Below are 57,066 nucleotides of genomic sequence, written 5' to 3' on the forward strand. Positions count from 1 at the left end.
CCGACAATTTAAATTTCATGTAGGAGAGGCGGAAGCCGGTCGTTGCGACTGGTTTCCGCCTCTCCTCTTTCGCATGCCCGGACCCATGCGGGCCGGCTGCCGTCGGGGTATTTTCACGGGGAACACCACCGCCGCCGCCTCCGGAGGACGCCGATGACCGTTGGGCTGGTCTTCTTCCTGTTCACCGTGTGCTGCGCGATCGGATGCATCGTCGCTGCCGTCTGGAATGTCGTCGAGTAGCGGTGGGTCCGTCGCAACAGGGTCGCCACCTGCGCGATCGCCGTGCGGGTGAGGTCGTAACGCGATTCCGACGGTGACCTTATCTACGAGAGGATGCACACCTACCTGGACATGCACGGCAACCCGCACGAAGACTGGGGCGAACGGGCGCCATACGAGATCGAGCCGGGGAGCCGGCCGACGTCGTCTACTACGACCGCGAATACCCGCACGGGCCCCTCCCGACGAGCCCCCGCGCGCACATCCTCCATTCGTTCCTCTGCGTTGTCTTCGCCCTCTTCTTTCTGGCCCTCGGCGCGTACATGCTCTGCACCACCTGAGTGCACGGGAACCGCCGGAAAGCATCCTTTCGGATGATTCGTGGATTCCGCCCCGGCACTACCCTTGGGGGCATGCGCAAGATCTTCATCGCCGCCGCCGTCTACCTGGGCCTCGGCCTCTTCGCCGGGGTCTTCTACCGCGAGTTCACCCGCGCCGCCGACGCACTCGGGTCCACGACCCAGCTGAACACCCTGCACACCCACCTGCTCGTGCTCGGCGTGTTCTTCTTCCTGATCGTCCTGTGCCTCGAGCGCCTGTTCCAGCTGACCGCCCACACGTGGTTCAACGGCTGGTTCATCTTCCACAACGTGGCGCTCGCCTGGACCATCGGCATGATGGCCGCCAACGGCATCGTCCATGTCACCGGCAACGCCGACTCGTGGACGGCGATGTGGTCCGGCATCGCGGGCATCGGCCACATCCTGCTCACCGTGTCGTTCATCATGTTCTTCGTCATGCTGGGCAAACGCCTGAAGGTCGCCGAGCGCGGCGACCGCCGCGCCGCCGCGGCCGCGGCCGGCGCCTGACGCCGCGGCCCGACCCGGCGACAATACCGGCCGTCACCCCGGCCCCATGACCACGGCCCCCGGTCACGCGTCACTGCGCGACACCGGGGGTCGTCCGACGTCCGCGGGCCTCCTCCCGCGGGCGTCCCCTACTCCTCGGCCACCGCGGCCAGCGGAGGCGTCTTCGCCGCGCGATGCCCCGGCCACACGGCCGCCAGGACTCCGACCAGCGCGGACGCGACCAGCATTACGGCGATCTGGCCCCACGGCACGACGATGCGGTCGATGCCTTCGCCGGCCAGCGTCGTCAGGAACGCCCACCCGAACGCCATGCCCAGGAGCGTGCCCGTCACCGCGCCGTAGAGCGCGATCTGCACCGCCTCCAGGCGGATCATGCGGCGGACCTGGCGGCGCGTCATGCCGACGGCGCGGAGCATGCCGATCTCCTGGCGGCGTTCCACGATGGACAGCGCCAGAGTGTTGACGATGCCGAGCACGGCGATGACGACCGCGAGCGCCAGCAGGCCGTAGAGGATGTTGAGCAGCATGTCGAACGCGCCGGCCATGGCGTTGGCGTACTCCTCCCGGTCCTGGACCTGGACGATGAGGTACGGCGCGACCGCGTCCTCCACGCCCGCCCGCACCTCGTCCGCGTCGGCGGCGGGGTCGAGGGCGAGGTAGGCGGCGGTCGTCGGCAGCGGGTTCATGTCCACCTGCGCGGCCTCCAGCGCGTTCGCCGACACCCGCGCGGCGAACTGCGGGTCCTCCGCGATGACGCCGGTGACCGTCACCGGGACGACCCCGGCCTGCGTCGCGACGAGCACCGGGTCGCCCGCGTGCGCGCCGAGCTCCGCCGCCCGGGCGGCCGTGAGGACCACCCCGGCCGCCGGGTCCGCGAGGTTCGCGGAGCCCTCCAGCACGTCGACCGCCTGCCACCGCGCCAGGTCGCCGTCGAAGACGCCGAGCAGCAGCGACGGATCGTGGCCGCCCCGGGTCGGGGGAGGCGGGGGCGCGTCCTGCGTGCCCAGCGCGCCGAACAGCAGCTTCTCCTCGGCGTAGTCCGCTACGCCGGGCACCGCGCGCACGTCGTCGCGCGCGCCCGGCGGGATGTCCTGGCCGGGGCCGCCGAGGCCCGCGGGCGACAGCACGAGGTCGGCGCGGAGGTCGGTCTCGACCCAGTCCGACACGGCCGACTTCATCGACGCGCCGAACATGCCCAGGGTGCTCACCAGCATGAGCCCCAGCGTCAGGGCGAAGGCCGTCGCGGCCGTGCGGCGCGGGGTGCGGCGGGCGTTCGTCGCGGCGATGCGCCCCGTCGCCCGGAACGGCGCGCCCAGCACCGCGCCGGCGGTGCCGACGACCGGGATGGACAGCGCGGGGGACAGCAGCCAGAACCCGGCGACGACGAGGGCCGCCCCGGTGCCGGCGAGCGACGCCCGCGGCCCGGTGTCCGCGTCCTCCATGAGGATTCCGGCCGCGGTGAGCGCCACGCCGAGCGCCGCCAGCACGACGCCGGCGATGGTGCGGACGAGCAGCCCGGCGGCGCCCGTCGCGTCGCCGCCGCGCATCGCCGCCACCGGCGGGGTGGAGCCCGCGCGACGGGCCGGCGCCCACGCCGCCAGGACGGTGATGACCGTGCCCGCGACGACCGGCACCGCCACCGCCCCGGGCGTCACGGCGATGCCGGAGTCGGGCAGGCCGAGGTCGGCGGCCTCCATGCCCAGGAACAGCAGCTTCACCAGGCCGAAGCCCGCGGCGACGCCGAGCGCCGAGCCGATGAGCCCGACGATGGCGGCCTCCGCGGCGACGGACGCGGTGAGCTGGCCCCGGGAGGCGCCGAGGGCGCGCAGCAGGGCGAATTCGCGCATGCGGCGGGCGACGATCATGGAGAAGGTGTTGGAGATGATGAACGCCCCGACGCCGAGGCCGATGAGGCCGAAGGCGGCGAGGAAGTAGTTGAGGAAGGACAGGCCCTCCGACACCGACTCCGTCAGCTGCGCCGCCCGATCGGCGCCGAGGGAGACGTCCAGCCCGGGCTGCGCCGCCCGGATCGCGTCGGCCACCGCCGCGGGGTCGGCGCCGTCGGCGACGTCGACGTGGGCGGCGGTGACGTGCTCGCCGTCGGTGTACCAGGCCAGCCAGTCGGCGCGGTCCAGGTAGACGCCGACCGCGGAGGCGGAGTCGACGTCCGCGGCGTAGAGCCCGTCGACGACGACGTCGGCCCGCGACGCCGGCGTCACCACCGTCACGCGGTCGCCCGGCGAGATGCCGGCGTGCTCGGCGGCGGCGCGGTTGACGGCGACGTGGCCCGGGCCGGAGGGCGCGGAGCCGGCGACGATCTCCGGGGCGCCGCCGACGGCCGTGTCGCCGTACCAGGGCATCGCCTGCGCCGGCGGGCCCGGCGTCTGCACCGGGGCGCCGGAGGGGTCGGTGATGACGATGCCGGACGGCACGGCCGACAGGTTCACCGACGCCACGCCGTCGACGCCGCCGAGCGATTCGGCGGCGGCGATGGTCAGCGGCGCGGACGCGTCGGCGGGGGCCTCCACCACGACGTCGACGCCGTCGTAGGCGGTCGACAGCACCCCCTGGAACGCGCGGTCCAGCGTGGCGGTGAACAGCAGCGATCCGGCGATGAACGCCGTGCCCAGCACGACGGAGACGATGGTGAGGACCAGGCGGCCGACGTGGGCGCGGACGCTGCGGACACCGACGCGGGCCAGGGCGCCGCCGCGCATCACGGCCTCCCCATGGCCGTCATCCGGCCGAGGATCGCGTCGACGTCCGGGTCGCGGAGCTCGCCGTGGACGCGGCCGTCGGCGAGGAAGACGACGCGGTCGGCGCGGGCGGCGGCGACGGGGTCGTGGGTGACGACGACGACGGTCTGGCCCAGCTCGTCGACCGAGGTGCGGAGGATGTCCAGCACCTCGGCGGAGGAGTTGGAGTCGAGGTTGCCGGTCGGCTCGTCGCCGAAGACGACGGCGGGCCGGCCGACGAGGGCGCGGGCGCAGGCGACGCGCTGCTGCTGGCCGCCGGAGAGCTCCGCGGGGCGGTGCCGCAGCCGCCCGCCCAGGCCGAGCCGGCGGACGACCTCGTCGAACCACGCCCGGTCGACCCTCCGCCCGGCGATGTCGAGCGGCAGGGTGATGTTCTCCTTCGCCGTCAGCGTCGGCACGAGGTTGAAGGACTGGAAGACGAAGCCGAGGCGGTCGCGGCGCAGGGCGGTGAGCCCGGCGTCGCCGAGGCCCGTGATCTCCTCGCCGGCGATCCAGGCGCGGCCGGAGGTGGGGGCGTCGAGGCCGGCCATGCAGTGCAGCAGCGTCGACTTGCCGGAGCCGGACGGGCCCATGATGGCGGTGAACTCGCCGGCGGCGAAGGCGACGTCGACGCCGTCGAGCGCGGTGACGGCGGCGTCGCCGCGCCCGTAGCGCTTGGTCAGCGCCTCGGCGCGGGCGGCGGGGGGCTGGAGTCGGCCGGGGCTGCGGGCGGGGCTGGCGGTCATGCGCCCTATGGTCCACCGGCCGCGGCGGCGGGTGCAAGTCCGCGCGGGTCCCGTCGTCACGCTCCCGCGGGTGCGGAGGGTGCGCCGGCCTCGGGGCGTGCGCTGCGGAACACGCGGCGGCGCCCGTCGACGGGGTCGTCGAGGGCGAGCTCGCGGCACAGCAGGCGCAGCGGCCGCGTCGGGTCCTCCGCGTCCTCCGGCAGGACGTCGGGGTAGAGCGGGTCGCCGACGATGGGGCAGCCGAGGTCGTGGAGGTGCAGCCGCAGCTGGTGCGTCCGCCCGGTCAGGGGCCGCAGCCGCCACAGCGCGAGCCCGCCGCCGCGCGGCTCGACGCCCTCGACGACGGTGCGGGCGTTCGGCTCGCCGGGCACGGTGCGGGCCTGCAGCACCCCGCGCGTCTTCTCCTGGCGGGTCGCCAGCTCGCGCGGGGGCGCGGTCGCGGGGGCCGGCGCCAGCGCCTCGTAGCGCTTGACGACGTCCCCCGCCGCGGCGAACAGCCCCTGGTAGGCGCCGCGGCACGCCGCGTCCCGGGTGAACAGCAGCACCCCGGCGGTCAGGCGGTCGAGGCGGTGGGCGGGCACGAGGTCCGGTTCGCCGAGCTCGCGGCGCAGGCGGACGACGGCGGATTCGACGATGTGCACCCCGCGCGGGGTGGTGGTGAGGAAGGCGGGCTTGTCGACGACGACGATGCGCTCGTCGGCGTGGAGTATCGGCATCGGCCCGGCGATGCGGGGCTCCGGGGCGGGGATGCGGTGGAACCACACGTCCGCGCCGGGCCGCAGCACGTCGCCGGGGGCGAGGGCGTGGCCGCGGGCGTCGACGACCTCCCCGGCGGCGAAGCGGGCGGCGACGGCGTCCGGGCCGTCGTCCGGGTGGCGGTGGCGCTGGCCGGCGACGGCGGCGGCGACGAGGTCGAAGGCGGTGACGGGATGGCCGGCTGCGGCGGAGGCGTCGGTGCCGGCATCCGCGGGGACGCGGACGCGGGAGGGGTTGAGGCCGTCGCGGACGGGCAGGGGCGCGCCGCGGCGCCGGCGGGCGCGGCGGGCTGCGCCGGCGGGGCGGGCCGTGTCGCCGGGCGCGGCCCCGGGGGCGCCGGCGGTGCGGGCCGCTTCCTGCGGCGTCGGCTCCGCGGCCTCCGCCGCATCCGGTGCGGCCGGGGCGGTTCCGTCGATGTCGGGCATGGCGGGGAAGTCTAGCCGTTGATAGACAGGGGGCATGTCAACGAAGCGCGTGCCCCTGAACGTCCTCGACCTCGTGCCGGTGTCGGAGGGGATGACACCGGGCGAGGCCATCGCCGCGTCGGCGGAGACGGCCCAGGCGGCGGAGGCCGCCGGCTACTCGCGCTACTGGATCGCGGAGCACCACAACACCGCCTCCGTCGCGTCGTCGGCGACGACGCTGCTCATGGGCCGCATCCTGCAGGAGACGTCGGACATCCGCGTCGGCTCCGGCGGCATCATGCTGCCGAACCACGCGCCGCTGAAGGTGGCGGAGGAGATCGGCACCCTGGAGGCCATGTATCCCGGCCGCGTCGACCTGGGGCTGGGGCGCGCGCCGGGCACGGACCCGATGACGGCGCGGGAGCTGCGCCGCGGCGCCTCCGACGTGGCGGACTTCGCCGCCGACATCCGTGACCTCCAGCGCTACCTCGGCCCCGTGCGGCCGGAGGCCCGCATCATCGCCCACCCGGGGCAGGGGTCGAACACGCCGATGTACGTCCTCGGCTCGTCGACGGGCGGGGCGACGGTGGCCGCGGCGATGGGCCTGCCGTTCGTCATGGCCACCCACTTCGCGCCGTTCCAGCTGGAGGAGGCGCTGGAGGTCTACCGCGGCGGGTTCGACGCCGACGCGCCGACGGCGCAGATCGACCGGCCGTGGGTGATGGTCGCCGCCAACGCGATGGTGCGGGACACGGAGGAGGACGCCCGGTTCCAGTTCTCCGTCTCCCAGCGGATGTTCCTGGAGCTCGGCCGCCGCGGCGGGCGCGGCCCGCTCAAGCCGCCGACGGAGACCCCGCAGGCCGGGGCGTCGCAGATGGAGTGGATGCGCGTCGAGGCGACGCTGCGGCACGCGTACCACGGCACCGCGGAGCAGGTGGTCGACGAGCTCGCGGGCTTCGCGGAGGCGACCGGCGCCGACGAGGTCATCACCGTCACCTACGCCTTCGACCCGGAGGTGCGGCGCGAGTCCATCGCGGCCCTCGGCGAGGCGTGGAACGCGTAGCGCCGCCGGGAGGCGAGGCGTGGAACGCGTTGCGCGGCAGGGAGGCGAGGCCCGTACGCGCGTGGGCCCGCCGGGGCATGCGGCCCGATGTGATCGCCGGCCCCGGATGACGGAAAACATGAGCAAATGCTCATGTGCGGGGGTATTCCATTACAACCTCCATTTGGGGTAGTGACGTCGATTTTGCATGGAGGATGCCCGCCTATCGGGGGTACCCTGGGGGCGAACACCGAATGAACGGGCGCCCCCGCCGGGGGCGCAACAGAGGAGGGACGCTCAGATGCCGAAGCAGAACATCATCGTCTGCGCCGTCGACGGCTCCGACGCCGCGAAGGTCGCCGTCCGCTGGGCCGCGAACACCGCGGTGAAGCGCGGCGTGCCGCTGCGCCTGGTCAGCAGCTACTCGATGCCGCAGTTCCTGTACGCGGAGGGCATGGTCCCCCCGCAGGAGCTGTACGACGATCTCGAGGCCGAGACGATGGAGAAGATCGAGGAGGCCAAGAAGGTCGCCGTCGACTTCATGCCGGACGTCGAGGTCAGCCACCAGATCGAGGAGGGCAGCCCGATCGACATGCTGCTCGATCTCTCCGAGCAGTGCGACATGATCGTCATGGGCTCCCGCGGCCTCGGCGGCCTGTCCGGCATGGTGATGGGCTCGGTCTCCGCGGCCGTCGTCAGCCACGCCAAGTGCCCGGTCGTGGTGGTCCGCGAGGACAACAACGTCACGGAGGAGACGAAGTACGGTCCGGTCGTCGTCGGCGTCGACGGCTCCGGCGTCTCCCAGAAGGCCATCGAGCTGGCGTTCAAGGAGGCCGACGCCCGCGGCGCGGAGCTCATCGCCGTCCACACCTGGATGGACATGCAGGTCCAGGCGTCCCTCGCCGGCCTGTCCGCCGCGCAGCAGCAGTGGCAGGTCGTCGAGGACGAGCAGCGCGCGCTGCTCGGCCGCCGCCTCGCCGGCTGGTCGGAGAAGTACCCGGACGTGCAGGTGACCAAGGTCGTCACCCGCGACCGCCCGGTCCGCGCCCTGTCGGACGCCTCGGAGGGCGCCCAGCTGCTCGTCGTCGGCTCGCACGGCCGCGGCGGCTTCAAGGGCATGCTCCTCGGCTCCACGTCGCGCGCCCTGCTGCAGGCCGCGCCGTGCCCGATGATGGTCGTCCGCCCGGACACCCTGCCGAACTAGGCCCGTCCCGCACGCGCCCCCGCCGCCGGTCCGCCGGCGCGGGGGCGCCGCGCGTTCCGCGGGACCTGCGAGGGGGCGCCGCGCGTTTCGTGCCGCGCGCGCCGGGGCGGCGGACGTCGTCACGCGACTGCGCACGCGACCCCACGTGTTCGCGTGCGTTTCCGCGCCGCGCGATATGCGCGGCGACGGGGATTCCGGGATATTTTCACGGAAAAACGGCTATGCGGACGGTCCGAACATTTGGCCGATTCGTTAGGTCGCCGTAACCTACTTGAACGTCGGTTACCCTATAATGGTGTCCGACGGCCCCGGCGCGGCCCGCCCGGGGCGACGGTAAACGCAGGTCGACGGCGGCATTCCCGCCCGGCCGTGAACGAAAGGTCCCAACCATCATGTGGGCAATCATCATGTGGATCATCGTCGGCGGCCTCGCCGGCTGGATCGCCTCGAAGATCATGGGCACCGACGCCCAGATGGGCCTGGCCCTCAACGTCATCGTCGGCGTCATCGGCGCCTTCGTCGGCGGCTGGCTGCTCGGCTTCCTCATGGACATCAACCTGGGCTCCGGCAACTGGTGGGTGACGTTCTTCACCGCCATCGTCGGCGCCTGCATCCTGCTGTGGATCGTCGGCCTCATCACGAAGAAGCGCTAGACCGCCCCGTCGGATGAGCGGCGGCGCGGCCGCCGAACCAGCGGAGCCCCGCACCCGGACACCGGGTGCGGGGCTCCGCCGCGTCCGGGCCCGCAGGTCCCGCCGGAGCACGGGACGGTACGGGACGGCGCCGGGACCGCGGATCCGCGGCGCATCGGGGGACGGCGCGCGGCGGCGAACCGGGCCCGCCGCGGCCGGGGATGGACGTACAGGTCGGTATCTAAGCTGTATCCTGTTGGGGTACCTGCGAGGCGACGGAAATGGAGAGCACGTGGCAGAGGCGACCAAGTCGGCGAAGAGCGGCCGCCCGACGTCGCGACGCCGCAACCGCCCCAGCCCGCGCGAGCGGCTGCTCGACGGCGCCACGCGCCTGTTCACCACCGAGGGCATCCGCGTCATCGGCATCGACCGCATCCTGCGCGAGGCCGACGTCGCGAAGGCCAGCCTGTACTCCCTGTTCGGGTCGAAGGACAAGCTGGTCATCGCCTACCTGGAGCAGCTCGACCAGCAGTGGCGCGAGGCGTGGGAGAAGCGCGCCGGAGGCGTCGACACGGCCGAGGAGAAGATCCTGGCGTTCTTCGACGTCTGCATCGCCGAGCAGCCCGCCATGGGCTTCCGCGGCTCCCACTTCCAGAACGCCGCCTCCGAGTACCCCAAGCCGGAGACGGAGACCGAGGAGGAGATCCGCGCCACCGTCGCCCGCCACCGCGAGTGGGTCTGGGAGACCCTGCGCACCCTCCTGGCGGACCGCCAGTGTTCGCAGCCGTCGTTGCACGCCAATCAGCTGATGGTGTTCCTCGACGGCGGACTGGCCGGCTCCAAGATGGCCGGCGACCTCACCGCGCTGCAGACCGCGCGCGACCTGGCCCGCGACCTGGTGTACTCCGACCACTAGGCCGCGTTTTTCGCGTCCGGGGCCGTCCCAATCCGGGGCGGCCCCTTTCGCGTGCGCTACCGCCAGCCCTTCGCCGGCGTGTTCATGCGCACGCGCAGTGACGGGCGCGGGCGCCCCGACAGGTGCAGCTGCGCCAGGACCTCCGGCGGCACGTGCTGGCCGGGCATGACGTACTTCGTCGGCGGGCGGGGGCGGCGGCCCGCCTCGGACGGCGGCGGCACCGCGGGCGGCTCGATCCACGTGGCGCCGCCGGTGACGGGCACGGCGCCGGCGGCGGGCAGCTCCAGCCCCGACTGGCCGGAGGGCCGCATGAGGCGGACGATGGCGCGCTTGCGGGCGGCCTCCGCCATGAGGCGCTGCTTCTCCGACGGCGGGCGCGGCCGCAGCTTCTTGCCCTGGCGGGCGGCCTCCTTCTCCGCGGCGCGGTGGCGCCTCTTCGCCTGCCGGTGCCGCCGGCGCTTCGCGGCGGACGGGCCGTAGCGGCCGTGGAGCTCGTCGTTGAGCTCGAGGAACTCCTCCGTCAGCGGCCAGCGGCGGTTGATGACGGCCATCATGATGACCGACTGCGCCACCGTCCACAGGTTGTTGAACACCCAGTAGATGGCCAGCGCCAGCGGCGCCGGGCCGAAGAAGCCCATGAGCAGCGGGAACGCGCCGCCGATCATCGCCAGGATGATGGTCAGGCGCGCGATGCACAGCGACATCGCCGACGACCAGTCCAGGGTCCGCCGCATGCGCAGCAGGGAGTAGGCGAGGTTCGACGTCGTCAGGATCGTCGCGGCGAGGATGAGCGGCACGAGCACCGCCGCCGCCTCGCCGAACGTCGTGCCGTAGCGCTCCAGGTCGAATTCCGGCATGGAGTAGTACACCGGCAGCGGAACGTCGAGGAACCGCGACCCGAGGAAATCCTCCACGTGCGCGTTGTCGAGGAATCCGACGGTGACGCCGGAATGATCCTTCGCCCGCGACATGCGCGCGATCATCTGGTACAGGCCGAGGATCACGGGAATCTGCACCAGCGGCGCGATGCAGCCGGCGCGCAGGGACACGTCGTTGTCCTGGCGGACCTTCTGCTGCGCCCATTTCAGGTAATTGCCGGCGTCGGGGTCGGGGCTGAGGCTCCACTTCTCCTTCAGCCGGTGCAGCTCCGGGCGCAGGTTCGCCATCGCGCGGCCGTTGCGCAGCTGGATCCACGTCAGCGGCGCGACGGCGGAGCGCACCGTCACCACCAGCAGGAACACCGACGCGACCCACGCGATGTCGCGCGGCACGCCGAAGGCGCCGGCGAGCAGCCAGTGCCAGAACAGCATGATCGCCGAGACGGCGTAGACGAGGACGGTCAGCACGGGTCCTCAGCCTAGCCTGCCCCCGGACGCGGCGCGGGGTCGCCCGGGGAGGTGCCGCGGCAGGTGGTGCGGGGTGCGGGGAATGCGCGTGACGACGTCCCCCGCGTGCGGCGACGGCCCCCGCCGGGCGGCGGGGCCGTCGAGGGGGACGGGCGGGCGCGGGGCGGCCCGCCGGGTGAGGGGCTAGTGCGCCGCCTCGTACTTCGCGATGATGTCCTTCGACAGCGCGCCGCGGTCGGCGACGTCGAGGCCCTGGTCCTTCGCCCACTGGCGGATGATGCGGTTGCGGTTGCGGGTCGCCTCGTCGGCGCCGCGCGACTTGCGCTGCGGGGCCTTCGCCGGGGCCTGCGCGTCGACGCGGGCGGCGTCGATGAACGGCTTCAGCGCCTCGTCGAACTTCTCCGCATTGCCCTTCGAGAGATCGATGACGTAATTGCGGCCGCGGTAGGAGAAGCGGATGGTCTCCACCGCATCGTCGGCCAGCGATTCGCCGGTCATGTCGTCGAAATACTGGATGATTTCCTTGCGCCCCATCTTCGGCTCCTCGGACTCCAATCGGATGTTCGCCTTCGTTTTCCGCCATTTTAAATCCGGGAAATGAATTTCGCACATCACGATTTGACGGACCGTGGAAAAAATCCCCGGAAATCGATTCGGGGTCGATTTCCGGGGATTGTCCGCGGCGTCTCGCGGCGTCTCGCGGCGGCCGCTGGGAGCGGCCGCTGGGCGCGGCCGCCGCTAGGCGCGGCGGATGCCCTCGCCGCGGCGGGCGACGAACGTCGCGGCCGTGTGCAGCGGCTGGTCCGGGACGGCCTTGTCCTCGACCAGGCGGTACTCCGCGCGGATGTCGTCCGGGTGGAAGTGGACGGCGACGTAGCCGTGGCGGTCGAATTCGATCCACTGGACGTGGCGGTTCGCGGCGGCCAGCGCGGTCTCCGCCGCGTGGCTGATGGGGTTGTCCTGCGGCAGCTTCACGATGTCGTCGATGTTCGGCGCCGACACGGAGGTGCAGACGATCTCGACGGCGGCGACGCCGTCGGCCGGGTAGCGGCCCGGGGCGTTCGGCACGTCGCACGCCCAGGAGGAGTGGATGTCGCCGGTGAGGAACACGACGTTGTCCAGGCCCTCGTCGCCCATCATCTGGATGACGCGGCGGCGCTCCGCGGCGTAGCCGTCCCACTGGTCGAGGTTGTACGGCATGCCCTCCTCCGGCATGCCCAGCAGCTGGGTGACCGCGCGGGTGGCCTCCGGGTCCATCGGCGGGATGAGCACCGGGGTGAACATGACGGAGTTGCCGACGATGTTCCACTTCGCGTCGGAGGTGCGCCAGCGGCCGGCGAGGTAGTTGAACTGATCCGAGCCGAGGATCGACCGGGACGGGTCGTCCGTCTGCCGCATGTCGGTGAACGACAGCTCCTCGTTGCGGTAGGAGCGCAGATCCAGCATGACGATCTCGGCGAGGTCGCCGAAGCCGAAGTGGCGGTACAGGTGGCCGCCGTCGGCGATGGTGGCCGCGCGGACCGGCAGCCACTCCAGGTACGCCTTCATCGCGGCGTCGCGGCGGGCGTCGAACGGGCCCTCCTCGCCCTCGGTGTGGTTCTCCGCGCCGTGGGCCCAGTTGTTGTTGGCGACCTCGTGGTCGTCCCACGTCACCATCCACGGCTTCATCGCGTGGGCCGCCTGCAGGTCCTTGTCCGTGCGGTACGTGCCGTAGCGCAGGCGGTAGTCGGCGAGGGTGATGATCTCGTGGGCCGGCTGGTGCTCGCGGATGGGGCCGAGCTTCCCGGCGTACTCGTCGACGCCGTACTCGTAGATGTAGTCGCCGACGCACATGACGACGTCGATGTCCGGGTTGTCCGCCATGTCGCGGTAGGCGGAGAAGTAGCCGGACTCCCAGTTCGCACAGGAGGTCAGGGCGATGCCGAGGTGGCCGGGGCTGGCCGACGGGTCCGGGGTGGTGCGGGTGCGGCCCGTGGTGGAGGCCTGGCCGGCGAACGGGCCGTCGGCGACGATGAAGCGGTAGTAGTACCAGGTGTCCGGGGCCAGGCCGTCGGCGTCGACCTTCACCGTGTTGTCGGCCGCCGGGTCGGAGGTGACGGTGGCGCCGGCGACGACATTGGCGAAGCCCTCGTCCGTCGCGACCTGCCAGGCCAGGTTCACCGGGGCGCCGGCCTCCGCGCCGGGCGCGTCCTCCGGGGAGGAGGTGACGCGCGTCCACAGCAGGACCGCGTTCGGCAGCGGGTCGCCGGAGGCGACGCCGTGCTGGAAGACCTGGTGGCCGCCGGCCTCGCCCGGGGCGGCGGGCTGCGGGGCGCCGGGGGCCGGGGCGTTCTCGGCTCCGGCGACGCCGGCGAAGACGGCCCCGGCCGCGCCGGCGGCGCCGAGGGCGCCGCCCGCGCGCAGGACCGTGCGGCGGGAGGGGGCATGGGTGGGGCGCTGGGTGTTCACGAGGCGACATTTTCCCTGGCCAGGTACGGGAAAGACAAACCGGGGGACCGCGAAAACCCCGCAATCCCGGGCCGTTTCCCGAATGTTCATCTGCGCGCAAGGAAAAGTTCCCGGATGCGACGAGGGGCGGCCACCGGATCCCGTGGGGAATCCGGCGGCCGCCCCTCGTGGCGGTCGGTCGCGGGCCGCGGCGGTGTACGTCGTCACGCGCATCCGCGGGCGACCGCGGCGGGCGAACCCGCGCGCGGACGCGGTCGCGGTCCTAGGCGCGGACGCCGAGGTGGCCCATGATCTCCGAGTCCAGGCCGTCGAGCTCCGCGGAGATGGTGCGGTGCGCGCGGCGGCGCTGGTCGGGGGACATGTGCTCCGCGTTGCGGACGGCGGAGACCAGCGTGTCCAGGCGATCGTCGGCGTCGGCGACGAAGCCGGACGGGATGGTGCGGCCGGACTTCTTCAGGTCGGCGAGCGACTCGCGGATCGCCTCGATGCGGGCGCGCAGCGGGGCGCCGTGGCCGGCGAAGCGGGCGGCCTGGGAGCCGGTGACGCCGAACGTGCGGGCCTGGGAGTCCTGGTCGCGGTTCTGCAGCCAGGTGATTCCGCGGTAGAGGAGCGGCAGGGCGACCGGCACCATGACGCGGCCGGAGCCGATCCAGCCGTTGACCTTGTCCTTGGTCAGGCCGGACTGGCGCTGCTGCTCCAGCAGGTTGGCGGCCAGCTTCTCGTGGTGGCGGCGCTTGGCCTTGAGGTCCTTGCGCTCCTGCTTCGCGCCGTTCTTCCGGATCTTCTCGGCGCGCTTCATGGCCTTCGCGTCGAGCTTCGCGCGCTTGCGGTCGCTCTTCACGGTGGCGCGGAGCTCCTGGCGGTGCTCCTTCGCGCGATCCTTCTGGCCCTGCTTGTAGGCCTTCTCCTCGAGCTTCTGCGCGGCCTTCGCCTTCGCCTTGTTCAGCTTCGCCTCCAGCTTGGCCTCGGCCTTGGCCTTGGCCTTGGCGGCCTTGACCTTGGTGCTGGTCTCGCGGCGGCGGTTGAGGATGTCGCCCAGAAAGCTCATGGAAGTCCCGTCCGTTTCGGTTTTTCGGCTGCGTACGTCGCCCACCAGCGTAACCCGCGGAGGTCCCTGCCGTTAGGCTGAGGGCACAGTGAATCCCGAGGATACCCGGCCCCAGCCCGCCGCGCCCTCCCCGGACGGCCGTGTCGCGGCCGACGCGGGGCGGTGCGCGACGCCGTCGTCCGCCGCCGGGTCCGCGGTGGCCGACGCCCCGCGTGACGACGCGACCCTCCCCGCCGCGCCCGTCCTCCGCGGCGCGGAGCTGACCGGCTGCCGCCACCGCCTGGGCCGCCGGCTGCGCGGCGACGCCCCGGACCCCAGGTTCGACCCCGGCCCGTGGGAGGCCGCCGCCCGCCGCCACCGCGCGACGGTGCTGGGGGAGCTGGCGCAGCTGCCCGGCACGGTGACGGTCGCCGACGGCCCGGACGCCGACCTGGACACGCTGGAGGCGCTGGCCGGCGGCGCGGAGCTGGTCGTCGGCGCCGTCCTGCGGGCCGAGGGGCGTGGCGACGTGCCGGCGGAGGAGGCCCGCCCCGACCTGCTGGTGCGCCTCGACGGCGGGGCCGCGCCCACGTACCTGCCGGTCATCGTCGCCGCCCACAAGCTGCTGCGCCGCCGCGGCCCCCGCGACCGCACCCCGGCGGCGACGGTGCTGCCCGTCGCGCGGCTGGGCCGGCCCGGCGTGCTGGGCCGCGGCCTGCGGTCGGCGATGGCCGTCGACGCGGGGCGGACGCTGCGCCACCACGTCTCCGACGCCGTGCGCGCCGGGCAGTCCGCCGCGCTGCTGCACGCCCTCGGGCTGGGCAGCGGCCTGGTCGGCGGCATCGGCGCCGACGCGTCCCGGATGATCGTGCTGGAGGACGGGCCCCGGATCGCCGCCTACCGCCGCGCCCTGCGGGCGGGCCGCGACGTCGCGGACGCCGTCGCCGGGCGGCCGTCGCCCCTGACCCCGGGCGTCCACCCGCTCGCCCCGCGCCGCGTCCGCGAATGCCGCACCTGCGAATACGCCGCGGCGTGCGACGACGACCTCCGCGCCGCCGACGACATCTCGCTGGTCCTGCCCGGCGACCGGGCCGACCGGCTGCGCGACGCCGGCATCGGCACCGTCGCCGCGCTCGCCGGCGCCGACCCGTCCGGCCCCGGCGGCGACGCCGTGCACCTCGCCCGCTTGCTGGTCGCCGGGCTGCCCGCCGCCGTGCGCGACGGCGCCCCCGTGCCCCGCGCCGACGTGGAGATCGACGTCGACGTCGAGGCCTACCCCGGCCACGGCGCCTACCTGTGGGGCGCGTGGGACGGGGAGTCCTATCGGGCGTTCACGGCGTGGACGGCCCCCGGCGCCCCCGGCGCCGACGACGCGCTGTCCCGCGCCTTCGCCCGCTTCTGGGGCTGGCTGACCGCCCGCCGCACCGCCGCCCGCGACGCCGGGCTCACCGTCCGCGTGCACTGCTGGGGCGCCGAATCCGAGAACCACTGGATGCGCGACGCCGCCCGCCGGTTCGGCCGCGACCGGCACCTCGACGAGGACGGCTCGCCCGTCGTCGCCCCCGCGCCCGCCGAGGTCGACGCGTTCCTCCGCTCCGCCGAATGGGCCGACGGGCAACGCGACGCCCGCCGCCTCCTGCTGTCCGCCGAGGGGCTCGGCCTGAAGACCGTCGCCCCGCTCGCCGGCTTCGCGTGGCGCGACCCCGAGGCCGGCGGCGCCGGCAGCCTGCCCATCTTCCGGGTCGCCGCCGGCGCGGACGGCACCCGGGCCGGGGACGCCGCGGCCGCCCGCGAGCTCCTCCTCCGCTACAACGCCGACGACTGCCGCGCCACCGCCGTCGTCCGCGCCTGGCTCGCCGCCGGGCCCGACCTCCCGCACGTCGCCGACCTGCCCGTCCCCCGCTAGCCGCGCCCCCGGAACGCCCCGGCGCCGCCGCGCGCCGCGCCCGGCCGCCCGCCCCGCGCGGCAGGCGGGACGGGGGCGGGGAGGTGACCGTCGTCACGCATCCGTAACACGCGGCTAGCACCCGCGAAATCCGCGGACGGTTATGTGGGCAGCAGGACCCGGGCGGTGGCCTGCGCTGAGCACCGCACGCGACCCCCACCGCCGGACGGGGGCTTCGACGACCAGGTATGCCCGGGAACCGCGCGACCCCCGCGCAGAAGCCCCCCGACGGCGTTGACAGGAGACGACGCCCCATGACCGCCCCCGCCACGACCGACCACGCCCGCCCCCGGCCGGAGCCCCGCCCCGACCACGACGAGGCGCTGGAGGCCCAGGCCCGCCGCGTCCACGAGGACCTCGCCGCCACCGACCCCCGCACCGACTGGTCCGACCCCGACGACGCCGACGTCGCCGTCGCCATCATCGGCGGCGGCCAGGCCAGCCTCTCCCCCGCCTTCGCGCTGCGCCGCGCCGGCGTCGGCTCCGTCGTCGTCCTCGACGACCAGCCCGCCCACCGCGTCGGCTGCTGGGACGACTACGCCCGCATGCACACCCTCCGCAGCCCCAAGCACATGCGCGGCATCGAGCTCGACTGCCCCTCCCTCCACGTCCAACGCTGGTTCGAGGCCCGCTACGGCGCCGAGGCCTGGGACTCCATCGACCTCGTCCCCCGCCTCGACTGGCACGACTACCTGCTCTGGTACCGCGAGGTCCTCGACCTCCCCGTCCGCCACGAGACCCGCGTCGAGGCCGTCTCCGCCCCGCGGCCGAGGGCGGCGCCTTCACCCTGACCCTCGCCGGCGGGGAGACGCTCACCGCCCGCCCGGAGCTGGAGGAGTTCGTCGGGGACATCGCGCTGTGGTCCGACGTCCACGACTGGGCGGAGGGCCCGATGGCCGCGTACCCGTACCTCGGCGACGGTTTCCAGTTCACGCCGAAGGCCGGCGGCCCGGAGCACATCGGGCGCCTGTTCCACCTGTCGACGGGCGCGCGTGCGTCGATGGGCGTCGCCGGCAACCAGCTGTCCGGCATCTACGCCGGCGTCCGCCGCGTGGCGCGCCGCATCGCGACGGACATCACGCGCGAGAAGTGGGCCGGCCTGTACGAGGGCTTCCAGGACTTCCACCACGTGGAGATCACGTCGGTCGCGCCGCACCGCGAGGGCGACGCCCCGTACCCGTCGGGCCCGCGGTACTGACGGGCGCGGGACGGCGGGCCGGCGCGCCCTGTCGCCTGGCCGCCCCGGCCTCTGCCCGCCGTCCCGGCTGACCGCCGGCCTGCCCGTCCGCGCGCGTCCGGCCGCCGACGTGCCCGATCGGCGACTCGGAGCCCGCGCGCCCGGCCGGCCCACCTCCTGACATGGCGCCCCGCAGCATGCCTGCGGGGCGCCGTCGTCATGTCCGGGGCACTCGTGCGTTGTGTGCCATCCTGCCGCCGCGTCGAGGAGCGCGACCTGGGCTTTTGACCACCCGCGCGGCGGATTTCTGGCACGTTCTGCACGAGTGCCCGGCTTCGAGTGCCGCCGGGCCGTTGCCTGACTGCGGCCCGGCCACCGCCCGGCCACCGCCCGGCCGCCGCCTGGTCGCCGCCGGACCCGCCGGACATGCGACGGCGCCCGCATCGCTCGGATGCGGGCGCCGATTTCTGCGGACGGGAGGGCACGGCGGCCGTGACCTGGCGTTACGTGCCGCCGGGCGCCGTCAAGCCCCGGCCGGGCCGGATGGCCGCGGCCCGGCGCTACGCCCGGTCGGCGCCGTCGGCGACGGGCTCCGGGGACTCGCCGGCGCCCGCGCCGCCGGAGCGGGAGGCGTCGTCACGCGACACGGGGCGGGCGTGACCGCGGGCCGCACCATCGGCACCCTCCCGCAGCGACGGGCAGGCGGCCTCGACCTGGTGGCGGGCGTCCTCGGCCATCTCCTCGTCGGTCTCCTCGCGCGGCACGCCGAGCAGCACCACGTTGAGGATGATGGCGGCGAGCGCGCCGGCGGTGATGCCGTCGGGGGCGCGCCAGCGGCCGTCGTCGTCGGTGACGCCGGAGGCGACGAGCTCGCCGGAGGCGTCGGTGAGCTCGAGGGCGACGCCGGCGGCGGTGGCGTCGGCGTTGGCGGCGTTGGCCTCGGCGGGGTCGGCGCCGACGTACTTCGCCAGGCGCAGGCGGTTGATGCGGCGCAGGTGCTCGACGGTCTCGTCCCAGGCGGCGTCGGCGTCGAGGTCGATGCGGTCGCGGATGGCGGCGAGGACCTCGTCGGCGGTGCGGCCCTCGGCGCACAGGAGGAAGACGTGGCCGTGGCGGTCGACGTAGCGCTCGTTGAGGCGGGCGAGTTCGTCGGCGTCGCCGGCGAGGCTGCCGGCGAGGGTGGACTGCTCGCCTTCGGAGCGGGAACCGGCGCGGGTGCGGCCGCCGAGCGGCGGGTGGGCGGCGACGGCTTCGGCGATCTGGACGCGGTCCTGGCCGGCGACTGCGGCGTCGGCGGCCGCGAGCAGCGCGTCGACGGTGGCGTAGGGGCGGCCGGCGAGCATGACGTCGGCCCAGGGGCGGGAGCCGGAGATCTCGGTGAGGTCCTCGGCGAGCGGGCCCGGATCGGCGTCGTTGAGGCGCGCGAGGCCCGGGGGCGCCGCGGCGACCCCGCGCACGGCGACGGCCCCGCCACCGCGGGGAAGCGCGGTGGCGGGGCCGTGGAGACGGGGAGCGCGTCGGCGCCCGCCCGGAGCCGTCCTACTTGGAGGCGGCGGCGTAGCGCTCGGCGACGTCCGCCCAGTTGAAGACGTTCCAGACGGCCTCGACGTAGTCCGCCTTGACGTTCTTGTACTGCAGGTAGAAGGCGTGCTCCCACATGTCCAGCATCAGCAGCGGGGTCAGGTTCGCGGAGATGTTGCCCTGCTGATCCGTCAGCTGCTCGATGACCAGGCGCTCGCCGATGTGGTCGTAGCCCAGGACCGCCCAGCCGGAGCCGTGCAGCGCCAGCGCGGCGTTGGAGAAGTGATCCTTGAACTTCTCGAAGGAGCCGAAGTCGCGGTCGATGGCCTCCGCCAGCTCACCCTCCGGCTTGCCGCCGCCGTTCGGGGACAGGTTCTTCCAGAAGATGGAGTGGTTGGTGTGGCCGCCCAGGTTGAACGCCAGGTTCTTGGACAGGGCGCGGGCCTGATCCTGGGTGATGCCCTCCTCGCGGGCCTTCTCCAGCGCCTCGAGCGCGGCGTTCGCGCCGGCGACGTAGTTGGCGTGGTGCTTGGAGTGGTGCAGCTCCATGATCTCGGCGGCGATGTGCGGCTCGAGGGCGTCGTACTCGTAGTCCAGCTTGGGAAGCTCGTACACGGCCATTGTGGGTGACCTCCTATTGATTGATTCGTCCTTGTGCAGCCCAACTGTACGCAGCCCTGCGATTTATGCAACGTCGTTTGGGCGTAAATGCGGGGTCGTCCGGGCGGTCGCCGGCGGGGTTTTGGCGCGTCGGGGCTGGTCGGGGGCCCGGGGAGGTTTGGCCTATACATGCGCGGAAAATAGTAGATGCGTCCACTTGGTGGGCGGGCGCGGCGGGCGCGCGGGGCGCGCGGCATGAGGTCGCGGCCCATGTCGCGGCGGGATGCGCCGGAGCGTGACGACGGTAGCCTGGCGCCATGAACGACCGCGACGCAGCACACGGCACCGACGACGCCACGCAGGGGGCCGGCACCGGCCCCGCCGCCGTCCCGCTCCGCGACATCGTCGCCGCGCCCGTCCCGGCGTGGCGGCACCGCGTCCTCGGCACCGACCTCGCCGACCTCGCCGCCCGCCAGGACTCCGGAGACCCGGACGCGGCCCGGCTCGAGGCGATGATCGTCGGCGCCGGGTGCTTCTGGGGCGTCGAAAAGCTCCTGTGGAACGTCCCCGGCGTCGTCCACACCGCGCCCGGCTACGCGGGCGGGACGATGGAGGACCCCGACTACTACACGGTGTGCTCCGGGCGCACCGGACATGCGGAGGTCGTCCTCGCCGTCTTCGACCCCGCGCGCGTCACCTACCGCGATCTGCTGCGGCTGGTGCTGGAGAACCACGACCCGACCCAGGGGAACCGGCAGGGCAACGACATCGGCGCGCAGTACCGGTCGGCCATCTACCCCGTCGACGACGCGCAGGCCGCCGTCGCGCGCGAGCTGCTCGACGCGTACGCGCCGCGGCTGGCCGACGCCGGCTACGGGCGCGTGACGACGGAGCTCGCCCCGCTCGCCGGCCTCCCCACCGCGCGGTTCCACGTCGCCGAGGAGCCGCACCGCCAGTACCTCGACGCGAACCCGTTCGGGTACTGCCCGGTCCACGCGACCGGCGTCGCCTGCGGATAGGGGGCGCCGTAGTCGCCGCCGTCCCCGGGCGCGTGGGCGCCGTCGTCTGCGGGTAGGCGGGGCGGCGTCGCCGGGGTGTCGACGGCGCGGCGTCGTTGCCGGGTACGTAGGCGTCGTCGGCCACACCGACCCGGCGGCCAGGGGCGATAGGGCACCCGTGCAAAAGTGGCCAGATTTTCGCCGCGCGGGCCGGTAAAAACCCAGGTCGGTTTTCGTGCCGCGGCGGCTGGATGGCACCTAACGCACGAGTGCCCCTGCTTGGCGGGCGGCCGGCCCGCCCCGTCGTCACGCGAAAGCGCGCCCGCCCCGCCGGCACGCGAAAAAGGCGCGGCCCGCGGACGTCATCGTCCGCGGGCCGCGCCCCCATCCACGGTCGCTCCGCCCGGAGGCGGGGACCGGTCATCCGGAAGGCCGGGGCCTTACTGCTGCGGGGCCTCGCCCTCGCCGCCCAGGCGCTGCTTGGCGGCGTCCTGGACCTTGTCGACCTTGTCGGCGTGCTTGTCGCCGGTGCGCTTGTCGAACTCGTCGCCGGCGCGCTCGATGCCCTGCTCGACCTTGTCCGGGTTGTCGGAGACGAACTGCTTGGCCTTGTCCATGATGCCCATGGTGAATCACGGTCCTTTCGCGTATTCGTTAGTTCCCGGCTCCCGCCGGTGCGTTACGCGGTTCACCATAACGACGGCCCCGCCGCAATGCAGCCCGCGGACCGTGCATGACCGCGAATTAAACGGAATCGTTATGCGCTAATTCCCGGTGACCTGCGATCGCCCGCTGCGCGGAAACCCCGGGAACCCGCCGCGCCCCGTCACTTCGGGACGGTGTTGCGCCGGATCCACTTCTCGATGCGCTCGAAGCGCACGCCGCCGGCGCCGCCCCGGTCGTCGTCGAACGGCAGGCCCAGCACGGCGGCCCAGGCGTGCAGTGCCTCCGCCTCGTAGCGGTGGCCGTGCCCGTCGGCGACGTCGACGCTGACCAGCCCGTCGACGAGCACCTGCCAGAACGTCACCAGCGGCCACCAGCGCATCGACGGGATGACGTCGCGGCCGACGCGCTCGCGCAGCCACGCGGGCCGGCGCCACGCGAGCGGCCAGTCCCACCACACGATGGGGTCGGAGGCGTGCTGCATGTAGACGACGCGCGGGTGGCGCCATTCGCCGAGGTCGCGGCCGTGGAAGTCCTCCCACAGCTCGGCGGGGCGGGTGGCGAAGCGGATGTGGCGGCCGCCGTCGACGACCGGGGCGATGGCGGGGGAGCCGGCGTCGCGGCGCGTCGTCAGCTCCTTCCAGATGGGCGTGAACGCCGGGGTGCCGGACCAGACGGCGCCGTCGACGAGCGCGAGCATCTCGTCGGCGTCCTCGAACGCCCCGTTGCCGCCGTAGCCGCCGAGGGACTCGCCGGCGACGATGAGCATCGGCCGGTCCGCGGCGGGCAGGCGGGCCCATTCGGCGCGGACGCGCTCGAAGAGGACGCGGCCGGCGCGGACGGGGTTGTCGCGGGCGGTGATCCAGGCGATGGGGCTGGGCAGGTCGGAGTACTGCATGGACACCTGGGCGCAGTCGCCGCCGAGGAGGAACTCCACGCCCGACAGCGCCCATTCGGGCACCCAGCCGGTGCCGGTGGACGTGTAGACGACCAGGTGGTCGCGCCGGAACGCGCCGGTGCGGTGGAGCTCGCGGACGATGAGCTCCGCCTGCGCGTGGACGGTGCGGCCGCGGACGCGCCCGGCGTAGAGGCGGATGGGCTCCAGGCAGTCGCGCTCGTCGGCGTCGGTGACGGCGGCGATGTCGCGGCGGCGCGGCCCGTCGGAGACGAAGCTGCGGCCCTGGGCGCCGAGGGCGTGCCACGGCTCCATCGACCAGGGGCTGCCGGAGCGCTCCGGCTCCCACGGCTGGTAGCGGCCGGGCATGACCAGGGAGTTGAGGCGCGCGGCGTTGCGGGAGACGCGCTCCGCGATGCGCCTGACGACGAGCCGGTCCGCGGTCGTCGCGATCGTCGCGCCGACTATGGCGCCCGCCAGGGCGGGGGCGGCGTAGCGCGGCAGCCGCGGGGCGAACAGCCTGTTCAGACCGTCGTAGGCCAGTTCGGCGAGGGCGGTGAAGCCGCGGGTGGCCAGGTAGGCGCCGGTGGCGATGGCGGTGCCGCGCAGCTGGCCGCGCCGGCCGGCGAGGGCGTCGTAGCCGACGAGCTCCGCGATCGTCGCCTGGTGCACCACGGACCGGGCCCAGATGACGGCGGTGACGCCGGTGAGCGCCGCCTGCCCCGCGACGGTCAGCAGGTCGGTGGTGCGCTCCGACGGGATGAGGGCGCGCACGGCGGGGGTGCGCCGCAGCCGCGCCGTCGCCGCCGACAGTCCGAGGCCCGCGGACAGGCCGATGACGTGGCCGGACAGCTGGGCCATGAACGTCGTCAAGGCGTTCGAGGCGGTGGGGCGGGGCATCAGCGACGGGGTGAACGCCGCCCACGACGCGACCTGCGCGCCGACGAGGCCGGGTGCCAGCAGCGGGACGTGCCGCGACGCCCGGCGCAGCTGGCGCAGGCGGCGGCGCAGCGGCCGGGGCGTGATCGCCTCCGGGGCCTCACGGCGCGCGGCCGCCGCGGCCCACCGCCTCATCGTGCCCCGGACGCTCATGGCGCCATGATTGCAGACGGGGCGGCATCCCGCGGGCCGACGAGGGGGACCGCCCGCGCGGCACCCGCGCCGGGCCCGCGCCGCCGCGCGGGTCCCGTCGTCAAGCATCGTGCGCCGCACCGCATGACCGGCCGTCCGTGTCCGCGCCCCGCGCGATCCCGCGCCATCGCGCGTAGAACTGGACGTGCGGGCCCGCGGCCGCACCGGCCGCCGGGCAAAAACGACGCGACGAGCCCCCAGGAGGCAGCGAATGAAGGTTTCCGCCGGCAACAAGGTCGTGCTGATCGGCGCGGGCGACGTGGGCGTCGCCTACGCCTACGCGATGGTCAACCAGGGCATCGCGGATCACCTGGCCATCATCGACATCGACGAGCGCAAGACCGAGGGCAACGTCATGGACCTCAACCACGGCGTCGTGTGGGCGCCGTCGCGGACGAAGGTCACGCGCGGCACGTACGCGGACTGCGAGGATGCGGCGCTGGTGGTCATCTGCGCGGGCGCGGCGCAGAAGCCGGGGGAGACGCGGCTGCAGCTGGTCGACAAGAACATGCGCATCTTCAAGTCCATCGTCGGGGAGGTGATGGCCAGCGGGTTCGACGGCATCTTCCTGGTGGCGACGAACCCGGTGGACGTCCTCACCTACGCGACGTGGAGGTTCTCGGGGCTGCCGGCGCACCGCGTCATCGGCTCGGGCACCATCCTGGATTCGGCGCGGTTCCGCTACATGCTGGGCGAGTACTTCGAGGTGTCCCCGATGAGCGTGCACGCGTACATCGTCGGCGAGCACGGCGATTCGGAGCTGCCGGTGCTGTCGTCGGCGACGATCGCGGGCGTCGGCCTGTCGCGCCGGATGCGGGAGGAGCCGGAGCTGCACGACGAGCTGGAGTCGATTTTCACGCGGACGCGCGATGCGGCGTACGAGATCATCGACAAGAAGGGCTCGACGTCGTACGGCATCGGCATGGGCCTGGCGCGCATCACCCGCGCGATCATCCAGAACCAGGAGGTGGCGGTGCCGGTGTCGGCGCTGCTGCGGGGGGAGTACGGGCACGAGGACATCTACATCGGCACCCCGGCGATCGTGAACCGGCACGGCATCCGCCGGGTGGTGGAGCTGGAGCTCGACGACTACGAGAAGGGCCGGTTCGACGAGTCCGTCGCGACGCTGCGCGAGGTGCAGGACCCGTTCTTCGGCGAGGGCGGCGAGTACGCGTAGCCCGCGCCACCTGCGGTGATGCGTGACGACGCCCCGCGCGTGCGGTGGTCGCCGCCGCGCGCCGGGCGCGGCGTCCGCGGGTCTCGTGCTTTGCGACGGCACCCGCCGCGGCTCAGCCGCCGAAGGGCAGCTCCGCGATGACGCGGTGGACGGCGCGGCCGCCGGGGCCGGCGCCGAGCTCGGAGGCGACGAGCAGCAGCGGGCCCGCGGTCCAGGACGGGCCGGAGTAGCGGGCCAGCGCCGCCGCGGCCTCCGCCATGGGCCCGCCGGCGTCGCGGCCGGCGGGGCGGGCGACGTCGCGGCCGCGGGCCGGGGTGCGCGCGAGCGTGACGTGGGGGCGGGGCTCGGGTTCGGAGGCGCCGGCGTCGCCCGGGGCGTCGTCACGCGGGGCGGCGTCCCGGCACGCGCGCATCAGCGACGGCAGATCCCGGGCCCCCGGACCCGCGACGCCGGCCCACAGCACCCGGCCGCCGAACGTGCCGGAGCCCGCCAGGCGCAGCTCCGGGGCGGGGCGCGCGGCGGCGACGGCGGCGAGCCGTCCGGCCAGCGCGTCCGCGGCGTCGTCGGGGACCTCGCCGTGGAAGGCCGTCGTCAGGTGCCACTGCGCCGGATCCGACCAGCGCAGGCGCGCGGCGCGGGCGTCGCGGCCGCGGGCCGGGGCGGCGTCGGACGCGTCGAGGCGCGCGCGGGCGGCGGCGACGGCGGCGGCCAGGTGATCGCGGGCGTCGTCGGGGATGCCGAGTGCGGCGAAGAGCCTCATGCCGCCGAGGCTAGTGGCGCCGCCCACCGGCAGATGAACTTCCGGTGAACGTTGGTGCGCGGGGCGGATCCGGCGTCGTCTTTCCGCCTCCGGCGGGCCATGATTGGCGGGACCGCCGGAAACCGCCGGCGACGGACGAGGAAGGGGAGACGGTGACGACGCGGGACGACATCCGGCATCTGATGGGGGAGCTCGAGGACCTGCTCGGGCAGCTCGACCGGGTGAGCGCCGACGCGGCGGAGGATCTGGAGCGGATCCACCCGGAGCACCGCTCGTCCGCCGAGAACCTGCTGCACTACGCGCACCTGCGCACCCTCGACATCCGCGCGCTGCAGAACGGGCTGCACGATCTGGGAGTCACCAGCCTCACCACCGTCGAGTCCTTCACCCGCGGCCGCCTGCGCCTGGCGCGCCGGGTCCTCGCCTCGCTGCTGGGCGAGGGCGGCGCGGACCTGGAGGCGGTGTCCTCCATCATCGAGGCCGACGACGACGCCGACCGGGCGCTGGAGGCCAACGCCGAGGCGCTGTTCGGGCGGGAGCGTGACGACGTGCCCGCGCGCATCATGGTCACCCTCCCGTCGGAGGCCGCCGACGACCCGGACCTGGTGCTCGGCTTCGCGGAGGCGGGCATGGACCTCGCCCGCATCAACTGCGCCCACGACGGGCCGGAGGCGTGGCTGCGGATGATCCGCCACGTCCGCGCCGCCGGCGACGCCGTCGGCCGGGAGATCCTGGTCAACATGGACCTGGCCGGGCCGAAGATCCGCACCGGCGACATCGTCCGCGGCCCCCGCGTCGGCCGCGCCCGCACCACCCGCGACGACGCGGGCACGGTGCTCACCCCGTCGAAGCTGTGGCTCACCGCCCGCCGCGTCGACCTCGGCGGCCCCGACCGCCCGGAGCCCGCCCCCGCCCCGCCGAAGGACCTGCCCGGCCGGCCGGCGCTGGAGCTCGCCGTTGACGCCTCCTGGCTCGCGAACCTCCAGGTGGGGTCCGTCATCTCCATGCACGACAACCGGGACTCCAAGCGCGAGTTCACCGTCGCCCGCGTGGAGGACGGCGGCGTGCTGGCGGAGGGCATCCAGAACGCCTACGTCGCCGAGGGCACGCTGCTGAAGCACGACTACGAGAAGACGCGGGCCACCGGCGTCGAGCGCGTCGAGCGCAAGCTCCGCTTCGAGACGGGCGACGAGCTCATCCTCACCGACGAGCCGGTCGCCGCCGACGTGCCGACCGCGCCGGGCGAGGTCGCCCGCGTCGCCTGCAGCCTGCCGGAGGCCGTGCGCGCGCTCGCCCCGGGCGACCCGGTGCTGTTCGACGACGGCGCCATCGCCGCCGAGGTCGTCGCGGCGGACGACGTCGACGGGGGCTTCCGCGACGTGCGCCTGCGCGTGACGCGCGCGAAGCCGGGCGGCCAGAACCTCGCCGCCCACAAGGGCGTCAACCTGCCGGAGACGGAGCTGCCGCTGCCGTCGCTGACCGACGAGGACGTGGAGCACCTCCGCTTCGTCGTCGAGCACGCCGACGTCGCCGCCGTCAGCTTCATCCGCACCACCGCCGACGTCGACCGCGTCCTGGAGACGCTGGAGGACATCGCCGCCGGGCACGAGCGCCGCGGCCGCGACGACCTGGCGGAGCGGGCCCGCACCCTCGGCGTCGTCCTGAAGATCGAGACCATCCCCGCGTTCGAGAACCTGCCCGGCATCCTCGTCTCCGCCATGCGGCACGAGAACCTGGGCGTCATGATCGCCCGCGGCGACCTGGCCGTGGAGCTGGGCTTCGGCCGCATGGGCGAGGTCCCCGGCCAGATCCTGGCGCTGGCGCAGGCCGCCCGCCTGCCCGTCGTCCTGGGCACCCAGGTGCTGGAGTCGATGGCGAAGTCCGGCCTGCCGTCGCGCGCGGAGATCACCGACGCCTCCTACGCCCTGCGCGCCGAGTGCGTGATGCTCAACAAGGGCCCGCACATCACCGACGCCATCCGGGCGCTCAACGACCTGGCGGGCAAGATGGGCCGCTCCCAGCGCAAGTCCCGCATCATGCTGCGCCGCATCCGATCCTGGGGCGGCCCGCGATGACCGGCCCGGCGCCGCTGCCGCCGCAGCCGGGCGCGCCGGCCGGCCACGACGCCGTCGTCCGGCAGAGGTCCGGCCACGTCCGCGTCTCCGCCGCGATCGCCGCCGGCCTGCACCTGGCCGCCGCGCTGCTGACCTGGCTGTCCTTCCGCCCCGTCGCCGGCGACCCGACCAGCGTGCTGCTGGCCCGCCCCCTGGCGGAGCTGACGGGGCTGCTGGCGGACGCGGCGGCCGTCGTCACGCTCCTGCTCGTCTGCGGCGTGCTCGCCGCGCTGGAGCGGCGGGCGCTGGCGCACGAGCCGCCGCCGGCGCGCGGCGCGGCGGCCGTGCGGCGCATGCACCGCGTGCCGGTGCTGAACATCCCCGGGCCGGTGACGGCGCTGGCGGAGACCGGCGTCCGCGGCCCCGGCCGCTGGGCGTGGTTCGCCGCGTGCGCGGCCGTCGCCGTCGCCGCCGTGCTGCGGTTCACCGGGCCGGACTCGGCGGCCGCGGACCTGCGCGCCCACGTCGCCGCCGCCGGCGCGGCGCTGCTGCTCGCCGCCGCCGCGGTCGCCCTGCGCGCCGGGCTGGCGCCGGGTGCGGGCCGCCGCATCGCCGTCCCCGGCGGGCCGGGCGCACGCCGCGACGGGGACGGGGAGCCCGCAGAGCGCCCGTTCTGGTCCCGCGGCCTCGTCGACCCCGCGCCCGCCCGGCCCCGCCCGGGCGTCGTGGAGCCGCCGCTGGAGGACTTCGTCGACGACCTCATCATCCGCTCGGACACGGCCGGCGGCGCGGGCACGCCCGCCCGCCCCGCCGACGCCCCCGCGCACGCCGCCGCACGCGGCACCGCCCCCGCCACCGCCGACCAGGAGACCCGCTGATGGAGATCATCGCCCACCGCGGCGCCTCGGGCGACCACCCCGAGCAGACCCTCGCCGCCTACGAGGAGGCCGTCGCCCAGGGCGCCGACGGCGTCGAGTGCGACATCCGCCTCACCGCCGACGGCCACCTCGTGTGCGTCCACGACTCCACGTTGGACCGCACCACCGACGGCTCCGGCCGGGTGTCCATGCACACCATCGAGCAGCTGCGCCGCCTCAACGCCGGCACCCCGGACGACCCGCAGCCGGTGCTGGAGTTCGACGACCTCCTCGGCTTCGTGAAGGACCACAAGGACCTGGGCTTCTTCATCGAGACCAAGCACCCCGTCCCCCGGGGGCTGGCGACGGAGCGGAAGCTCGCCGAGAGCCTCGCCCGCCACGGCATGGACGCCGACGAGCGGGTGCGCATCATCAGCTTCTCCGCCCGCTCCATCTCCGACTGCCGCCGCCGCTTCCCCCGCCTGGACGCCATCCAGCTGGTGGAGCGCCCCGGCGCCACGACGTTCGCCCGCCGCATGGCGGCCCGCCCGAAGGTCATGGGCGTCTCCCTCAACGGCGACCGCGGCGACAGCCGGGGCGTCGACAGCTGGCGCCGCCCCCTCTACGCGTGGACGGCGCAGCGCGACGTCGACGTCACGTGGGCCCGCGACCGCGGGATCCGGTGGCTGGCGACGGACTGGCCGGGGCGTGCCCGCGAGGCGCTGGCGGCGAACGCCCGCACCGGTGGCTATCTTGGTGCGCGTGGGAAAGAAGTCTCGTAAGAACCGCACGACCGAACAGCTGCCGGAGGGCATGAGCCGCCGCCAGGCGAAGCTCGCCGCCCGCGCCGCCGAGCGCGAGCGCCTCGCCGGCAACCCCCGCCCGTTCGAGGGGCAGGAGCACGAGGCCGACCTCGTCGCCCTCCGCGAGTTCGTGCCGTCCGCCGTCGTCCCCGTCGACGTGAAGGGCGCGGAGCGCGACGTCCGCGTCGTCACGCTCCTGCCGGGCGGCGCCGCCGCCCTGACCCGCGCGGCCGACGCCGGCGGCGCCGCGCTGGTCGCCCTGCAGACCCGGGAGCGCTCCAACGACGCGGGCGCCGACCTGGCCCGCGCGCTGCAGTGGGCCGCGCAGGCCGGCGACGGCGAGACCCTGGAGACCGCGGTCTCCGGCGACGCCCCCGCGCTGAACGACGTGCTCACCGCGGTGCGCCTCGACGAGCTCGAGGTCTTCGAGGGCTACGACTGGTGGCTGCCGGAGGGCGTGGAGCGCACCCCGTTCCTGGAGCAGAACCTCCGCGCCGCCAACGACACCGTCCTGCCGTCGTACCGCGTCGACGCGGACGTGCCGGGCGCGGTGTGGTGGGTCGACCCGGGCGAGCGGGCGCACATCCGCTGGATCCGCCCGGAGGTCGAGGGCCCGCTGCTCGACGCGCTGGCCCGCGTCCACGCCGCCGACAACCTGACCCTCGGCGAGGGCTCGAAGTTCGCCGGCGTCTTCCGCGCCGACGGCGTCCTGGTCCCGGTGTGGGACCTCGACCGCGAGCGCCCGTACGCGGAGTGGGCGGGCCCGGTGGAGGACTTCCAGAAGCGCCTCGCGGAGGCGCTGGAGTCCGTGCCGGAGCGTCCGCTGACCGCCGACGAGCGCAAGTCGCGCGACACCATCGTCTCGCGCCAGGTCACCATCCGGTAGCGCGCGTGCGGGGTGCGCGCCCCGCATATGCGTGACGACGCCCCGGGCGCCGCGGGGAGGGCAACCCCCGCGGCGCCCGGGGCGTCGCGCGTGCGGCGCGGCGGCCGCGGGCCGTGCGGACGGCGGGGCCGCCGGGCCGCCGCCCCGCCGCCCCGCCGGGGCCCGGGCGGGCCGGGCCGCGGGCGTCAGCGGATCCGGTCGAACAGCTCCCGGGAGCCGGCCTCGTCCCAGTACAGGACGTCGCCGACGTCGACCGACGCCCCGCCGGAGATGGGCACCGTCTCCGAGTTCACGCCGAACGCCATCTGGGCGACCAGGCGGGCGAGGTGCCAGGAGTGGTCGCCGTCGCCGACGATCATGGACTCCAGGGCGGCGTTCGTCGTCGGCAGCAGGCGCACGGGGTTCAGCAGCACGCCGGGGGAGCGCAGCCGGTTCATCAGCGCGCCGAAGAACTCGCGCTGGCGCTCCACGCGGTCCAGGTCGCCCTGGGCGGTGGCGCGGGTGCGGACGTAGCCGAGGGCGGAGCGGCCGTCGAACTCCTGGCAGCCCGCCTGGATGTCGATCCCCGCCATCGGGTCGTCGATGGCCTGGTCGGGGCACAGGGTGATGCCGCCCATGCCATCGACGATGTGGGCGAAGCCGCCGAGGCCGACCTCCGCGTAGTGGTCGATGCGCACGCCCGTCGACTTCTCCACCGTCTCCACCAGCAGCGGGGCGCCGCCGTAGGCGAACGCCGCGTTGATCTTGTCCATGCCGTGGCCCGGGATCTCCACGTAGGAGTCGCGGGGGATGGACACCAGCGTCGGCTTCCCGACGACCGGCAGGTGGGCGATCATGATCGTGTCGGTGCGCTGGCCCTCGATGGCGCCGCCGGCGTTGAGCTCCGCGTTCTCCTCGTCGGTCAGCCCCGCGCGGGAGTCGGAGCCGATGATGAGCCAGTTCGTCGCGATGCTGCGGCCCGGTCGGTCCTGCAGGCCGGCGAACACGTCGGTGCGGGAGAGCTTCGAGTCCGCCCACAGCAGGCCGCCGCCGGCGACGACCAGCACGACGAGGACGAGGAGCATCAGCGTCCGGCCCGGCCGCAGGCAACCGCAGCCGCAGCCCGGGCGGGGCATGCGGCGGCCGCGGCCGCGCGGGCCCCGGCCGTCATAATCGTCGTAGCCGTCGTAGCCGTCGTAGCCGTCGTAGCGGTCGTCCCGGCGGGGCGGCTCCGGCCGGTAGCCGCGCGGCGGGAAGCGCGGATCGTCCTGGCCCGGCAGCAGCGGCCGCTCCCGGTCCAGCCGGGTCGACCCGGCCGCGCCCGCGGCCCCGGCCGCACCGGCGCCGCCGCCCCGGCCGCGGTCCAGGCGGGTGTCGCCCGACCGGCCGCGCGGATCGATGGCGGGCATGTCGACGCGCGTCTCGTCCGCCGCCCCCGACGTCCGGTGCCGGCCCGGCTCGCCGGAGGTGCCGCGGCGCCGCCGCGCCTCCGCCGCCCGGCGGCGGATCTCCGCGGGGTCGAGGCGCGGATCGCGGGGGCGCCCCTCCTCCGAGTGGGCCCCGCCGTCGCCGCCGGGGCGGCGGGCGCCGGCGCCGCGGCGGGCGTCGTCACGCGACCCCTGCCGCTCCCCGTGCAGCGGCCGCTCCCACCGCGGCTCCGCGCCCCGCGCGAACCCCGCGGGGCGCTCCGGGTGCTCCGGCCGCGGCGCGCCGGCCGGGCGGCGGTAGATCGGACGGCCGAAGCGGTCCAGGCGCGGGCGCCCGTCCGGGCCGCGGACGATCTCGCGGCCGTCATCCGGCCCGTGTCCGTCGCCGGGCCCCTGCGGTGCGTTCATGCGCCCAGCGTAACGGGCGGGCGGCTCCTTGGCGGCCTCGGCGGGCGGGTCGCGCGGCGGGCGCGCGGGTCACGCACGGCCGGCGCACGGCGGGCGCTCGCTCGCCCGGGCCGCGTCCGGGCCGCCGTCGGCGTGGCCGATCTATCGTGGCGCCATGGCCGGAAACCCCGACGACCCCCACGTGAAGACCCGACCCGGAGCCCCCGACGGCTTCTTCGACTGCGAGGCCGCGGGCCTGCGCTGGCTCGCGGAGGCCGAGGACCGCGGCGGCGCCCGCGTCGTCGGCGTGCTCGGCGCCGGCCCCGGCGAGCTGCGCCTGGCCCGCATCACCCCGGCGCGCGCGACCCGGGAGGCGGCGGCGGAGTTCGGCGCCCGCCTGGCCGCCACGCACGACGCCGGCGCCGACGGCTTCGGCGCCCCGCCCGCCGGCTGGGAGGGCGACGGCTTCTTCGGGCCCCTGTCCGACCCGCGGCCGATGACGCTGGTCCCGCGCGCGACGTTCGGCGAGTTCTGGGCCGATGACCGGCTCGCCCCCGCCCTGGCGGAGCTCGACGGCGTCTACGGGCCGGAGGAGCGCGCCGTCTTCGACCGGCTGCTCGACCGCCTGCACGCCGGCGAGTTCGACGACGACGATCCCCCGGCCCGCGTCCACGGCGACCTGTGGGGCGGCAACCTCATGTGGGACGCCGAGGGTGCGGTGCTCATCGACCCGGCGGCCCACGGCGGCCACCGGGAGGAGGACCTCGCGATGCTGGCGCTGTTCGGCGCCGACCACCTCGACGCCATCGTCGGCGGCTACCTGGAGGCACACCCGCTGCCGGGCGGCCGCGCCGGCGTCGCCGAGCGCACGCCGCTGCACCACCTCTACGGGGTGCTCATGCACGCGGTGCTCTTCGGCGGCGGCTACGCCGGCCAGGCGCTGTCCATCGCCCGGAGGTACGCGTGAGCGCCGGGGCGGGCGAGGTCATCGTCCTCGTCGCGCCGTCGGGGCATCCGAACTTCGGCGACGAGCTCATCGTCGCCGCCTGGCTGCGCCGCCTCGCCGCGGTCCGCCCGGACGCGGAGGTGGTGCTCGACTGCCACACGCCCGGCACCGCCGCGGTGCTGCACCGGGGGCTGCACCCGAACCTGACGGTGGTCAACACCCTGTTCCGCCTGGCCGCCGACGCCGACCACGACGTCCGCGCCGGGCTCGTCGGTGACCCGCCGGCGCCCGGCCCGGACGGGGTGCCGGACCCGGCCGAGCTGGCCCGCCGCATCGCGGTGCTCGCCGCCGACCGGGCGGCCGACCCGTCGCTGTTCCCGCTGCTCGGGCCGAACCTCGCGCTGGCCCACCGCGCCACCACCATCCACCTGGCCGGCGGCGGCTGGGTGACGGACCTGTGGCCGCTGCACGCCGGCGTCGTCGCCGCGGCCGCGACGGTCGCGCAGGTCGCGGGCGCCATGCTGGTCGCCTCCGGGCAGGGCCTGGTTCCCGGGGAGGCGCTGGCGGACGAGCTCGCCCCGTGGTGGGGGCGGTTCAACGCCGTCGACGTCCGCGACGCCGGCTCCGAGGCGCTGGTCCCGCCCGGCCCGCAGCTCAGCCGCTCCGGCGACGACGCCTGGCTGGACCCCGGCGACGGCGCCGGCCCCTTCGGCCCCGGCCCGGAGGCCGCGCGGGACCGCGGCATCGTCGTCTGCGCCCAGTCCGACCTGCTGGCCGGCGGGCCGGACGAGCTCGCCGGGCACGTCGCCGCCGCGCTGCGCGCCTGGGGCGCGGAGGGCCGCGACATCGCCGTCGTGGAGTGCGTCCCCGGCGCCGACGCGCAGGTGTGGGAGCGCGTCGCGGAACTCGCCCCGGAGCTTGACGACGGCTGCCTGCGCGTCGGCTTCGGCGACCTCTGGGCGGAGGGCCTGCCGGCCCGCCCCGGCCAGCGGTGGCTGACGACGCGCTACCACCCGCACCTCCTCGCCGCCGCCCGCGGGGCCTCGGGCGTCGCCGTCGACGCGCACGTCGGCGGCTACTACGCCGCGAAGCACGGGGCGGTGCGCGCCGCCGGCTCCGGCTGGCCCATCGTCGCGCCGGCGGGCCTCGCCGGGGCGGAGCCGGGCCCGGGCATGGACGCGCGGGACGCCGCCGTCGCCCGCGCGGCGAAGGAGACGCTGGCCGACCGGTTCCTGCCGCCGGAGCGGGGGCTCGCGGGCCTCGGGCGGTGGCTCGGGCGCTGACCGGCGCGCTGCGGGCGGCGCCGGGCACGTCCGCGGCCCCGTCGCGGAGCGCGGGCCGCCGGCGTCCGGCACGGCGGCCGCGCCCGCCCCGTCGTCACGCCAGCTGCGACAGCAGCGGCTCCGCCAGCGGGTAGCCCAGGAACGCGACTGCGTCGATGAGGAAGTGCGCCGCCACCAGCGGCCACACCCGCCCCGTGCGCAGGAACCACGCGGCGAAGACGACGCCCATCACGACGTTGCCCGCCCCGGCGCCGGCGCCCTGGTACAGGTGGTACGCCCCGCGCAGCACCGCCGACGCGGCGACGATCCCCGCGGCCGACCAGCCCAGGGCTCGCAGCCGCAGGGCGAGCCAGCCGACGACGACCAGCTCCTCCGCCACCGCGTTCGCCGCCGCCCACCCGAGCAGCGGCACCGCCGTCGCGAGGGTGACGCCCATCGCCGCCGGGTCGATGGGCCGGCCGAAGCCCAGCAGCACCCCGGCGACGTAGAGGCCCAGGCCCGGGATGCCGATGCCCGCCGCCAGCGCCGCGCCCCACCCCAGGTCGGACCACCGCGGGCGGCCGGGCATGCCGCGGACGCCGTCGCGGGCGAGCAGCAGCCACGCCAGCGCGCCCCACGACAGCAGCGCGGCGATGCGCACCACCTGGAACAGCGGATCCAGCCACGGGTTGTCGGACCACGAGGAGTTCAGCGCCAGCGGCTGGTCCGACAGCGACCCGGCGGCCAGCGCCTCGGCCAGCCGCAGCACCGCCTGCAGCGCCGAGGTGCCGAAGGTGACCAGCAGGACCACGGCGATCTCGATGCGCAGCAGCCGCGCCGGCGTGCGCGCGACGCCGTCGCGCGCCGGGTTCGCGGCGCGGGACGTCCCGTCCCGGCCGGTCACGGTGCCTCCCCGGCCAGGTCCGCGGCGAGCATGAGCAGCTCCGCCTCCCCGACCGTCACGGCCCCGAGGTGCACCGACGGCGGCAGCGGATGCGCCGCGCCGTCCGCGCCGGGCGCGCCCACGTCGCCGGCGACTTCCGCGCCCGCCGCGCCGGGCGGTTCCGGCAGCGGCACCGACAGCCCCGCCCAGCCGGCGAGGTTCCACAGCGAGCACCACGGCGTCCACCGCGTCTGCGCCGCGAAGTCCCCCGGGTGGTCCAGGCGGGAGAACGCGCCCACCGCCGGCGGGTCGTGCGCCAGCGTCGGCGTGACGACGACGTCCGCCACCCACCTGCCCCGGATCCGCGCGGCGAGGCCCGCCCGCTCCCGCGCGTCGGCGGCCGCCCGCTCGTCGCCGACGGCGTCGCCCATCGCCCGGATCCACCGGACCATGGGGGAGTGATCGGCCTCCGGCAGATGCGCGAAGGATCGGGTCATGATGCGGGTGAACAGGCCGAAGACCTCGTCGCCCGGGTACGGCTCCGGCACCTCGGCGACGTCGTGGCCGGCGTCGGCCAGCCGGTCCGCCGTCCGCAGCGCGGCGTCGCGCCATCGCGGGTCGACGGGGCAGTCGGCGTGGAAGGGGACCGTCGTCACGCCCACCCGCAGCCGCCGCCGCGGGGCGGGGGAGATCCCGGTGAGCAGCGCCGCGTCGCCGAGGTCCCGGACCAGGAACCCGGCGGCCGCGAGCGACCCGGTGCGGATGCCGTGCGCCGGCTTCAGGCCCACCAGCCCGCACGCCGCGGCGGGCACGCGGATGGAGCCGCCGCCGTCGCTGGCCAGCGCCGCCGGCAGCAGCCCCCGCGCCACCGCCACCGCGGAGCCGCCGGAGGATCCGCCCGGCGTCGCCCCCGGCAGGACCGGGTTCACGGGCGCGGGCAGCTCCGTCGGCTCGGTGTAGGCGGTGGCGCCGAGCTCCGAGGTGTGCGTCGTCGCCACGGGCACCGCCCCGCGGGCCAGCAGCGCCTCCACCACCGGCGACGTCTCGTCCGGCACGTGGGCCAGGCGGGCGGAGCCCAGCGTGCACGGCGCCCCCGCCAGCGGGAACAGGTCCTTCACGCCGACGGGCAGGCCCAGCAGATCGGGGGCGTTGCGACGGTCCCCGCCGGCGCCGCGCCCTTGAGCCCGGGCGTCGTGTGGGCCGCGGCGGCCCTCCGGCGCGAGCGGTCCGGACCGCTCCGCGCGCAGCGCGCCGGCCCGCCGAGCCGCCCGCTCCGCGTGATCGGGCAGGAGCGCCGCCACGCCCGTCGCCTCCCCCGGGCCCGAGCAGGCCCGGAGCGCAGCGTCGGCGGCCTCCGCGGCTGACAGGGAGCCGTCGTCAAGCAACCGCAGCAGCTCCCGCGCACCCCGCGCCGCGACCGGGGGAGCGGCGGGGGAGGCGGGGCGCGCGGGCATGGCGACGATCGTAGCGGCGGAGCCTGCGCACCCGCCCCCGCGTCCCTAGAGTCGGGGGCATGACCACCGTGACCTACCTGGGCCCGCGCGGCACCTTCACCGAGACGGCACTGCTCACCCTCGCGCGCCGCGGCGACATCCCCGGCGCCGCGGGCGAGGACGACGTGACGGCCGTGCCCGTCGCCACCCCGGCGGAGGCGCTCGCGCAGGTCCGCCGCGGCGAGGCCGACTACGCCTGCGTGGCCATCGAGAACAGCGTCGACGGACCCGTCACCCCCACCTTCGACGCCCTCACCGCCGGCCCCGAGCTGCAGATCTACCGCGAGACGGAAATCGGCGTCGCCTTCTCCATCCTCGTGCGGCCCGGCACGGGCGCCGCGGACGTCGCCAGCTTCGTCACCCACCCCGTCGCCTACCCGCAGGTCAAGGAATGGGTCGATGGCCACCTCCCCGGCGTCGAGGTCTTCGGGGCCAGCTCCAACGCCGCCGCCGCGCACCTCGTCGCCGACGGCGTCCGCGACGCCTGCGCCGCCCCCGCCCGCGCCGGCGAGCTCCTCGGCCTCGAGGCGCTGGCCGAGGGCGTCGCCGACGTCCGCGGCGCCCGCACCCGCTTCGTCCTCGTCGGCCGCCCCGGCGCCCCCACCCCGCGCACCGGCCGCGACCGCACCAGCGTCTCCTTCACCCTGCCCCACAAGCCGGGCACCCTGATGGACGCGATGAACGAGTTCGCCGTCCGCGGCATCTCCCTGTCCCGCATCGAATCCCGGCCGACCCGCCGCCTGATGGGCACCTACCGGTTCCACATCGACCTCATCGGCCACGTCGACGACCCCGCCGTCGCCGAGGCGCTCGCCGCCCTGCACCGCCGCGCCGAGGACCTCCGCTTCCTCGGCTCCTGGCCCGCTGGCGAGGGCACCTCCACCTTCGACGCGACCCCGCCGGACATCGCCGAATCCGTCGCCTGGGTCGACGGCCTGCGCGAGGGGAGGCGCTGACATGCGGGGCGTCGACCGGCTCATCCTCATCCGCCACGGCCAGACCACGGCCAACGTCGCGAAGGTGCTGGACACCGCGCTGCCCGGCGCCCCGCTCACCGACCTCGGCGTCACGCAGTCCCGCCGCCTCGGCCGCATGCTGCTGTCCGACGTCGACGGGCTCGGCGACCTGGTCACCTCCCACGCCCTCCGCGCCCGCCAGACCGGCGCCGGCGCCGTCGCCGGCCTGCACCGCTGGGCCGGCCCCGGCGTCCGCCTGCGCCACGCCGACGGCCTGCAGGAGGTCAGCGCCGGCGACCTCGAGGGCCGCACCGACTTCGACGCCCACCGCACCTTCGCCGAGCTGTTCCACGGCTGGCTGCACGACGCCCCCGACCGCCCCACCCCCGGCGGCGAATCCGGCGCGGACCTGCTGGCCCGCTGGCTGCCCGCCCTCGGCGCGCTCATCGCCGAGCGCGGCGGCGTCGCCCCCGGCGCCGACCCCGCCGAGGCGGCCGCGGGCGACGGCGTCGCGGGCGATGGGGCGGGCTCGCCCCTGGCGGTCATCGGCCACGGCGCGGCCATCCGCCTGGTCTCCCGGCACCTCGCCGACATCGACCCCGGCTACGTGTTCATGAACAAGCTGCCCAACACCTCCCGCGTCGAGCTGGTCCGCGATCCCGCCGCCGGCGACGACCCCACCGCCTTCGGCTCCTGGCGGCTGGCGAAGTGGGCGGCGCTCGACGGCTCCGACGGCGCGCCCGTCACGCCGCGCCGCGGCGACGACTTCGGCGGCTGAGGGGCGCGCCTTCCCCGCGGCGTGCGCGGGGAGACGCGGCCGGCCGGCGCGCGCGGCCCGGGCCCCGTGCCGGCGCGGGGCGCGTCGTCACGCGAACGGGGGGAATCAGGCGTAGCCCAGGCGGTCGAGGTCGTCCTCGTCCATCCCGAAGAAGTGCCCCACCTCGTGGACGACGGTGACGCGCACCTGCTCCACCAGGTCCTCCTCCGACACGCAGAAGTCCAGCAGCGCGTCGCGGTAGACGTGGATGACGTCCGGCATGCCCCAGTGATCGGCGGTGCGCTCCGTCAGCGGCACGCCCTCGTAGAGGCCGAGCAGATCCGGCTCCTCCGGATTGCGGTCCGCGACGAGGATGACGACGTTGCCGAGCTCCCGCAGGAACTCCTCCGGGATGCCGTCGATGGCCGCGTCGACCAGCTCGTCGAAGCGCTCGTCGGAGATGCCCTCCAGCATCGTCACCAGCCCTGGCCGGAGGTGCCGGCGGCCCCGTTCGCGCCTCCGCCCGCGGTGCCGTTGGCGGTGCCGTCCGCGCCGTTCGCGCCGGCTGCGCCTCCGCCGGAGGCCGCGGCGCCGTTGCCGCCACCGCCGCCGTTCGGCGCGGCGCCCGCATCCGGGTCCGGCGCGACGCCGTCGACGGTGTACTGGCCGCCCTGCACGGAGCCGGACAGGACGGAGAAGCCCTGCGACCCCGCCGCCGACGCCGCGATCCAGCAGTTCACGCTGCGGGTGTTCGGGTACAGCGCCGGATCGACGGTGAACCAGAACGGCAGCAGATCCGTGCCGTACAGCGCATCCGGGGCGCCCAGGTAGTCCGTCGCCATCGTCGAGCAGCGGTCCGCCAGATGCGCGTTCTGCTCGTCGACCGTCGGGCCGTGGTCCGGGAAGTCCGCGGCGAGGTCGACGAAGCCCGTCGCCTCGAAGAGGTGGTCGCCGGCGCAGTCGGCGGGCACCAGCTGGTTGTTCTCGTCGATCGTCGCGCACGTGCCGGGCTCGCGGATGACCGCCTGGTCCAGGTCGTGCACCGCGCCGCGGAACGGGATGACCCGGTCGGCGGCGACGTCGTGGACCTGGATGCCGCACAGCAGCGTGCGGTCGCCCTCGTCCCAGTCCGTCGCCGGCGGCAGCATCTGCGACACGATGAACCGGCCCGCCGGGTTGAACTTCCCGCCCAGGTACTCGTCGGCCGCGGGCACGCAGACCTCCGCGCGCAGCGCGAGGATCTGGTCCTCCGTCGGCCGCCCGGCCTCCTCCGAGAACACGGCGGACCACTGCGGCAGCTCGTCGACGTTGACGCGGGCGGTCGTCTCGAACAGGTGCGGCTCGCCGCAGGCGACGACGTGCAGGTGCTCCAGCGCCGCACCGGTCGTGTCGTCCCAGGTCAGGCAGTCGCCGCGCTGGGCGGCGGTGAAGTCGTCCGGCGGCTCCTCCGACGACGTCGCCGCCGGGCCGGAGGACTCCGCCGCCGTCTCCCCGGTGCCGGGGCCGTGGACGAGGCCCAGGCCCGGGTCGACGTCCGCGAACGTCATGGCGCCGCCGGCGACGAGGCCGCCGGCCAGCATCGCGGCGGAGGCGGCCCGCAGGCCCCAGCCGTCGCGCCAGGAGTTCGACGCGCGGCGGCGCCCGTCCGCGGGCCCCGCGTCGTACGCGCCGTCCGCGTCGTCGTACGCGGCGTCGTCGTGCGCCCCGTACGCCGCGTCGGCGTCGTGGTCGTCGTCGTGCGCGGGATCGCGCAGGTCGCCGCGCAGATCGTCGCGTGCGTCGTCGGACATGCCCGGTCCTCCTCTCCCGGTCCCCGGTCGCGTTGTCGCCCCCATTGTGCCCGAAATAGAATGGCCCGACGGCCCCGGCCCCGGGGCGCGCACCCCGCCGCGGACCGCCCGCGGGCCCGCCCGGAGACCCCGGCGGCGGCCCGCCGCCGCGGCGCCACGACCCCGGACCCGGAGGTGATCCCGCCCATGAGCTGGGCCAACCTGTTCACGATGCTCGGCTTCCACGTGGTGGGCATGACCAGCCCCGGCCCCGACATCTTCCTCGTGCTCCGCACCGCGACGCGTTCGCGGCGGCACGCGCTGGCGGCGGTCGCCGGCATCGTGACGGGGTCGACGCTGTGGGTGACGCTGACCGTCGTCGGCGTCGCCGCGGTGATGGCGGCCAACCCGGCGGTGATGGCGGCGGTGCAGCTGCTCGGCGGCCTGTACCTGGCGTGGATGGCGTGGTCGATGCTGTCCTCGGGCGTGAAGGGCGTGATGGAGCTGCGGGCCGGCGCGATCCCGCCGCCGGTCGACCAGGCGCTGGGGTCGGTGCGGAAGGCGTTCCGCACGGGCCTGCTCACCAACCTGTCGAACCCCAAGATCGTCCTCTTCTTCACCGCCGTGCTCAGCCAGTTCATGCCGGTCGACGCGGCGTGGTGGGTGCAGCTCGTCTACATCGCGGCGCTGCAGCTGTGCGCCGTCGCCTGGTTCGGGCTCATCGCCGTCGTCGTGTCCACCGAGCGCATGACGCGTCGCATGGTGAAGGCCGGGCCGTGGATCGACGTCGTCGCCGGCGTCGCGTTCGCGGTGCTCGCCGTCGTCATGCTCACGGAGGCCGCGGGCGCGCTGCTGGGGTAGCCCCCGTTTCGCGTGACGACGGCACCCGCCCCGGCGCGCGTCCCCCGCCCGCGCGGGCGCGCCGCCGCCCCCGCCGCGCGGCGCGAGGCCGGGCGGGTAAACTTTTCGACCGTGATTGATCTGAAGTTCCTGCGTGAGAACCCGGACGTCGTGCGCGAGTCCCAGCGCACCCGAGGCGAGGACCCGGGCCTGGTCGACGAGCTGCTGGCCGCCGACGAGCGCCGCCGGACGGCCATCGGCTCCGCCGACGCCCTGCGCGCCGAGCAGAAGGGCTTCGGCAAGAAGATCGGCCAGGCGTCGAAGGAGGAGCGCCCCGCCCTGCTCGAGCAGGCGAAGGGCCTGTCCGACCAGGTGAAGGCCGCCGAGGCCGAGCAGCGCGACGCCGAGGCGACGGTCGAGGCCATCCAGATGCGCCTGGGCAACGTCGTCGAGGGCGCCCCCGCCGGCGGCGAGGACGACTTCGTCGTCCTGGAGCACGTCGGCGAGGTGCCGGAGTTCGACTTCGAGCCGAAGGACCACCTGGAGCTCGGCCAGTCCCTCGGCCTCATCGACATGGAGCGCGGCGCGAAGATCTCCGGCGCCCGCTTCTACTTCCTCACCGGCTACGGCGCCATGCTGCAGCTCGGCCTGCTGCAGCTCGCCGCCCAGAAGGCGACCGCCGCCGGCTTCCAGCTGATGATCCCGCCGGTGCTCGTCCGCCCGGAGACGATGCGCGGCACCGGCTTCCTCGGCGAGCACGCCGACGAGATCTACTACCTGCAGGAGGACGACCTGTACCTGGTCGGCACCTCCGAGGTCGCCCTCGCCGGCTACCACTCCGACGAGATCATCGACCTGTCCGACGGCCCCCGCCGCTACGCCGGCTGGTCCTCCTGCTTCCGCCGCGAGGCCGGCTCCCACGGCAAGGACACCCGCGGCATCCTCCGCGTCCACCAGTTCGACAAGCTGGAGATGTTCTCCTACTGCCGCCCCGAGGACGCCGAGGCCGAGCACCGGAAGCTCCTGGACATGGAGCGCGAGATGCTCGCCGCCGTCGAGGTGCCCTACCGCATCATCGACGTCGCCGGCGGCGACCTCGGCTCCTCCGCCGCCCGCAAGTTCGACACCGAGGCGTGGGTCCCCACCCAGGGCACCTACCGCGAGCTGACCTCCACCTCGAACTGCACCACCTTCCAGGCCCGCCGCCTGCGCACCCGCTACCGCGACGAGGAGGGCAAGTCCCGCTACTGCGCCACCCTCAACGGCACCCTGGCGACGACCCGCTGGCTCGTCGCCATCCTGGAGAACAACCAGCGGGCCGACGGCTCCGTCGTCGTCCCCGAGGCGCTGCGGCCCTTCGTCGGCCGCGACGTCCTCGAGCCGCAGAAGTAGCCTGCCGACGAGCGGGGGATCTCCCCGTCGTCACGCACGGCGGCGGCGACCCGCGCACGCGGGGAGCCGGCCGCGGACCCCGACCCACGCACCGACCCCACCGCCAGAGGAGACCCGAGCGCATGGCCAACGCCGACGCATGGAAGACGCTGCACGGATTCCGGGTGCCCGCCGGGTACTCCGAGCCGGAGAAGACCGACGAGGCGAAGGAGTGGTTCTACGGCGGCCTCATCCTCCGCGTCGCCCGCTGGTACATGCGGTTCCAGGGCCTCGACATCACCGTCGAGGGCTCCGAGAACATGCCCGTCGACGGCGGCGCCATGGTCGCCGTCAACCACACCGGCTACTTCGACTTCGTCTACGGCGGCATCCCCGCCTACCTCAACGGCCGCCGCCTGGTCCGCTTCATGGCGAAGAAGGAGATCTTCGACCACCCCGTCGCCGGGCCGCTCATGCGCAAGATGAAGCACATCCCCGTCGACCGCGCCGCCGGCCGCGGCGCCTACGAGGAGTCCGTCCGCCGCCTGCGCGGCGGCGCCCTCGTCGGTATCTTCCCCGAGGCCACCATCTCCCGGTCCTTCGAGGTCAAGGAGCTGAAGACCGGCACCGCCCGCATGGCCCGCGACGCCGGCGTGCCCATCATCCCGGTCACCATCTTCGGCTCCCAGCGCGTGTGGACGAAGGGCCGCGACAAGAACCTCGGCCGCGTCAAGGCGCCCATCTGGATCCGCGTCGGCGAGCCCATCCAGCCCGGCGACGACGCCAACGAGTCCACCGCCCGCCTGCACGCGGCGATGGAGGAGCAGCTCGACGCGCTCAAGGCCGACTACCTGGAGCGCTACGGCGCCGAGGACGGCGCCTGGTGGGTGCCCGCCGAGCTCGGCGGCTCCGCCCCGACCCTCGAGGTCGCCAACGAGATGGACGCCCGCGACAAGGAGGAGCGCGAGGCGCGCCGCGCGGCCCGCGGCTCGGGTTCGGGCTCGGGTACGGCCGAGGGCTCGGGCGGCAGCGGCGGGGACGGCGCCGCCGGCGGTGCCTGACGCGGCGCCGCTGCTGGTCGCCAGCGACATCGACGGCACCCTCCTCGACTCCCGCGACCGCGTCCGGCCGCGGCTGCGCTCCGCCATCGGGCGGATGATCCGCGCCGGCACCCCGCTGGTCCTGGCGACGGGCCGGCCCGCGCGCTGGATGACGCCCGTGCTGCGCCAGCTGCCCGTGCGCCCCATGTGCGTGTGCGCCAACGGCGCGGTGACCTGGGACTCCTACCGGGACGTCGTCACGTCCTTCCGGGGCCTCGACCCGGAGGCGCAGGCCCGCGCCGTGGAGCTGGCGCGCGAGGCGCTGGCCGGGCGCGGGGGCGTCGGCGTCGCCGCCGAACGCCCCGGCCGGACCTCCGTCGACCCGCCGGAGGAGCTGTTCGTCGTCGCCCGCGACTACGACCACGCGTGGGACCCGATGGGCCACGACCTGGTCGACGAGGCGGAGGTCATCTCCGCCCCCGCCACGAAGCTGCTGCTGCGCAACAGCGCCATGACCTCCGCGGAGATGCTGGAGCTCGTCGCCCCGGCGATCCCGCCTGACCTGGCGCACGTCACGTACTCGGTGCCGGAGGGGCTGCTGGAGCTGTCCGCCCCCGGCGTCACCAAGCGCCGCGGCCTGGAGGAGATGGCGGAGCTCGTCGGCGCCGACGCCTCCCGCGTCGTGTGCTTCGGCGACATGCCGAACGACATCGAGATGCTGCGGTGGGCGGGCCTCGGCGTCGCCATGGGCAACGCGCGCCCGGAGGTCAAGGAGGCCGCCGACGAGGTCACCGCGGCGAACGACGACGACGGCGTCGCCCGCGTCCTCGAGCGCTGGTTCTAGGCGGCCGGCGGGGTCGCCGGCGGCCCCGCCCCGCATGGTCCGGCCCCCGTTCCGGCCGTGCTCCGCATGGTCCGGACCCCGTTCCGGCGGGGCCCCGCACGATTCGGACCCCCTTCCGGCCGGGCGCCACATGATTCAGACCCCCTTCCGGCCGTTCCGACCCAGTTGAAACGGGGTCGGAACGGCCGGAAGGGGGTCTGAACGTGAAGTGAAGGAGCGGGGCGGGGGAGCGGGAAGCCGCCGAGGGCGGCCCGCGCCCCGTCGCCGCTACCGGACGCGCGACTCCGCGTTGCCGCGGGCGTCGGCGACGACCTCGCCGCCGCGGAACTCGGCGCGCCAGCCGCGGCCGTCCTTCGACTGGACGGACACCGGGACGCCGAGGCGGCCGATCTCGAAGCCCTGGTCGGCCCACTCCTGGGCGACCGCGCCCCACACGGCGCCGACGACGCCGTCGCCGGTGACGGTGATGACGCCGTCCTCGAAGCCGACGTAGCGCACAGGGCGGGCGACGCCGTCGGGACCCGGGACGTTGGCGCCGACCTGCACCGGGGTGCGGGCGTCGCCGAGGACGTCGCCGTGCTCGTCGGCGATGCGGCGCCAGGCGCCGGCGAACTCGTTCGCGTCGTCGCGGCCGAGCACGCGGCCCGGGGCGGCGGCGATGGCGGACACGGAGGCGTCCGCGTCGCGGACCGGGGAGATGACGCCGACGACGTCCTCCGCGGAGCCGCCGATGGACGGGGAGCCCAGCACGCCGAGGGCGGCGGCGAGGATGGAGCGGTTGCCGGCGTGGACGTGGCCGCCGGACATCGGCGTCGCGTTCGACGTCTGCCGGACGGCGGTGCCGCCCTCCGGGGCGGACGGGGCGTCCGCGCCCTGGCCCGCGGTGCCGGACTCGCCGTCGGTCGCGGCGTCGCCGCCGGCGGCCGGGGTGCCGGAGCCCTCGCCCTCGGCGAGGTCCTCGATGAGCTGGCGCGCCTTGTCCTCGTCCAGGACGACGTTGCCCTCGGAGTCGGTCTCCAGGGGCAGGGAGCCCGGCAGCGGCAGGGAGCCGATGTCGACCGGCTGGTCGCCGATCTCCAGGTCGGGGGCGCCCTCGGGGGCGTCGTTGACGATGACGCCGCCCTTGACCTCGTCGTACTTGCGCTTGGTCAGCAGGCGGATGCGCTCCATCTGCGAGTAGCCGGCGTCGCCCGGGCAGGTCGTGGTGCCGACGTCGCGGTGGGCGAAGACGGCGGGCAGCTCGACCGTGGTGCCGCGGCCGAACTTTGAGGAGCTGCCGGAGGAGGTCAGCTTGATGTCGCCGGTCGGGTTGGCGCCGGCGACGGCCATGCGCCAGCCGAGCATGTTGGCGACGGACTTGATGGACGCCTCCGTCGGGTTCACGGACGTGTAGTTGCCCATGATGGAGATGCCCCAGGTGTTGGTGTTGAAGCCGCCCGCGTGGGCGCCCTGCACCGGCTTGTCCAGGCCGCCGGCGCGGCCCTCGTAGATGTTGCCGTACTTGTCGACGAGGGCGTTGTAGCCGACGTCGCCCCAGCCGCGCGTGACGGCGTGGTAGTGGTAGATGCCCCGCACGATGCCCGCGGCCTGGGCCTCCGTGTAGTTGTTGGAGCCCGCCGTGTGGTGGACGGTGCAGCCGAGCACCTTGTCGTTGTAGTGCGGCTTGCCGCGCATGGACTCGTCGGCGCCCCAGCCGCGGCGGGTGATGACGCGCGGCATGCCGGTGAGGTTGGTGGCGTCGACGATGGGGTCGATGCCCTCGGCGGTGCGGCCGTCGATGAAGACGGCGGTGGCCTGGTGGAACGGGTGCTCGTCGGAGATCGGCTCGATGTCGGCCCACGACACGGCGCCGGAGGAGCCCGGCAGCGGGGTGGCGGCCGGCGGCGGGGTCGGGGCGTCGCCGGAGGAGCCGAACTCGGGGTTGGCCTGCGAGGAGCCGGCCTCGGAGGAGCCGGCGCCGATCTCCTCGGCGATCTTGGAGACGTCGCCGAAGATGTTCAGGCCGGTGACGGAGACCTGCACGGCCTTCGTCGGCTCGAGGTAGACGAGCTCGGTGCCGGACATGCCGTTGCCCTCGCCCTCCTCGGCGTCGGCGTTGTCGGTCTCGGCGTGGTACCACTCCGACCAGCTGCCGTCGGGGCGCTCGGCGCGGAAGTAGGCGGTGACGTCGGCGAAGCCGGGCCAGGTGAGGGCGAACATGGAGAACTCGGTCTCCTGGCGGAGCTCCTTGACCAGGCCGCGCTGCGGGTTGGCCTCGGAGGACAGCTCGGCCATGGCGATGGCGGCGTCGTCGACGGCGACGGTCGCGCCCTCGATGAGCGGGAGCTTGTCGACGAGGGGCTGGAGCGGGCCGGCCGGGTTGTCGTCGATGAGGCGGTAGGCGGCGCCGCCGCCGAGGGCGACCAGCGGAGTGGCCGCCACGGCGGCGGCCGTGCCCATCAGGAAGTTGCGGCGGTTGAACGAGGTGCCGTTGATGCGGCGTCGTGTCGTGGCCAAGGTTGGTCTCCCGTGGATTCGTCGTCGGTCAGATCGGTCGGCGCGTCCCCGTCACACCCCCTCCGGCGCAGGTGGGGCCACCCCGGATGCCGAAAGGTTATGTCGACAAAAGATGTGAAAGATGGTGCCAATGATAAATCAGGTGCCCATGTTAGCACTGTGGGCAAATTGGTCCAGTGATGCAGACGGTGAGGAATGCGTCACCGGCCATGCGCCGGCTCCTCCCGCGGCACGTCCACCGGGACCCCGCGGGCCCGTCGTCCGCCTCCACCGCGCCGCGGAAAACCCCTCCGGGTCCGTGGTTTCGCCCGGCGGCCCCGCCCCTTCCGATGCGGCTCGCGCCACGCGCGGCCAGCCGCCACCGAACCGGGCCCCGGCCGGGCTACCGTGACGGGCGTGAACGACGCGACCAACGCCACCCCGACCACCGACTCCGGCTACGACCTCATCGTCGTCGGCTCCGGCTTCTACGGCCTCACCATCGCCGAGCGCGCGGCGACCCAGCTGGGCAAGCGGGTCCTCGTCGTCGAGCGGCGCGAGCACATCGGCGGCAACGCCTACTCGGAGGCGGAGCCCGAGACCGGCATCGAGATCCACAAGTACGGCGCCCACCTCTTCCACACCTCCAACAAGCGGGTGTGGGACTACGTGAACAACTTCACGGACTTCACGGGCTACCAGCACCGCGTGTTCGCGATGCACGACGGCACGGCCTACCAGTTCCCGATGGGCCTGGGCCTCATCAACCAGTTCTTCGGCCGCTACTACTCCCCGGACGAGGCGCGCGAGCTCATCGCCTCCCAGACCGAGGGCCAGGACCCCGCGGAGGCGCGGAACCTGGAGGAGAAGGCCATCGCCCTCATCGGCAAGCCGCTGTACGAGGCGTTCATCAAGCACTACACCGCCAAGCAGTGGCAGACCGACCCGACGAACCTGCCCGCCGGCAACATCACCCGCCTGCCGGTCCGCTACACCTTCGACAACCGCTACTTCAGCGACACGTACGAGGGCCTGCCGGTCGACGGCTACACCGCGTGGCTGGAGAACATGGCGGCCGACGAGCGCATCGAGGTCCGCCTCGGCGTCGACTGGTTCGAGGTCCGCGAGGAGCTGCGCGCCGCGAACCCGGACGCGCCCGTCGTCTACACCGGCCCGCTGGACCGCTACTTCGGCTATGAAGAGGGCCGCCTGGGCTGGCGCACCCTCGACTTCGAGACCGAGGTTCTGCCGACCGGCGACTTCCAGGGCACCCCGGTCATGAACTACAACGACGCCGACGTGGCGTACACCCGCATCCACGAGTTCCGGCACTTCCACCCGGAGCGCACCTCCTACCCGTCGGACAAGACGGTGATCATGAAGGAGTACTCGCGCTTCGCGGAGGATGACGACGAGCCGTACTACCCGATCAACACCCCGGAGGACCGGGAGATGCTGGGCCGCTACCGCGAGCGCGCCGCCGCGGAGGCCCGGGACAACAAGGTGCTCTTCGGCGGCCGCCTGGGCACGTATCAGTACCTGGACATGCACATGGCCATCGCCTCGGCGCTGACCCTGTTCGACAACAAGCTGGCGCCGTACTTCACCGACGGCGCGCCGCTGGAGCAGGAGCGCGGCCACTAGGCCGCCCCGCCCCCGGACGAACCGCCCGCCCCGGCCCCGGGGGCCCGTCGTCCGTCGTCCATGAGCCGACCGTATCCCGCGCCGCCGCGGCTTTCCGCGCGCCGCGCCGCCCGCGTCCCCCGGCAAGCGCGACCGGCGCGGTTAGGATTCGGGGGAGTCCGCCGCGTCCGCGCACCGGAGCCGACCGCCCGGCCGCGACCGCGGCGCGCCCCGCCGAGCACCCCGGCGCGGGCCATCGACACCGGAAAGCCGTGGAAAGCCCCATGACCCGAGACCCCCGCGACGGGACCCGCGCCGTCGAGCGGCTGCAGCGCGTGCTGCTGCCGAAGCTCGGCGAGCCGCGCGACGTCCGCTCGCTGTACCTCGTCGAACCGGAGACCAACGCCGGCCGCGTCCAGGCGACGTCCCGCACCTCCGCCCGCTTCCCGGCGGGCGATGAGGTGAGCTTCGAGACCTACTTCAACGCCCTGCCCGCCTCCTACTGGCGGCGGTGGACGAACCTGGAGTCCGTCGTCCTGCGGCTGGAGCTCACCGGCGTCGCCCGCGTCGACGTCTACCGGTCGAAGATCGACGGCTCCCGCATCGCGGTCGACGGCGTCCTCGCCGGCGACCCGGCCGACCCGTCGGCCCGCTCCGTCGCCGAGCTCGAGGTGTCGCTCGCCCCGTTCGAGGACGGTGGCTGGATCTGGTTCGACCTCACCTGCGAGACCGACGTCGAGCTGCACTCCGGCGGCTGGTTCGCCCCGCACGCCGCGAAGGACCAGGTCCACCCGGACGGCACCGTCGCCCCGGCGCCGGAGGGCCGCGTCACCGTCGGCATCCCGACGTTCAACCGCCCGGCCGACGCCGTCGCCGCGCTGGAGGCCCTGGCCTCCGACCCCGAGGTCGACGCGATCATCGACGCCATCCTCATGCCCGACCAGGGCGACCGGCACCCGGCCGACGAGCCGGGCTTCGCGGCCGTCGAAAAGCACTTCGGCGACCGCCTGCGCATCTTCCCGCAGGGCAACCTCGGCGGCTCCGGCGGCTACTCCCGCATCATGTACGAGGCCCTCGGCGGCCCGGACTCCGATCCGGGGCGCGCCACGGACAGCCCGTACATCCTCTACATGGACGACGACATCGCGATCGAGCCGGACTCCGTGCTCCGCGCAGTCGCCGTCGCGCGGCACGCGAGGGCCCCGATGCTCGTCGGCGGCCAGATGCTGAACCTCCAGGAGCGCTCGCACCTGCACTCCATGGGCGAGGTCGTCGGCCGCCACGACTTCATGTGGACCTCCGCGCCGCACGTCCACTACGACCACGACTTCCACGCCCACCCGCTGCGCGACCGCGGCGAGCACGGCGTCAACGCCACCGGCGAGGCCATCGACTCGAAGGACCTCCACCGCCGCATCGACGTCGACTACAACGGCTGGTGGATGTGCCTCATCCCCCGCGTCGTCGCGGAGCACATCGGGCAGCCGCTGCCGCTGTTCATCAAGTGGGACGACGCCGAGTACGGCCTGCGCGCCGCGGACAACGGCTACCCGACCGCGACGTGGCCGGGCGTCGCCATCTGGCACATGGCGTGGTCCGACAAGGACGACGCCATCGACTGGCAGGCCTACTTCCACCTGCGCAACCGCCTCATCGTCGCGGCGCTGCAGCACGACGGCGACCCCGCCGGCATCGTGAAGTCCATGCGCAAGGCCACGGCGAAGCACCTGCTGTGCCTCGAGTACTCCACCGTCGCCATCCAGAACGAGGCGATCCGCGACTTCCTCCGCGGCCCCGACCACCTCTTCGGCATCCTCGGCGAGGCCCTGCCCAAGGTCGCAAAGATGAGGAAGGAGTACCCGGACGCCGTCGTCCTGCCGTCGGCCGGCAACCTGCCGAAGCCGACCGGCATCCCCGGCATCCCGGTGAAGGACATCGGCGGCCGGCTCGCGCCGTTGAAGAAGTCCGTGTGGCTGGCCAAGGGCCTGCTGCACACCCTGCGCCCCCACGACCCCGCCCACCACGTCACGCCGCAGGCGAACCTCGCGCCCGTCGAGGCCCGCTGGTTCTCCCTGTCCCGCGTCGACGGCGCCACCGTCACCACCGCCGACGGCCGCGGCGTCGTGTACCGCAAGCGCGACCGGGCCGTCGCGAAGGACCTCCTCGAGGACTCGTGGACGCTGCAGGAGGCGGTCCTCGACCGCTTCGACGATCTGCGGGAGGCCTACCGGGCCGCGCACCCGCACCTGACCTCCAGGAAGGGCTGGGCCGATGTCTTCGAAGCCTGATCGCGTCGCCGGCGACCCGTTCGGCGAGTCCGACGCGCTCGTCGCCATCCAGGGCGCGCTCCTCGACGTGCCGGGCATCGTGCCCGTCGCCAAGGCGATGAGCCTGTTCGGCGAGCACTCCGCCGGCTGGCTCGCCCTCGCCGGCGCCGGCTGGCTGGCGTCCGACGGCGGCCGCCGCCGGGACTGGGCGACCCTCGGGGCGGCGGCGTTCACGTCGCACGCCGCGTCGGTCGTCGTCAAGCGCATCATCCGCCGGCCGCGGCCGCACGATCCGCGCGTCCGCATCGGCGTCGGCACCCCCAGCAAGCTGAGCTTCCCGTCGTCGCACGCCACGTCGACGACCGCGGCGCTCGTCGCCCTGTCGGACCTGACCGGCAGCCGCCTGCCGCTGGCGGGCGTGCCCGCCATCATGGCGTCGCGCCTGGTCCTCGGCGTGCACTACCCGACGGACGTCACCGCCGGCGCGCTGCTGGGCTGGGCGACCGCGCGGGCGGCGCGCGCCGTCGCCTCCCGGGGCTGACCCGCCCCATCCGATAGATTCGGCACCGGCCGTCGCGGCGGCCGCGCCGGATGCGCCGGCCGCGGCGCCACCGCCACCACCCCATGAACCAGGAGGCCACGACCATGGACGACCGCACACCCCGCCCGCGCGGCCACGCGGACGACGACTGGGGCGTCATCGGCTCCGAGCCGCACACCTACGGCATCGACGAGCCCACGAACCCGCAGGGCCACCCGCCGAAGAACCTCCTCGACGGCATGGTGAAGGCGCTGCGCCCGAAGCAGTGGACGAAGAACGTCCTCGTCGTCGCGGCCCCGCTGGCCGCCGGCGCGGAGGCGCTGACCGACGGGCGGACGCTGCTCGACGTCGTCATCGCGTTCGCCGTGTTCTGCCTCGCCGCGTCGTCGATCTACCTCATCAACGACGCCCGCGACGTCGAGTCCGACCGCCAGCACCCGACGAAGCGCTACCGCCCCATCGCGGCGGGCGTCCTGCCGGTGGGCATGGCCTACGCCATGGCGGTGGGCCTCATCATCGCGGCGGTCGGCCTGTCGTTCCTCGCGTCGTCGGGGGCGGGCCTGGCCATCGTCGTCTCCGTCTACATCGTGCTGCAGCTGGGCTACTGCTTCGGCTGGAAGCACCAGCCGGTGATCGACATCGCCCTGGTCAGCTCCGGCTTCATGCTCCGCGCGATGGCCGGCGGCGTCGCGGCGGCGATCACGCTGTCGCAGTGGTTCCTCATCGTCGCGGCCTTCGGCTCCCTGTTCATGGCCGCGGGCAAGCGGTACGCGGAGCTGCTGCTGGCCAAGCGCACCGGCAAGGACATCCGCCGCTCGCTGCAGGGCTACACGGAGACGTACCTGCGGTTCGTGTGGACGCTGTCCGCCACTGGCGTCGTCATGGCCTACGCGCTGTGGGGCTTCGAGATGGGCGAGCGCGCCGGCTCCCCGTCCGACGTCTGGTACCAGGTGTCGATGGTGCCGTTCACCGTCGCCATCCTGCGCTACGCCGCCGACATCGACCGCGGCGACGCCGGCGCCCCCGACGAGATCGCGCTGCGGGACCGCCCGCTGCAGGCGCTGGCGGTGCTGTGGCTCGTCGCCATCGCCATCGCCGTGTACGTCGCCCCGGCGCTGGCGGGCTGACCCTGCCGCGCCGCGCGGCCCCGCGCCGCGCATCGCACCGCATCCCGGACACGCCCCGCCGCCGCGCGGGGCGTTTTTCCGTGCGCGCGGGCGCGGGGTGCGGTGCGCGGCGCCCGCGTGCGGCGGGCGCGGGGTGCGGCGTTGCGCGTGACGACGGGCCCCGCGCGGCCTCCCGCCACCCCCGGGTGGGGCCGGGCGGACGGGCCGGCCGCGGGGGAGCGGCGCCCGGCGCCACGTGCCGGAATATCGTTCACCCGATGAATCCACCGCGCGGCGGGCCGCGGAAGGTTGGATAGTCGTGTTGCGAAACTGTAACGTTGCCCGTCGAACCGTCGATGAACGCGGGCGGAACCGCGGAATCCGCCTAGCCCACCGTGAGGAGAACCATGACCATCAGCGCGATCGCACGCCGCTGGCAGACGAAGCTCGTCGCCGCCCTCGCGGCCGTCGCCATGATCTTCGGCATGGCCGTCGTGGCCGCCGATGATGCGGAGGCCAGCCCGAACCGCGCCCACCTGCGCGCGGGCTGCACCTGGGATCCGTACAACTACTGGGTCCAGCACTGCATGGTGTGGTCCCCGGCGATGAACACGCACGTGCCGGTCCAGGTCGTGCCCTCGCGCGACGGCGGCAACTCCGCGCTGTACCTGCTGGGCGGCCTGCGCAATAGCCCGAACCACTCCAACTGGTCGTGGCAGGGCCACGCCCCGCGCACGTTCGAGAACTCGAACATCAACCTGGTCATGCCGGGCAACGGCATGGCGTCGTTCTGGACGGACTGGCAGCGCCCGTCCTCCTCGGTCGCCAACGGCCCGTTCAGCTACAAGTGGGAGACCTTCCTGACCCAGGAGCTGCCGGTCTACCTGCAAAACGAGTTCGGCATCCGCCCGAACGACAACTCCATCGCGGGCCTGTCCATGGGCGCGTCCGCCGCGCTGTCGCTGGCCTACAACCACCGCGACAAATTCAACCAGGTCGTCGCCATGTCCGGCTACCTGCACACCACCGCCCCGGGCATGCACGCGGCCATCGGCATCGCGCTGCTCGACGCCGGCGGCTACAACGCGGCCGACATGTGGGGCGCCCCGCTGTCGGAGGCCTGGCGCCGCAACGACCCGTTCCTCAACATCGACAAGATGAAGGGCCTGGACATCCAGATCCTGTCCGCCAACGGCGTCCCGTCCTACTGGTCGCAGCCGGAGGCCCTGTACCGCATCCCGAACGACCTGATGGGCATAGGCCTGGAGGCCCTGTCCCGCGCCTCGACGCTCGAGTTCGAGGCGGCGGCGCGCGCCCAGGGCCTGGACTTCGACGTCCAGTACTCCCCGGACGGCATCCACTCCTACGACCTGTGGGAGCGCGACCTCCGCTGGGTGAAGCCCCGCATCCTGAACCACCAGAACGCCTGGTAGGTTCCCTCCGGTTCCGGCGGCGGCCGGCCATGCGCACGATGCGCGTGGCCGGGCGCCGCCGTCGTGCGCGGGGCGTCGCGCGGGCTTCGCCGGGGGAACGGGTTTCCTCCGCGCGCGCCAGACCCTAAAGTTGAGCGTGAGACTCCAACCCTGCGCGCGCCTCCGCCGGAAACGGCCGGGCGCGCGGTAGACAGGGGACGAGCAACGGCCGGGCGGACCGCCGGGGGAGGGGAACCCCCGGACCCGCCCCGGCGGCGCGCCCGCGACCGCCGGCCGCGCCGTGACGTCCGCCGCCGACCGCACAGACAAGGAACGCACCACGATGAGCGACCCCCAGCAGTTCCGCACCCCCGCCGGGCAGGGCCGGCTCCGCCGCACCCGCGCCGGCCTGCGCCGCGCCTCGGCCGTCGCCGCCGCCCTGCCCGTCGCCGCCGTCCTGCTGGCCCCCGTCGCCGGCGCCCCCGCCGCCCTGGCGGAGCCCGCCGGCGCCGCGTCCTCCATGTTCACCCCGGCCCCCGAGTCGGGGAACGCCCCGGCCCCGGTCCGCGAGACCGACCAGCAGCTCGGCGGCCTGCCCGCCGGCGTCTCCGTGGAGAAGGTGCAGTGGCTCTCCGAGCGCCACGTCCGCCTGCTCATCAACTCCGCCGCGATGCCGGACCAGCCGATCCCGGTCGAGCTGCTGCTGCCGCGCGACTGGAACCGCACCCCCGACCGCACCTTCCCGACCGTGTGGCACCTCGACGGCATGCGCGCCACCGAGGACGGCTCCGGCTGGACCCGCGAGACCACCATCGACGAGTTCTACGCGGACAAGAACGTCATGGTCGTCATGCCCGTCGGCGGCGAGTCCTCCTTCTACACCGACTGGGAGCAGGGCGACAACGGCAAGATGTACAAGTGGGAGACCTTCCTCATCCAGGAGATGATCCCGGTCCTGCAGCAGGGCTGGCGCGCCAACGGCGACCGCGCCATCACCGGCCTGTCCATGGGCGGCACCGCCGCGATGAACCTGGCCCAGCACCACCCGGACCTCTTCCGCTTCGTCGCCAGCTTCTCCGGCTACCTGGACACCACCTCGCCGGGCATGCCCGCCGCCATCGCCGCCGCGATGGACGAGGCCGGCGGCTACGACGCCACGAAGATGTGGGGCCCCTTCGGCTCCTCCCGCTGGAAGGAGAACGACCCGAAGCTCCACGTCGAGCGGTTCAAGGGCATGGGCGTCTACGTCTCCGCGGGCAACGGCAACGCCGGCCAGTGGGACACCGAGCGCTCCAAGTACGACCGCACCAAGCCCGCCAACCCCGCCGGCTGGGGCCTCGAGCTCATCAGCCGCATGACGACGGAGACCTTCGTGCAGGTCGCCCGCCGCGCCGACGTGCCCGTGACGGTCCAGTTCCGCGACTCCGGCACCCACTCCTGGCCGTACTGGCAGTTCGAGACCACCCAGGCGTGGCCGCACATGGCCGACTCCCTGGGACTGGCCCCCGAGGACCGCGGCGTCACCTGCACCGTCGGCGGCGAGATCGCCAACGCCGTCGCCAGCGTCGAGGGCCTCGGCCACTGCCTGACCGGCGAGTACGCCACCGCCCACGGCGGCCTGGCCCAGGACTTCGCCAACGGCCGCGCCTACTGGCACCCCGACCACGGCGCCCACATCCTGTGGGGCCGCATCGGAGCCCGCTACGCCGAGATCGGCGGCCCCGCCTCCCCGCTGGGCCACCCCCTGACCGGCGAGAAGGCCGCCCCCGACGGCAAGGGCCGCTTCGTCCACTTCGAGCACGGCTCCATCTACTGGACCCCGGACACCGGCGCCCAGATCGTCCTCGGCGACGTCGTCAACGCGTGGGGCGCCACCGGCTGGGAGCGCGGCCCGCTGGGCTACCCGACCTCCGACCGCTACGACGTCCCGGGCGGCGTCGCTCAGGACTTCCAGGGCGGCCAGATCATCCGCCGCGGCGACGGCGAGCCCCAGGCCATCCACGGCCGCATCGGCGAGGCCTACCGCGGCGCCGGCGGCCCCGGCGGCTGGCTGGGCTACCCGAAGTCCGGCGAGCTCCCGCTGCGCGACGGCGGACGCCTGGTCCACTTCGAGCGCGGCTCCATCTACTGGACCCCGGAGACCGGCGCGGCGTCCGTGCCCAACGGCAGCATCCGCGATCACTGGGGCTCCACCGGCTGGGAGAACGGCCCGTTCGGCTACCCCGTCGGCGACCAACGCCAGATCCCGGCCGGCGGCCTGGAGCAGGAGTTCCAGGGCGGCTGGATCCGGGAGATCAACGGCCGCATCGAGGAGGACCGCAATGAGTAGCGCCCGACGCGCCCGCGGCGTGCGCCGTTCGCGTGGGGCCGCCCCGCGCGGCGTCCGCGCCGGCCTCGCCGCCGCGGCGGCCTGTGCCGCGCTGGCCCTCGGCGCCTGCGGCGGCGCCACCGTCGACACCGCCGAGATCGAGGCCGCCGAGTCCGCGTCGTCGGAGGCCCCGGCCGAGTCGTCGTCCGCGGAGAAGTCCGCGCCCGAGTCGGAGTCCGGCCGCCGCGGCCCCGACCACGCCCCGAACCCGCGGGCCACCGAGCGCGACGTCAACGACCCCGGCGCCACCCGCGCCGACTCCGCGCCCGACAACCGGATGCCGCTGACGAAGGAGGACGAGAGGTTCCTCGACGCCCTCGAGGCCGACGGCATCGCCGTCGACGGCACCGAGGATCAGCTCATCGGCGCCGGGCACGCCCACTGCGGCCCCGACGGCGCGCTGGTGAACGCCGTCGCCGGCCAGCTGGTCACCCAGGGCCGCACCGACAAGTCGCCGGAGGACGCCGCGCGCGTCATTGCGGACGCCGCCGACGCGGCGTACTGCTGATCCCCATGCGCAAGCTCCTCGCCGTCATCGCCGTCATCGTGCTGGTGGTCGCCGTCGCCATCGGCGTCGCCCGCTGGCTGCGCCCGCCCGGGCAGGTCCCGGGCCCGGCGCCGGCGCCGCCGTCGGCCGAGGCGCCCGTCAACCCGCCCGGCTGCGCCGCCGTCGAGGTCATCGCCATCCCCGGCACCTGGGAGTCCCGCGCCGACGACGACCCGGTGAACCCCGCGGCGAACCCGAACTCGCTGCTGCTCAACGTCACCCGCCCGCTGCAGGCCGCCCACGGCCCCGACGCCGCGAGCGTGTGGACCGCCCCCTACCCGGCGCAGTTCCGCAACATCCACGCCCAGCACGAGATGTCGTACGACGAGTCGCAGGCCGCCGGCCGCGCCGTCGTCGAGGAGCGCATGCGCGCGACGAACGCCGGCTGCCCGGCCACCGACTTCATCCTCGTCGGCTTCTCCCAGGGCGCCGTCATCGCCGGCGACCTCGCCGCAGACCTCGGCCACGGCCGCGGCGCCGTGCCCGCCGAGCGCGTCGCCGGCGTCGCCCTGCTGGCCGACGGCCGCCGGGAGCCCGGCAAGGGCGTCCCCGTCGGCAACCCCGTCGCCGGCGTCGGCCTCGAGGTCGCGCTGCAGCCCGTCAACGCCATGGTCCAGCCCATCGTCCCCGGCGCCACCATGCGCGGCGGCCGCGAGGGCGGCTTCGGCGAGCTGAACGACCGGGTCATGGACATCTGCGCGCCGGACGACGTCGTGTGCGACGCGCCGCGCGACATCGCTGCCGTCCTGCCCCGCGCCGGCGACTACGCGGGCGGCAACGCCGTCCACGCCATGTACCTCACCAACCCCAACGTCGTCCCCGGCACGACGGCGCCGCAGTGGACGGTGGACTGGGCCTCCGGGCTCATCGCCGAGCGCGTCGGCTGACGGCGGGGGAGCCTCGCTCCCGGCGGCGCATTCCCCGGCCTCGGCGGGGCCGCCCGCGCGCGGCGGGAGGCGGCG

The 57,066-nt window shown here is 74.7% G+C and carries 48 protein-coding genes; 30 read left to right on the forward strand and 18 right to left on the reverse strand.

Annotated features, from left to right (window positions below; genetic code table 11):
- Nucleotides 1–632 precede the first annotated feature (632 nt).
- The gene (locus QQS41_RS09935; RefSeq protein WP_448852568.1) at nt 633–1,088 is read left to right on the forward strand and encodes a DUF2871 domain-containing protein; all 456 of its coding nucleotides are present in this window, start codon (nt 633–635) and stop codon (nt 1,086–1,088) included.
- A 128-nt stretch (nt 1,089–1,216) separates the two neighbouring features.
- On the opposite strand, the gene QQS41_RS09940 is transcribed toward QQS41_RS09935, so the two are convergent.
- The 3 genes from QQS41_RS09940 to QQS41_RS09950 are packed head-to-tail and all read right to left on the reverse strand — an operon-like array spanning nt 1,217 to nt 5,750.
- The gene (locus tag QQS41_RS09940; RefSeq protein WP_448852569.1) at nt 1,217–3,805 is read right to left on the reverse strand and encodes an ABC transporter permease; all 2,589 of its coding nucleotides are present in this window, start codon (nt 3,803–3,805) and stop codon (nt 1,217–1,219) included.
- Nucleotides 3,805–4,569: an ABC transporter ATP-binding protein gene (locus tag QQS41_RS09945; protein ID WP_448852570.1), complete on the reverse strand. Its 765-nt coding sequence runs from the start codon at nt 4,567–4,569 to the stop codon at nt 3,805–3,807. The genes QQS41_RS09940 and QQS41_RS09945 overlap by 1 nt, the downstream gene beginning before the upstream one ends.
- Nucleotides 4,570–4,625: 56 nt before the next feature.
- Nucleotides 4,626–5,750, reverse strand: a complete 1,125-nt coding sequence (locus QQS41_RS09950) for a pseudouridine synthase (protein ID WP_448852571.1) — start codon at nt 5,748–5,750, stop codon at nt 4,626–4,628.
- A 34-nt stretch (nt 5,751–5,784) separates the two neighbouring features.
- On the opposite strand from QQS41_RS09950, the gene QQS41_RS09955 reads away from it, so the two are divergent.
- The 4 genes from QQS41_RS09955 (at nt 5,785) to QQS41_RS09970 (ending at nt 9,523) form a co-directional block, all read left to right on the forward strand.
- A complete protein-coding gene (locus tag QQS41_RS09955; protein WP_448852572.1) occupies nt 5,785–6,792 on the forward strand; it encodes an LLM class flavin-dependent oxidoreductase in 1,008 nt (335 codons plus the stop codon).
- A gap of 280 nt (nt 6,793–7,072) precedes the next feature.
- Nucleotides 7,073–7,975 (forward strand): universal stress protein, encoded by a 903-nt coding sequence (locus QQS41_RS09960; protein ID WP_448852573.1) that lies wholly within the window; start codon nt 7,073–7,075, stop codon nt 7,973–7,975.
- Between the two features lie 392 nt (nt 7,976–8,367).
- Nucleotides 8,368–8,628, forward strand: coding sequence for a GlsB/YeaQ/YmgE family stress response membrane protein (locus QQS41_RS09965; RefSeq protein ID WP_448852574.1), 261 nt, complete (start codon nt 8,368–8,370; stop codon nt 8,626–8,628).
- A gap of 271 nt (nt 8,629–8,899) precedes the next feature.
- Entirely contained in the window at nt 8,900–9,523 is a 624-nt protein-coding gene (locus QQS41_RS09970; protein WP_448852575.1) for a TetR/AcrR family transcriptional regulator, read from the forward strand.
- Nucleotides 9,524–9,579: 56 nt separating this feature from the next.
- Here the strand turns inward: QQS41_RS09970 and yidC are convergent, their stop codons facing one another.
- The 4 genes from yidC to QQS41_RS09990 form a co-directional block, all read right to left on the reverse strand.
- Nucleotides 9,580–10,869: a membrane protein insertase YidC gene (gene yidC, locus QQS41_RS09975; RefSeq protein ID WP_448852576.1), complete on the reverse strand. Its 1,290-nt coding sequence runs from the start codon at nt 10,867–10,869 to the stop codon at nt 9,580–9,582.
- Nucleotides 10,870–11,052: 183 nt separating this feature from the next.
- Nucleotides 11,053–11,403 carry a histone-like nucleoid-structuring protein Lsr2 gene (locus tag QQS41_RS09980; protein ID WP_448852577.1) on the reverse strand — a complete coding sequence of 117 codons (351 nt, stop codon included), beginning with the start codon at nt 11,401–11,403 and terminating at the stop codon, nt 11,053–11,055.
- 204 nt (nt 11,404–11,607) lie between these two features.
- Nucleotides 11,608–13,317 (reverse strand): alkaline phosphatase D family protein, encoded by a 1,710-nt coding sequence (locus tag QQS41_RS09985; RefSeq protein ID WP_448852578.1) that lies wholly within the window; start codon nt 13,315–13,317, stop codon nt 11,608–11,610.
- A 262-nt stretch (nt 13,318–13,579) separates the two neighbouring features.
- On the reverse strand, nt 13,580–14,365 hold the full coding sequence (locus QQS41_RS09990; protein WP_448852579.1) for a DUF6474 family protein: 786 nt from the start codon (nt 14,363–14,365) through the stop codon (nt 13,580–13,582).
- 88 nt (nt 14,366–14,453) lie between these two features.
- On the opposite strand from QQS41_RS09990, the gene QQS41_RS09995 reads away from it, so the two are divergent.
- The 3 genes from QQS41_RS09995 (at nt 14,454) to QQS41_RS10005 (ending at nt 17,487) form a co-directional block, all read left to right on the forward strand.
- Nucleotides 14,454–16,250 (forward strand): ribonuclease H-like domain-containing protein, encoded by a 1,797-nt coding sequence (locus QQS41_RS09995; RefSeq protein ID WP_448852580.1) that lies wholly within the window; start codon nt 14,454–14,456, stop codon nt 16,248–16,250.
- Nucleotides 16,251–16,543: 293 nt separating this feature from the next.
- On the forward strand, nt 16,544–17,080 hold the full coding sequence (locus QQS41_RS10000; protein ID WP_448852581.1) for an FAD/NAD(P)-binding protein: 537 nt from the start codon (nt 16,544–16,546) through the stop codon (nt 17,078–17,080).
- 101 nt (nt 17,081–17,181) lie between these two features.
- Nucleotides 17,182–17,487 (forward strand): hypothetical protein, encoded by a 306-nt coding sequence (locus QQS41_RS10005; RefSeq protein WP_448852582.1) that lies wholly within the window; start codon nt 17,182–17,184, stop codon nt 17,485–17,487.
- A gap of 539 nt (nt 17,488–18,026) precedes the next feature.
- Here QQS41_RS10005 and QQS41_RS10010 read toward each other — a convergent pair.
- Nucleotides 18,027–18,923 carry a 2-oxo-4-hydroxy-4-carboxy-5-ureidoimidazoline decarboxylase gene (locus tag QQS41_RS10010; RefSeq protein WP_448852583.1) on the reverse strand — a complete coding sequence of 299 codons (897 nt, stop codon included), beginning with the start codon at nt 18,921–18,923 and terminating at the stop codon, nt 18,027–18,029.
- A gap of 82 nt (nt 18,924–19,005) precedes the next feature.
- Nucleotides 19,006–19,608 (reverse strand): superoxide dismutase, encoded by a 603-nt coding sequence (locus tag QQS41_RS10015; RefSeq protein WP_448852584.1) that lies wholly within the window; start codon nt 19,606–19,608, stop codon nt 19,006–19,008.
- 296 nt (nt 19,609–19,904) lie between these two features.
- Between QQS41_RS10015 and msrA the strand changes: the two genes are divergently transcribed.
- The gene (msrA, locus tag QQS41_RS10020) at nt 19,905–20,606 is read left to right on the forward strand and encodes a peptide-methionine (S)-S-oxide reductase MsrA (protein WP_448852585.1); all 702 of its coding nucleotides are present in this window, start codon (nt 19,905–19,907) and stop codon (nt 20,604–20,606) included.
- Between the two features lie 419 nt (nt 20,607–21,025).
- Here msrA and QQS41_RS10025 read toward each other — a convergent pair whose 3' ends face one another.
- The gene (locus QQS41_RS10025; RefSeq protein WP_448852586.1) at nt 21,026–21,202 is read right to left on the reverse strand and encodes an antitoxin; all 177 of its coding nucleotides are present in this window, start codon (nt 21,200–21,202) and stop codon (nt 21,026–21,028) included.
- 209 nt (nt 21,203–21,411) lie between these two features.
- Nucleotides 21,412–23,235 (reverse strand): alpha/beta-hydrolase family protein, encoded by a 1,824-nt coding sequence (locus tag QQS41_RS10030; RefSeq protein WP_448852587.1) that lies wholly within the window; start codon nt 23,233–23,235, stop codon nt 21,412–21,414.
- Nucleotides 23,236–23,485: 250 nt separating this feature from the next.
- Between QQS41_RS10030 and QQS41_RS10035 the strand changes: the two genes are divergently transcribed.
- On the forward strand, nt 23,486–24,451 hold the full coding sequence (locus tag QQS41_RS10035) for an L-lactate dehydrogenase (RefSeq protein WP_448852588.1): 966 nt from the start codon (nt 23,486–23,488) through the stop codon (nt 24,449–24,451).
- A gap of 112 nt (nt 24,452–24,563) precedes the next feature.
- Here QQS41_RS10035 and QQS41_RS10040 read toward each other — a convergent pair whose 3' ends face one another.
- On the reverse strand, nt 24,564–25,211 hold the full coding sequence (locus QQS41_RS10040; protein WP_448852589.1) for a 2'-5' RNA ligase family protein: 648 nt from the start codon (nt 25,209–25,211) through the stop codon (nt 24,564–24,566).
- Nucleotides 25,212–25,363: 152 nt separating this feature from the next.
- Here QQS41_RS10040 and QQS41_RS10045 point away from each other — a divergent pair, with 152 nt between their 5' ends.
- Genes QQS41_RS10045 through QQS41_RS10060 form a run of 4 tightly spaced genes read left to right on the forward strand, consistent with a single transcriptional unit; the run spans nt 25,364 to nt 29,811 of the window.
- On the forward strand, nt 25,364–27,286 hold the full coding sequence (locus QQS41_RS10045; protein WP_448852590.1) for a pyruvate kinase: 1,923 nt from the start codon (nt 25,364–25,366) through the stop codon (nt 27,284–27,286).
- The gene (locus tag QQS41_RS10050; protein WP_448852591.1) at nt 27,283–28,143 is read left to right on the forward strand and encodes a hypothetical protein; all 861 of its coding nucleotides are present in this window, start codon (nt 27,283–27,285) and stop codon (nt 28,141–28,143) included. The genes QQS41_RS10045 and QQS41_RS10050 overlap by 4 nt, the downstream gene beginning before the upstream one ends.
- Nucleotides 28,143–28,904, forward strand: coding sequence for a glycerophosphodiester phosphodiesterase (locus QQS41_RS10055; RefSeq protein ID WP_448852592.1), 762 nt, complete (start codon nt 28,143–28,145; stop codon nt 28,902–28,904). Before QQS41_RS10050 ends, QQS41_RS10055 begins: the two co-directional genes overlap by 1 nt.
- Nucleotides 28,885–29,811, forward strand: coding sequence for a DUF5926 family protein (locus QQS41_RS10060; protein WP_448852593.1), 927 nt, complete (start codon nt 28,885–28,887; stop codon nt 29,809–29,811). Before QQS41_RS10055 ends, QQS41_RS10060 begins: the two co-directional genes overlap by 20 nt.
- A gap of 185 nt (nt 29,812–29,996) precedes the next feature.
- Here QQS41_RS10060 and QQS41_RS10065 read toward each other — a convergent pair whose 3' ends face one another.
- On the reverse strand, nt 29,997–31,625 hold the full coding sequence (locus QQS41_RS10065; protein ID WP_448852594.1) for an LCP family protein: 1,629 nt from the start codon (nt 31,623–31,625) through the stop codon (nt 29,997–29,999).
- A 154-nt stretch (nt 31,626–31,779) separates the two neighbouring features.
- On the opposite strand from QQS41_RS10065, the gene QQS41_RS10070 reads away from it, so the two are divergent.
- Together QQS41_RS10070 and QQS41_RS10075 are read left to right on the forward strand one after the other, a co-directional pair.
- Nucleotides 31,780–32,571 (forward strand): fructosamine kinase family protein, encoded by a 792-nt coding sequence (locus tag QQS41_RS10070; protein WP_448852595.1) that lies wholly within the window; start codon nt 31,780–31,782, stop codon nt 32,569–32,571.
- Nucleotides 32,568–33,833 (forward strand): polysaccharide pyruvyl transferase family protein, encoded by a 1,266-nt coding sequence (locus tag QQS41_RS10075; RefSeq protein WP_448852596.1) that lies wholly within the window; start codon nt 32,568–32,570, stop codon nt 33,831–33,833. The genes QQS41_RS10070 and QQS41_RS10075 overlap by 4 nt, the downstream gene beginning before the upstream one ends.
- A 94-nt stretch (nt 33,834–33,927) precedes the next feature.
- Here the strand turns inward: QQS41_RS10075 and QQS41_RS10080 are convergent, their stop codons facing one another.
- Together QQS41_RS10080 and QQS41_RS10085 are read right to left on the reverse strand one after the other, a co-directional pair.
- Nucleotides 33,928–34,716 (reverse strand): CPBP family intramembrane glutamic endopeptidase, encoded by a 789-nt coding sequence (locus tag QQS41_RS10080; protein WP_448852597.1) that lies wholly within the window; start codon nt 34,714–34,716, stop codon nt 33,928–33,930.
- Nucleotides 34,713–36,149 carry an amidase gene (locus tag QQS41_RS10085; protein ID WP_448852598.1) on the reverse strand — a complete coding sequence of 479 codons (1,437 nt, stop codon included), beginning with the start codon at nt 36,147–36,149 and terminating at the stop codon, nt 34,713–34,715. The genes QQS41_RS10080 and QQS41_RS10085 overlap by 4 nt, the downstream gene beginning before the upstream one ends.
- Before the next feature lie 59 nt (nt 36,150–36,208).
- On the opposite strand from QQS41_RS10085, the gene pheA reads away from it, so the two are divergent.
- Nucleotides 36,209–37,144, forward strand: coding sequence for a prephenate dehydratase (pheA, locus tag QQS41_RS10090; protein ID WP_448852600.1), 936 nt, complete (start codon nt 36,209–36,211; stop codon nt 37,142–37,144).
- 1 nt (nt 37,145) lies between these two features.
- Nucleotides 37,146–37,922, forward strand: a complete 777-nt coding sequence (locus QQS41_RS10095; protein WP_448852601.1) for a histidine phosphatase family protein — start codon at nt 37,146–37,148, stop codon at nt 37,920–37,922.
- 105 nt (nt 37,923–38,027) lie between these two features.
- On the opposite strand, the gene QQS41_RS10100 is transcribed toward QQS41_RS10095, so the two are convergent.
- The gene (locus tag QQS41_RS10100) at nt 38,028–38,375 is read right to left on the reverse strand and encodes a metallopeptidase family protein (protein WP_448852602.1); all 348 of its coding nucleotides are present in this window, start codon (nt 38,373–38,375) and stop codon (nt 38,028–38,030) included.
- A gap of 2 nt (nt 38,376–38,377) precedes the next feature.
- Nucleotides 38,378–39,691: a septum formation family protein gene (locus QQS41_RS10105; RefSeq protein ID WP_448852603.1), complete on the reverse strand. Its 1,314-nt coding sequence runs from the start codon at nt 39,689–39,691 to the stop codon at nt 38,378–38,380.
- A gap of 186 nt (nt 39,692–39,877) precedes the next feature.
- Here QQS41_RS10105 and QQS41_RS10110 point away from each other — a divergent pair, with 186 nt between their 5' ends.
- The 4 genes from QQS41_RS10110 to QQS41_RS10125 all read left to right on the forward strand — a co-directional run bounded on the left by QQS41_RS10110 (nt 39,878) and on the right by QQS41_RS10125 (nt 43,765).
- Nucleotides 39,878–40,531, forward strand: a complete 654-nt coding sequence (locus QQS41_RS10110; protein ID WP_448852604.1) for a LysE family translocator — start codon at nt 39,878–39,880, stop codon at nt 40,529–40,531.
- A 111-nt stretch (nt 40,532–40,642) separates the two neighbouring features.
- The gene (serS, locus tag QQS41_RS10115) at nt 40,643–41,902 is read left to right on the forward strand and encodes a serine--tRNA ligase (protein WP_448852605.1); all 1,260 of its coding nucleotides are present in this window, start codon (nt 40,643–40,645) and stop codon (nt 41,900–41,902) included.
- A gap of 122 nt (nt 41,903–42,024) precedes the next feature.
- Nucleotides 42,025–42,942: a lysophospholipid acyltransferase family protein gene (locus QQS41_RS10120; RefSeq protein WP_448852606.1), complete on the forward strand. Its 918-nt coding sequence runs from the start codon at nt 42,025–42,027 to the stop codon at nt 42,940–42,942.
- The gene (locus QQS41_RS10125) at nt 42,935–43,765 is read left to right on the forward strand and encodes an HAD family hydrolase (protein ID WP_448852607.1); all 831 of its coding nucleotides are present in this window, start codon (nt 42,935–42,937) and stop codon (nt 43,763–43,765) included. Before QQS41_RS10120 ends, QQS41_RS10125 begins: the two co-directional genes overlap by 8 nt.
- Nucleotides 43,766–44,032: 267 nt before the next feature.
- Here the strand turns inward: QQS41_RS10125 and QQS41_RS10130 are convergent, their stop codons facing one another.
- Complete coding sequence (locus QQS41_RS10130) at nt 44,033–46,261, reverse strand: N-acetylmuramoyl-L-alanine amidase (protein ID WP_448852608.1); 2,229 nt, start codon at nt 46,259–46,261, stop codon at nt 44,033–44,035.
- A gap of 396 nt (nt 46,262–46,657) precedes the next feature.
- Here QQS41_RS10130 and glf point away from each other — a divergent pair, with 396 nt between their 5' ends.
- The 8 genes from glf to QQS41_RS10170 all read left to right on the forward strand — a co-directional run bounded on the left by glf (nt 46,658) and on the right by QQS41_RS10170 (nt 56,991).
- Nucleotides 46,658–47,884: a UDP-galactopyranose mutase gene (glf, locus tag QQS41_RS10135; RefSeq protein WP_448852609.1), complete on the forward strand. Its 1,227-nt coding sequence runs from the start codon at nt 46,658–46,660 to the stop codon at nt 47,882–47,884.
- A gap of 263 nt (nt 47,885–48,147) precedes the next feature.
- A complete protein-coding gene (locus QQS41_RS10140; RefSeq protein ID WP_448852610.1) occupies nt 48,148–50,151 on the forward strand; it encodes a glycosyltransferase in 2,004 nt (667 codons plus the stop codon).
- Entirely contained in the window at nt 50,135–50,671 is a 537-nt protein-coding gene (locus QQS41_RS10145; protein ID WP_448852611.1) for a phosphatase PAP2 family protein, read from the forward strand. The genes QQS41_RS10140 and QQS41_RS10145 overlap by 17 nt, the downstream gene beginning before the upstream one ends.
- A 104-nt stretch (nt 50,672–50,775) precedes the next feature.
- Nucleotides 50,776–51,798: a decaprenyl-phosphate phosphoribosyltransferase gene (locus tag QQS41_RS10150; protein ID WP_448852612.1), complete on the forward strand. Its 1,023-nt coding sequence runs from the start codon at nt 50,776–50,778 to the stop codon at nt 51,796–51,798.
- 386 nt (nt 51,799–52,184) lie between these two features.
- Nucleotides 52,185–53,210, forward strand: coding sequence for an alpha/beta hydrolase (locus QQS41_RS10155; protein ID WP_448852613.1), 1,026 nt, complete (start codon nt 52,185–52,187; stop codon nt 53,208–53,210).
- A gap of 322 nt (nt 53,211–53,532) precedes the next feature.
- Entirely contained in the window at nt 53,533–55,518 is a 1,986-nt protein-coding gene (locus QQS41_RS10160; protein WP_448852614.1) for an alpha/beta hydrolase-fold protein, read from the forward strand.
- Complete coding sequence (locus QQS41_RS10165) at nt 55,511–56,065, forward strand: DUF732 domain-containing protein (protein WP_448852615.1); 555 nt, start codon at nt 55,511–55,513, stop codon at nt 56,063–56,065. Before QQS41_RS10160 ends, QQS41_RS10165 begins: the two co-directional genes overlap by 8 nt.
- A 5-nt stretch (nt 56,066–56,070) precedes the next feature.
- The gene (locus QQS41_RS10170; RefSeq protein WP_448852616.1) at nt 56,071–56,991 is read left to right on the forward strand and encodes a cutinase family protein; all 921 of its coding nucleotides are present in this window, start codon (nt 56,071–56,073) and stop codon (nt 56,989–56,991) included.
- The last annotated feature ends 75 nt before the right edge of the window (nt 56,992–57,066 follow it).

This window comes from Corynebacterium sp. 335C (assembly GCF_053525695.1).

Bases quoted from the DNA above. Each gene is read 5' to 3' on its own strand.
- pheA (WP_448852600.1), top strand. From the start codon at position 36,209: ATGACCACCGTGACCTACCTGGGCCCGCGCGGCACCTTCACCGAGACG.
- QQS41_RS09955 (WP_448852572.1), top strand. From the start codon at position 5,785: ATGTCAACGAAGCGCGTGCCCCTGAACGTCCTCGACCTCGTGCCGGTG.
- QQS41_RS09965 (WP_448852574.1), top strand. From the start codon at position 8,368: ATGTGGGCAATCATCATGTGGATCATCGTCGGCGGCCTCGCCGGCTGG.
- QQS41_RS10000 (WP_448852581.1), top strand. From the start codon at position 16,544: ATGACCGCCCCCGCCACGACCGACCACGCCCGCCCCCGGCCGGAGCCC.
- QQS41_RS09950 (WP_448852571.1), bottom strand. From the start codon at position 5,750: ATGCCCGACATCGACGGAACCGCCCCGGCCGCACCGGATGCGGCGGAG.
- QQS41_RS09980 (WP_448852577.1), bottom strand. From the start codon at position 11,403: ATGGGGCGCAAGGAAATCATCCAGTATTTCGACGACATGACCGGCGAA.
- QQS41_RS10095 (WP_448852601.1), top strand. From the start codon at position 37,146: ATGCGGGGCGTCGACCGGCTCATCCTCATCCGCCACGGCCAGACCACG.
- QQS41_RS10005 (WP_448852582.1), top strand. From the start codon at position 17,182: ATGGCCGCGTACCCGTACCTCGGCGACGGTTTCCAGTTCACGCCGAAG.
- QQS41_RS10070 (WP_448852595.1), top strand. From the start codon at position 31,780: ATGGCCGGAAACCCCGACGACCCCCACGTGAAGACCCGACCCGGAGCC.
- QQS41_RS09990 (WP_448852579.1), bottom strand. From the start codon at position 14,365: ATGAGCTTTCTGGGCGACATCCTCAACCGCCGCCGCGAGACCAGCACC.
- msrA (WP_448852585.1), top strand. From the start codon at position 19,905: ATGAACGACCGCGACGCAGCACACGGCACCGACGACGCCACGCAGGGG.
- QQS41_RS10155 (WP_448852613.1), top strand. From the start codon at position 52,185: ATGACCATCAGCGCGATCGCACGCCGCTGGCAGACGAAGCTCGTCGCC.
- QQS41_RS10110 (WP_448852604.1), top strand. From the start codon at position 39,878: ATGAGCTGGGCCAACCTGTTCACGATGCTCGGCTTCCACGTGGTGGGC.
- QQS41_RS09945 (WP_448852570.1), bottom strand. From the start codon at position 4,569: ATGACCGCCAGCCCCGCCCGCAGCCCCGGCCGACTCCAGCCCCCCGCC.
- QQS41_RS10015 (WP_448852584.1), bottom strand. From the start codon at position 19,608: ATGGCCGTGTACGAGCTTCCCAAGCTGGACTACGAGTACGACGCCCTC.
- QQS41_RS10025 (WP_448852586.1), bottom strand. From the start codon at position 21,202: ATGGACAAGGCCAAGCAGTTCGTCTCCGACAACCCGGACAAGGTCGAG.
- QQS41_RS09940 (WP_448852569.1), bottom strand. From the start codon at position 3,805: ATGCGCGGCGGCGCCCTGGCCCGCGTCGGTGTCCGCAGCGTCCGCGCC.
- QQS41_RS10150 (WP_448852612.1), top strand. From the start codon at position 50,776: ATGGACGACCGCACACCCCGCCCGCGCGGCCACGCGGACGACGACTGG.
- QQS41_RS09935 (WP_448852568.1), top strand. From the start codon at position 633: ATGCGCAAGATCTTCATCGCCGCCGCCGTCTACCTGGGCCTCGGCCTC.
- QQS41_RS10140 (WP_448852610.1), top strand. From the start codon at position 48,148: ATGACCCGAGACCCCCGCGACGGGACCCGCGCCGTCGAGCGGCTGCAG.
- QQS41_RS10120 (WP_448852606.1), top strand. From the start codon at position 42,025: ATGGCCAACGCCGACGCATGGAAGACGCTGCACGGATTCCGGGTGCCC.
- QQS41_RS10030 (WP_448852587.1), bottom strand. From the start codon at position 23,235: ATGAGCGTCCGGGGCACGATGAGGCGGTGGGCCGCGGCGGCCGCGCGC.
- QQS41_RS09960 (WP_448852573.1), top strand. From the start codon at position 7,073: ATGCCGAAGCAGAACATCATCGTCTGCGCCGTCGACGGCTCCGACGCC.
- QQS41_RS10050 (WP_448852591.1), top strand. From the start codon at position 27,283: ATGACCGGCCCGGCGCCGCTGCCGCCGCAGCCGGGCGCGCCGGCCGGC.
- QQS41_RS10035 (WP_448852588.1), top strand. From the start codon at position 23,486: ATGAAGGTTTCCGCCGGCAACAAGGTCGTGCTGATCGGCGCGGGCGAC.
- QQS41_RS10085 (WP_448852598.1), bottom strand. From the start codon at position 36,149: ATGCCCGCGCGCCCCGCCTCCCCCGCCGCTCCCCCGGTCGCGGCGCGG.
- QQS41_RS10170 (WP_448852616.1), top strand. From the start codon at position 56,071: ATGCGCAAGCTCCTCGCCGTCATCGCCGTCATCGTGCTGGTGGTCGCC.
- QQS41_RS10105 (WP_448852603.1), bottom strand. From the start codon at position 39,691: ATGTCCGACGACGCACGCGACGATCTGCGCGGCGACCTGCGCGATCCC.
- QQS41_RS10145 (WP_448852611.1), top strand. From the start codon at position 50,135: ATGTCTTCGAAGCCTGATCGCGTCGCCGGCGACCCGTTCGGCGAGTCC.
- QQS41_RS10055 (WP_448852592.1), top strand. From the start codon at position 28,143: ATGGAGATCATCGCCCACCGCGGCGCCTCGGGCGACCACCCCGAGCAG.
- QQS41_RS10165 (WP_448852615.1), top strand. From the start codon at position 55,511: ATGAGTAGCGCCCGACGCGCCCGCGGCGTGCGCCGTTCGCGTGGGGCC.
- QQS41_RS10160 (WP_448852614.1), top strand. From the start codon at position 53,533: ATGAGCGACCCCCAGCAGTTCCGCACCCCCGCCGGGCAGGGCCGGCTC.
- QQS41_RS10040 (WP_448852589.1), bottom strand. From the start codon at position 25,211: ATGAGGCTCTTCGCCGCACTCGGCATCCCCGACGACGCCCGCGATCAC.
- QQS41_RS10100 (WP_448852602.1), bottom strand. From the start codon at position 38,375: ATGCTGGAGGGCATCTCCGACGAGCGCTTCGACGAGCTGGTCGACGCG.
- QQS41_RS10065 (WP_448852594.1), bottom strand. From the start codon at position 31,625: ATGAACGCACCGCAGGGGCCCGGCGACGGACACGGGCCGGATGACGGC.